We start from the raw sequence: 56067 nt of genomic DNA, 5'->3' as shown, positions 1-56067 counted from the left end.
CACGTTAGCTAATGGGCGGTGCTGGAAACAATATCACAATAAGTAAAGAGCTATACGGGTAATTACGGAGGCGCGAAAAACCTATCCATTGTGGTTAGTCATGGACTTGGAATAATACAGCTAGAGAATCATACTTAGTTACGCTATTGATCCGAAGCGCAAATTGCTGCGTACTCACGGGGGCTGTGCGTATGACGAACCCGAAAATCGATTGCAGCGGCGTCGTAGTCAAGATGCCGCTCGTAAAGAACCTCAGCTATGATGAGAACCGCGCTACTGTCCTGAGCGGGTTAATCCAGGCGCTGCCGCTCGATGTCTTCGTAGTGGCGCCGAGCGGCAAGGTGGTCCTTGCCAATCTTACCGATGCGGCACTTGCGGTGCTGGGCATGGACTTCGCCCAGAGCGTCAATTCATCGTTCGAGAGCGTGCTGGAGCAGCTTCCTCTCGACCAGGAATCCCGATCGGACATTCGCGGGCACATCGTTCGCATCCTGGGCGGCAGCCTGCTGTCCGTCAGCCGCAGCTATCCCATGCTGACCTCGCGCGGGGGGGAACTGGGCGTCCAGATCACGAGCATCGCCGAGCCCTTCGGCATGATCCTGGTCGTGCTCAAGACCGGCCGCAAGGCAGGGGAGCGGCTGACGCGGCGGGCGCAGCAGGCCAGAATTCTCCTGGCGCAGGAAGAGGAGCGCCGCCGGATCGCGCGCGATCTTCATGACGGCACCGCGCAGCACCTCGCGCTGGCGCAAGTCATGCTGGAGACGGTGCGCAAGGCGCGGACTTTCGACGCCATCGAGGAAGCCTGTATCGACATCGAAAGCGCGCTCAGCACCGCGCAGCATCAGATGCGCACGCTCAGCTACGTCCTGCATCCGCCGGAACTGTCGTCTGGGGGCATCTACGAGGCGCTGGCAGCCTTCGTCAGGGGTTTTGCGCGGCGCACGGGGCTCGATGTTCGTTTCCAGAACCTTGCCGGGCGTCTGCGGCCCTCGGCCGATCTCGAGATTGCGCTTTACCGCGTCGCGCAGGAAGCGCTGGTCAACGTGGGCAAGCATGCCTTCGCCCATACCGTGGAAGTGCGCCTGACGACGGTGGCCAAGCATCTCGTGCTGGAAGTAGAGGACGACGGGATCGGCATTCCCAGCGACATCATCGAAGGACGCCGCCGCGAGGCCATGGGCGTGGGATTGTCAGGGATGCGTGAGCGCGTAGAGGCGCTGGGCGGTATCTTCTGCGTGGAGCGGCGCGCCAATGGCACGCACATCGGCGCCTATTTCCCGCAGCGGCGCCAGACCGACGCTGCGGCGAATGCGGTCAAGGCTCAACGATATTGTTCCGAACCGCATAAAGCACGAGTTCCGCCGTCGTCCTGAGCTTCAGCTTGTGCATGGCGGCGGCGCGGTGGGTTTCCACCGTCTTCACGCTGATGCCCAGCATATGGGCGATCTGCTTGTTCAGCTTGCCTTCCGCGATCAGCTGCACGATCTCGCGTTCGCGCGCGGTGAGCATGATGCTCTTGTCGGTAGAGTGGTTGGTATCGATGAAGTGTTCCAGCAGCGTTTCCGAAATCGCGCCGGAAAAGTACGGCTTGCGTTTCGCCAGGGCCTTGGCCGCAGAGACCAGATGCACGCCGCTGTCCGACTTGAGGACATAGCCGCGGGCACCGGCGCGCAGGACATCTATCAGGATGCTTTCGCGATCGTGCATCGTGTAGATCAGTATTTCGGTGCGCGGCAGCTCGTGCTTGATCGCGCGGGTCAGTTCGAGGCCGTTCATCAGCGGCAGCGAGTAATCCAGGATGGCGATGTCCGGCTTGGTTTCCACCGCCAGGTTCAGCGCCTCGCGGCCATCGGCCGCTTCCCCCACGACCTGGAAATCGGCATGCGATTCCAGCAAGGTCCGAACGCCCTGGCGCATCGCCTGATGATCGTCAGCGATAAGGATTCTGCTTGTGATCGGGCGCATTCGACCCCCCCTTTTTCTAGCGGCGTTGCAGGTGCCATCGGTTGGCTGCGGGTCTATCTTCGTTCCGTCATGACCCCGTTCAATCGGGAGTTTCCCTAGCATTCCGGCATAAGTTCTCCACAATTCCGACGAACGGCGAACGCAGATGCAAAGGCACTTTTCCAAGTCGAATTGTTCTCCTGAATTTTCAGGAGAGGTTCGCCTTTGAAACCGGGCCGGATATTGATATTAAATATTTGAAAAATAGCCAGAGGTTCAAAAGGTAAATTGAGAACATTCTGCCGGACTAGTGTAAGCTTTCATGTCTGGTCTGGCAAAAGCCACTGCCGCTTTGCTCGCCATCGCATGGTGGAATGTATCGCGCGATAACATTGCTATCGATTTCATCCAGCGATCCTCCCGCCAGGTTTGCCCGACTGCCGCGGCGTAGTCGCCGGAGCCGCCCTTCGGGAAGGGCAACTCCGGCGACCTGCTCCACCGGCGCGGGACCGAGGGGGTACATGAGCCTCACCCCGGCGGATTGACGATGACGTAGGTAACCCCGGAGGATTGGTACTGCGGGCGATACCAGATGTTGTTGCAGCTGAAGTAGGTCACGTCGCCGCGCACCACTTTCGGGCAATTGGAAGGGAGCGTGTAGACCACCGAGCCGACGGTCGTGCTCTGGATGACCACCGTGTCCGGCTGGCTGGAACTGGCCACCACGGCTGCAGTGGTGCCGGCGACGATGCCGACGGCCGCAGCATCCCAGAAGGGATCGTCGTAGTAGCCCCAGCCCCAACCCCAGCCGGGCGGCGGGGGCGGCGGCGGCGGTCCCGGACGAGGTCCTGGTCCCGGGTGAGGTCCAGGTCCGGGGCCAGGTCCAGGATGCGGTCCGGGGCCGGGTCCAGGGCCAGGTCCAGGGCCAGGGCCAGGGCCAGGGCCAGGGCCGGGGCCGGGGTTAGGTCCGGGGCCAGGATGCGGACCGGGGCCGGGTTCGGGTCTTCCGCCGCCGCCATCGGGATGCGGCACGGGATGCTCGCGCGGGATGTCGGGATTGCGGATGCCGCCGCCGCCGCTGCCGGGGGCATGGAAGTTGCTGCGGCCCTGAAAGCCTCCGCCGCCGCCCAGCCCGCCACTCATGCGTCCGCCGCTCATATGCATGCCGCCGCCGCCGAGACGGCGCTGGGCCTCGGCCGGAGCAATCGTCGCCGCAAGGACTGCGAGCGACGTGGCAAGGGCTCCGATCCGAGCGATCCGATCGTTTCGCATGTCAGTTGCCCTCCAGGCTGGAAAGCGCGGCCAGTTGGATCGCGGTGGCGTTCTTCCCCGGAACGAAGGCGAAATCGCGCGCCGTCAGGGCAGGGGCGGTGTTCCAGGTGAGTTCCGCCACGTAAGACGGCCGGATCGGGTTCGACCGGTCTATGATCACGACCTTCAGCGGCACCGGCTTCTTGCCGCGGGCGATCCAGAGCTGCCAGTCGAGATCCTCGCCGCGATAGGCGAACTGGTCGGTTTCCTGCCCGTTGATCCGCGCGAAGCCCACGCGAACGGCCGAAGTGATGCCATCGGTCACGGGATTTTCGGACCAGTAGAACAGATCGGCAAGCGGCAAGTCGATGCCGTAGTCGAGATAGATCTTGTCCACCGTCTGGCGGATCGTCGCCGGCGCAGGCACTTTGGCATAGTAGTTCTGCCGCGGCACGTTCACGGTGAGTGATTTGCCGTCATAATAATATTCGCGGATCGCGCGGTCCGACTTCAATTGCACGAAGAAGGCGGTGGGCCGCATGACCTTGTAGGTTGCCTCATAGCCGAGATGCACGGCGATATCGGTGTCCTGCAACGTCGATTCCATCGTCGCCTTGGACTGGATCTCGAAGCTTTGCAGTGTCTTGAGATAGTTGCCCATGCCCTTGAGCGCCTGGATGGCCACCGGGTCGAGCGTCTGCGTTGCCGTGCGGGGCCCAGTGGCTGCGCTGGTGGCTGCGGTGGTCGCCGCGTCGGCTGCGGACGGGGTCTGGTCCGCAGCGGCCTGGGCGAGAGCGGGCGTCGCGGCACCCGCGAGCAGCAGCGCCAGCGTGAAGGCTCCGGCGGCAGGCCGGAAGCGCGAAACGGGCATCGGTCACTCCTTTGATGGCTGAACCGTTACAGGGTCACAGTTTCCCTGCCGGCGTCACATCCGGGGAATCCCTCTGATCGCGCTGGAATTGCCTCGGGAGATGCCAGGGTAGTCGGCGCGGCGAACCTCGGGGGCTGTCCATGGGGATGCCCGACAGCCTGCATCAGGGAGATTCCCGATAGCTGAACGCCACTGCCAACCGGATAGTTCACCTCTCGATACAAGGAGAAGGCCATGAACTCGCGAGCATTGACCCTGGCATGTTGCGCACTGCTGACGGCATCTTGCGCGACCACGCCGAAAGTAACCTTCGACGCCGATCCTGCGGCGAATTTTGCCGGTTTCCGGACGTATAGCTGGGCTTACACTGCCGCACCGCAAGGCGTGAACCCGCTGCTTACCCAGCGCGTCAAGACCGCTGTCGAGAGCGAGATGGCCAAGCGAGGCTATACCCAAAGCGGCACCGGCGATTTCGCCATCGGGTTTACCCTTGGTTCGCGTGACCGCGTGGAAGTATCCTCGCTGGGCTCCTACGGGCCCTATTTCCGTCCCTGGGGCGGCTGGGCCGGGTACAACCAGGTCGATGTGCGCAACGTGACGGACGGGACGCTGACCATCGACGTCTACGACAGCGCGAGCAAGTCGCCGGTGTGGCATGGCACTGCGACGCAGCAGGTGACCAGCAGCAGCGTCACTCAGGAAAAGGTCAATGCGGTGGTGACGGCGGTTCTCGCCAACTTCCCGCCGCCGGCAGGAGCGGCGAAATGACCGGCGAAGCGTTCGAGAACGAACGGGGCATCGCCACCCCCAGGCCCGAGCGGATCGACCTGCCTGCCGTTCCGCCTCTGCCCGACGTTGCCGGAATCTCTTCCGACGAGGCTTCGACCACTTTCTCGCGGTTTCGCAGCAATCTCTCGCGCTTTCGCACGAACCTTTCGGAGCACCGCACGGACCTGTCCGAATTCCGGACCGATCTTTCGCAGCATCGCACGGGTCTTTCCGAAAACCGCACGGAAATGTCGATGCGCCGCACCGGCATGTCCTTCCACCGGACGCGGATGAGCGCCGATCGGACGTTGATGTCCGAGATACGCACTGCGCTGTCGCTCATCGGCTTCGGGTTCACGATCTATCAGGCCTTCGCGAAGCTGCACGAAGCGGGTGTCATCGGCCAAAGCCAGACACCCCGGAACTTCGGCGTGGCGCTTATCGTGCTGGGCATATTGCTGCTGTTCGGCGGCATCGCGCGGCACGTCCAGTTTGCGCTGGAGCTTCGCGCCAGCCGAACGTCCATGACGGGCGACGGGCTGATTCACGGCGAGACGGTGTTTCCGGTTTCGCTTACCCTGGTCGTTGCGGTGCTGCTGGCTATTCTCGGCATAGCGGCGGTGCTGGGGATCGTCTTCAACATCTCCGGGATGAACTGAACGGTGGCATCGATTGCAGCAAAGACCCGCCCCGGATCCGATCGCGACATGGTCTGGATCGAAGGCGGGCAGTTCACCATGGGCTCCAACCACCATTATCCCGAGGAGCGGCCCGAACGGCCGGCCGCGGTCGAAGGGTTCTGGATCGACCGCAACCCGGTGACCAACCGGGAATTCGCGCGGTTCGTGGCGGAAACCGGCTACCGCACTTTTGCAGAGCAGGCGCCGGACCCGGCCGACTATCCCGGCGCCCTGCCGGAGATGCTGGTGCCGTCCTCGCTCGTGTTCCAGCCGCCCGCCCGCCCGGTCGATCCGCGCGGGCCGGTCAGCCAGTGGTGGTCGTTCCAGTCCGGCGCGGACTGGCGCCATCCCACCGGACCGGATAGCTCCCTGGACGAGATCGCCGAACATCCGGTGGTCCATGTCGCGCTGGTCGATGTCGAGGCCTATCTCGACTGGTCGGGACTCTCGCTGCCGAACGAGGCGGAATGGGAGTTCGCGGCGCGCGGTGGCAGCGAAGGCACCGAATTCGCCTGGGGTTCCGAACTCGTGCCGGGCGGTGTCCATCAGGCCAACACCTGGCAGGGCGCTTTCCCTTATGCGAACTTGCGCGAGGACGGGTGGCTGCGGACCTCGCCCGTCGGCACCTATCCGGCCAACGGCTATGGGCTCAACGACATGATCGGCAATGTCTGGGAATGGACCGCCGACTGGTGGCGCGATTCTCCCGGTGTGGAGCCGGTCAGGAGCTGCTGCTCCACGGCGCGGGCCAAGGCGATGCAGGACAGTGTCGACCCGAACGATCCCACGCGCATCCCCCGGCGCGTGCTCAAGGGCGGCTCGCACCTTTGCGCGCCGAACTACTGCCAGCGCTATCGACCGGCGGCGCGCCATGCCCAGCCGGTCGATACCTCGACGTCCCATGTCGGTTTCCGGGCCATCGCCAGGATCTGACGCGAATATCTGAGCCTGCAGGGCCCGGGGATCAGACCTGATCTCCGGGCTTTTCCTGTCGCCGCAGGAGCATCTGGTAAGGGATCAGCACCAGGAACCCGACTATCAGGAACAGCAGGACTGCAGCCGAAAGCGCCGCATTGGCATGATTGGCACCGGCCAGAGCCAAGGCGATTCCAGGGTGTCGCATGGCGGCGGAGATGGCGAGCGAGCCTCGGTCCGCCAGGTTGTCGCCACCAAGAAAATGGCCGCCCGCGATGGCCACGACGGCGACGAGTATCATGGCCAGAACCGTGCCATTGCCGATCAGCGCCATCATTGCCGGCCAGACTTTGATCAAGATCGGCAGTGCGGCCAGTACCAGCAGCAGGTAGGCGGCAATGGTCACGGCTTTCGTCAGGCGCGGAGCGGGCGCCTTGAGCAGGACCCGGCCAACTACAAGCCCGACCACAAGCGGGATGGCCACGCCGATGAGGATATTGCGCGCGACCACGCTTACCGGGAATTGCGCGTGAACGCCGTAGAAGCGGGCTGCCAGGGCGCCAAGGATCGGCACGAAGATCACGGCGAAGACGGCGCCGGTCGCCATGAGGCCGTAGACATAGGGCGTGTGACCGCCCGCCTTCAGAGCCTTGCCCGGCATCAGTGGGGGCACGGGCGAAATGGCCATGAGCAGGATGCCTGCTTTTGCCGCCTGGGAAAGCGGGAACAGCGCGACGATGGCCATGGCGGCGAGGATCGGGATCACCATGATCGCCACGAAGGCGGGCAGCAACAGCCGGGGGCGCCTCAGGACATAGGCGAAGTCACCGCGCGACGATGCCAGTCCGGCCGCTACCACCAGCAGGCCGAGGCTCAAGGTCAGCAGTAACGGTATCAGTTGTTTCACGATCTCCATCGGTCTTCACCCTCCGTTGTGCTTTGCGATCATTGCCTTGGCAGGAGCAAAAGTTGATCGGGGAAAGTCCCTAGCCGCCTCGTGAAATGCCGCTATCCGCCTCCTCCGTGAGGCGGCGTCGCTCAGAACGCCTCGCCGATTCCGAAGTAGATGGCCTGTGAATCCCGACCCATCGCGATGTCGAGCCGCAAGTTCGTGCCGGTCTCTGGCGAGGCCTTGTAACGCAGGCCCATGCCCACGGCGGGCAGGAACTTGCCATGGTCGAGATCTCCGAGGCTGTCTCCGATCCCGCCGATCCCGCCGAACAGGACCCCGCCGAACCTGTCGCTCATCTGTTGGCGCCATTCGATTTGCGCGGTCCACATCGCGCGGTCGCGGTAGCGGCCCATTTCGTATCCCCGAAGGTCTCCGTTCTGGCCGTACATGCACAAGTCGTAGAACGGAGCGCCCTTGGATACCGCGCAAAGGCTGCCGTGGATCGCGAGCGTGCCGGTGGAGGTCGCCGGGAAGTACCCACTGGCCGCGAACTGCCAGGTGTTATAGGAAAAATCGCTGCCCAGCGCGTCCATGTTGAAGACGCCGACGAGCGTGACATTGGCGCCCTTGCGCGGTGCGAACTGGTTGTCGCGGCTGTCGTAAGTCACGGCCGGGCCGATGCCCGAAGTCTGGCTGTCGAGCAGGTTGCCCGGTAGATTGAGATCTGGAAAGAGCGGATTCTCGCGCTTTATCCGCGAGTTCACCTTGAGAAAGCGATAGCGCGCGCCGACGTAGAAGTGCTCTGCGATCTCGTATTGCCCCTGGGACAGGATCATGGTGCCCCGGTCCTCCAGGTCCACCGAGATGTCGCGGTCGCCCGCATTGGCGCCGATGCCGTAGAACTGCATGTTGATGTCGGCATAGCCGCCGAAGAGCAGCACCTTGAAGCGGTCGTCGTCCAGCGACATGCTGTGCACCGCGCCAGCGCCCCAGCTCTTGTTGGTGGTATAGAAGGCACCGCCGCCGGTGACCCAGGGCTGGCTGGAGCCGTTGGGGTTGTAGAACAGCACTCCCGCCACGGTGAGCCCGGCCCCGACCGTCGGGTTCGACATCGGAATGGGAACGACCAGCAGGTCGGGTTTCATCTTCTTGGCGGCGGGAGGTGCCGGCGGCGCGGCTGCCGATGCGGCGGCGTCGCCGGTTGCAGGCCGGTCGTTCTGGGGGGCGGACAGCGAAGTCGTCGCGATGACGGTGTCGTTCGCCATCTGCTGTACCGGCCGGTCCTGTGCCAGGGCGGGAAAGGGAAGCCCGGCCAGCAGCAGCGTCGCCAGCATCGGGGCAGACCGGAGCGGGGCCGCGGACAGGGGCCGAGGGGGCGTGGCATCCGGCCGCTGCTGCATGGTCGGCTCTCCTTCTGGATGGGCACACGTCTTGCGGCGCAGCGGCGACCGGCAAGACGCGGCCGATCGGTGTCCGGTCAGTTCGTCGCGGCGGCCGGCGGGAAGATCTTGAGCGGCAAGGTCAGGCTCAACATGCCCGCGGTCCCCTCCTGACGGCGGCGGGCGTCGAATTCCTGGAATACGCGCACCCGGAAGGTGGCCGGGCTGCGGCCGAGGATCAGGTTATAGGCAGCCGTGCCGCCCAGCGCCGCGACCCGACCCTTGTTGGGGCCGAGCACCGCACCTTCGCCGGTATCGCCGCTGATCTGGTCGTAATAATAGCCGACGATCCCGGCGGAGAATTTCTCGGAAAAACTCTTCTCCACCGCGGCTTCGACATGAAGCTCGTTGCCGGTGTTGTAGTCGGTGACCTTGTTGTTGCCATTGAAAGTGACACCGGCCTTGGCACTGACGTCCCAGCCGGAATCGGTGTCGTGCCAGCTCGCTGCCAGCGAGGCGTCGCCGGCCCAGCGGTGAAACGCGATGTTCGCCAGCTCGCCTTCGCGGTAGTGGCCCACCGGGATATTCACGAAGCCGCCGACCTGCAGGTAGAACTTGTCCCACTTCCAGCCGAGCGACATGTTGGCGAGGGGGTCGCCGATCGCCAGGGTATTGTCGGTGCGGGAGCGGGTGATGGACTGTCCGCCGGGCCCGGCGACGATCACCGAGGCATCGACGAACGGCGCGGCCAGCGGCAGCGAGCCGCCAAGGGCCAGGGTGCCGCCCAGGAACTTGGTGGAGGGTACCCAGACCAGGGTGGTGAACTGTGCCGCCACGAAGGAGTCGAGGCCCAGCGCGACATTGCCGCCCACGACAAGGCTCTTGTCGGCCGCGATGTCGCCGCCGTAGAAATACATCGTGTCGTCCACGAAGATGCCTTCGACGGGCGGCTGAACGGCGGCGGCCGGGCCGCCGGATCCCAGCAGGTAGATGCTGGTGCCGCCTTCCGAGGCCTGGGCCGTGCCTGCGGCCTGGCTGCATCCCAGCGCCAGGAGACTCCACAAGACGTGCCGGAAATTGACATGGGGCATGTACCGCTCCTGATCCTCTGACAGGTCGAGGAGAGTGCGGCAGGCGGGCCGGGAGCTGAATCGGGGATTACCCCCGGATTGCCCGACGCATGCCCGGGTGAACGGGGCGGGAGCGGGCAGGACGGGAGTGGGCCGTCGCTGGAGGAGCGGAGTAGTCCCGCGCAAAGCCGGTAATGGTCCCGATGTGCGCGCCGCCGCGCTGCGGATAATGTCCTGCGAAAATGTCGGGACCCGAGACCGGGAACAGAGGAGACTCAAGATGCGCGCGCGCTTGTCCAGATATGCCGTCCTGCCCCTTCTGCTCGCTTGCGCCGTGCCCGCCCTGGCGGCCAAGGCGCCGGACACCTGGGACGGGCTGATGCATGTGAAATCAAGCAAGATCGAGACGGTCTACCTTCAGCCCGATGCGGACTTTCGCGGCTATACCAAAGTCATGATCGACCCGGCGGAAATAGCCTTCCGCAAGAACTGGCAGCGTGAGCATGGCTTTGCCGAGGACAGGGGGCGCCCCGTCTCCAACGAGCAGGCGCGGGATATCCTGGAGCAGGCGAAGACCGGCTTCCACAAGCTGTTCGTGGAAGCTTACCAGAAGGCGGGATACCAGGTGGTGGACCAGCCCGGCTCCGATGTGCTGCGGCTGTCCACGGCGGTCGTCAATCTCGACGTGGTCGCCCCGGACCCCATGACGGCGGGCCGGTCGTGGACCTTTTCCCGCGACGCCGGGGGCGGCACGCTGGTGATCGAGGCGCGCGATTCGCGCACCGGTGCCTTGCTCGGCCGTGCGGTCGATTCCCGCAGCATGGAGGACAGCCGGGCCTACTTGCGCAACACCGTGACCAACACGGCGGACTTCGAAGACCTCTTCGCTCACTGGGCCAAGCTGAGCGCTGCGGGCCTTACCGAATTGAAGAGCCTCTCGCCCATCAATGCTGAGGGGATGTCCAAGAAATAGCGAGAATACTGGAAAATAAAAGGTCCGGTCCGAAGCGTGTTCGTAACGTTGTTTGCGCGAGTGATGGGCTGGATAGGCAATATCCACTCCCCTAGGATGCAAAACAACTTGGTATCGGGTGAAACCCGGATGGCCGAATCGGCCCGCCTTCACGACCATTGCGGTCCTATCGTGCAGAAGGATGCCTATCATGCCGAATGGAAAGCCGAACATCCTGGTCATCTGGGGTGACGACATCGGAATCAGCAATCTCAGTTGCTATACCGACGGCCTGATGGGCTATCGAACGCCGAACATCGACCGGCTTGCCAGGGAAGGCATGAAGTTCACCGACAGCTACGGCGAACAGAGCTGCACTGCGGGGCGCTCGTCCTTCATCACCGGGCAGAGCGTGCTGCGCACCGGGCTCTCCAAGGTGGGTATTCCCGCCGCGCCCACCGGCATGAACGAAAAGATCGTGACCATCGCCGCGCTGCTCAAGGAGCAGGGCTATGCCACCGGGCAGTTCGGCAAGAACCACCTGGGCGACCTGAACCACATGCTGCCCACCAATCACGGTTTCGACGAGTTCTTCGGCAACCTCTATCACCTCAATGCCGAGGAAGAGCCCGAGATGGAGGACTATCCGAAGGACCCCAAGTTCAAGGAACGTTTCGGCCCCCGCGGCGTGATCCACAGCTGGGCCACCGACAAGGACGATCCCACGGAGATGGAACGCTGGGGCAAGGTGGGCAAGCAGAAGATCGAGGACACCGGCCCGCTCACCAAGAAGCGCATGGAGACCTGCGACGACGAATTCGTCGCCGCGGCGCTCGATTTCATCAAGCGGCAGGAGGCGGACGACAAGCCGTGGTTCGTGTGGCTCAACACCACGCACATGCACATGTTCACGCACCCCAAGCCGGAGAGCAAGGGCCAGGCCGGTCGCTGGCAATCCGACTATCACGACACCATGATCGACCATGACAAGAACGTCGGCCAGGTTCTCGATGCTCTCGACGACATGGGCATCGCCGACGACACGTTCGTCATGTATTCGACCGACAACGGCCCGCACCGCAACTCCTGGCCGGATGGTGGCATGACCCCGTTCCGCAGCGAGAAGAACACCAATTGGGAAGGCGCGTTCCGCATTCCGATGATGGTGCGCTGGCCGGGCAGGATCGAGCCCGGCTCGATCTCCAACGGCATCGTCCAGCACCACGACTGGCTGCCCACTTTCCTGGAAATGGCGGGCGAACCCGACATCGTCGAGAAAGTGAAGAAGGGCCACCAGGCGATCGGCCGCACCTACAAGAACCACATCGACGGCAAGAGCCTGCTGGGCCACATCACCGGCAAGGAAAAGGACAGCCCGCGCAACTTCTTCTTCTACATCAGCGACGATGGCGACATCCTGGCGATGCGCTACGACAACTGGAAGCTGGTCTTCCTGGAACAGCGCTGCCCGGGAACCATGCAGGTCTGGGCCGAACCCTTCACCCGGCTGAGACTGCCCAAGATGTTCAACCTGCGGACCGATCCTTACGAGTTCGCGGATATCACCTCGAACACCTATTACGACTGGTTCCTGCACAACGCCTACTTCATCTATGCGGCCCAGACCGGCGCGGCGATGTTCGCGGAGACGTTCAAGGAATTTCCGCCGATCCAGCGTCCCAACAGCTTCACCATCGACGACGCCATCGCCAAGATGGCCGATGCCGCTGCCGGTTCCAGTTGATGGGGAGCGCGCGCCTTCCGATCCTCCTTTCGGCACTGGGTGCCGCCGCGATATTCGTATCCGCGGCGGCCCAGTCGCCCCAGGGAACCACTGCCGGTCCGGCGCCCGTGCAGACGGGCGCCGGACCGCCCAGCATCACCGCCAAGCTGCCGCCGGGCATGCCGAAAGGCTACCTCTCGCTCTCGCAGCTTCCGGATAGCCTGGCACTCCTGCCGCCGCCACCGGCAGAAGGATCGGCCGCGTTCGCGCGGGACGAGGAAACGGACAAGGCCATGGCCCGGCCGAAAGACAGTCCGCGCTTCATCCAGGCGGCGAGCGATGCCGATCTCAAGCCGGCGCATGCCTTCCAGGCCTTTGCCTGCGCCGCCGGCGTGATACCGGATGCCAAGCGCACGCCGGTGCTCTACCGCGTGATGAGCAAGGCGATGATCGACATCGGACTCTCCACCTACAAGGCCAAGGACCACTATCGCCGCGTGCGGCCTTTCGTGGCTCACGGCGACACGACCTGCTCACCGCAGGACGAAGCCGTGCTGCGCACCGACGGATCCTATCCCTCCGGCCATAGCGCGCTGGGCTGGGGCTGGGCGCTGATCCTGGCCGAACTCGTGCCCGATCGCGCCGATGCCATTCTCCAGCGCGGCCGTGATTTCGGGGACAGCCGGCTGGTCTGCAACGTCCATTGGGCAAGCGATGTCGATGCCGGGCGACTGATGGCGGCGGCCACGCTGGCGCGGCTCCATGCCGAGCAGGCGTTTCGTGCCGACCTCGACGCAGCGCGCGCCGAACTGGCCAGGACCGGAACGAAGCGCGCGCCGTCCGTAGAGGCATGCAGCACGGAAGCCGCGGGGCTTCGGCTGCAATAACGCGCGTCAGAAGTTCGGCAGGGGTTGCTCGGCAAAGCCCCAGCCGCGCAAGTCGGCTGCGTGTTCGATCAGGGCTTCGGCATCGTCGATCGAGAAGGGATGGGCGTCCTTCATTCCGTCCAGCTCGTCCCAGGAGATCGGAACCGCCACCGGCGCTCCGGCGCGGGCACGGGCGGAATAGGGCAGGACGGCGGTGCTGCCGCGCTGGTTGCGCAGCCAGTCGATGAAGATCTTGCCCTTGCGCTTGGCCTTGCTCATCGTCGCCACGAAGCGGTCCGGTTCGGCCGTGCTCAGGGCTTCGGCAAACCGCCGGGCGAAGTCCTTGTGGCTGTCCCAGTCATGGCCGGGCGTCAGCGGCACCACGACATGGACGCCTTTGCCGCCCGACAACATGGCGAAGCTGACCAGGCCGATATCCGCAAGCTGGCGGCGCAAATCCTGCGCGGCGCGGCGGCAGTCTCCGAAGTCCAGCCCTTCGTCGGGATCGAGGTCGAAGATCAGCCGGTCCGGCTTCTCGACGGCGTCCGCCCGCGATTCCCAGCCGTGGAACTCGATGGTCCCCATCTGCACGCAGGCGACCAGCCCTTCGGCGTCGTCGATATAGAGGTAGTCCTCGCTGCCGCCGTCCTTCTCGCGGATCGGTACGTGAGAGACGTGAGGGCCGAACGAGCCGCTGTCGTGCTTCTGGAAGAAGCATTTCCGGGCGCGACCCTGGGGGCAGCGGACGAGGCTGATCGGCCGGTTGGCGGCGAAAGGCAGCATGAGCGGGGCCACCGCGGCATAGTAATCGGCAAGCTGGCCCTTGGTCTGGCCGGTTTCCGGGAAGATCACCCGGTCCCGGCTGGATATTTCGACGTCGATCGCGGCCTTGGGGGCGGACTTGGGCATTTCGGGGGTGACCTCCTTCGCCGGCTTGTCGCTGCGCAGGCCCAGGAAACTGGCGTGACGCACACGCCCTTCGGCGGTGAATTCGGCAAAGGCGATCTCGGCGACAAGCTTCGGCGTTACCCAGGTCGCGCCGCGCGCTTCGGTCCGGTCGGCTTCCACCGGCGCGGTCTTGCGGACGAGCGGTGCCAGCCGGGCCGCCAGATCGCCCAGGGTGTCGCCGTCGAATCCGGTACCCACTTTGCCGCGATAGACCAGCTTCCCCTTTTCGTACTGCGCCAGCAGCAGCGAGGAAAACGGCCGTCCCTTCGCACTCGATCGGCTCCATCCGACCACCACGAATTCCTGCCTGCGGGTACATTTCACTTTGACCCAGTTGCGGGTGCGGCGGCCCGCATAGGCGGCGTCGATGCGCTTGGCGATCACGCCTTCCTGGCCCGCCTGGCACATCGCCGCGTAAAGCTTTTCGCCCGCGCCGATCACATGGTCTGCCACGAAAAGCGGGGATCGGGCATCGGCCAGCAGCGCTTCCAGCCGCTCCTTGCGCTCGATATTGGGGAGCGGGGCCAGGTTCCGCCCATCGAGTTCGAGCAAGTCGAAGGCGTGGAATTCCAGTTTGTCGCCGGGTTTCTGGCTGCCGTGTCCGCGCTTGAGCACGGCCTGCAGGTTGGAGAAGCTGGGATTGCCGTCCGGTCCCCGTGCAATGATCTCGCCGTCGATCAGGGTGGGCGGAAGGTCGAGCGCGGCGAGAGTGTCTACAAGCGGGGCGAACTTGTCGCTCCAGTCGAGGCCGCTGCGGGTATAGATTCGCACGGTATCACCGGCGAGGGCGGCGAGGGCGCGGTAGCCGTCGAACTTGATCTCGTGCATCCACAAGTTGCCGTCCGGCACGGCATCGACGAGCGTGGCCAGCTGGACTGCGCGAAACTTCGGCGGGGCGCCTTTGGCCCGGCCGCCGGGCCGCCGCTTCGCTGGGGGCCTGGCCGTCTTGGCAGTCTCCGAATTGTGCTGCGCGGCGTCGTCCATGGCATCGGCGAAGGCCTTGCCCTTCTTGCCCTTGAGCGACTGGGTGCCCGCCTTGTCCGCTGCGATCTCGGCCATGGTGCGGCCGGTGAGCACGCTTTTCAGCCCTTCCTCGACCAGTTGATCGCCGGAGACGGCATGGCCGTCGCTGACCTTGCGCAGCAGCCAGTTCTCGCGCTTCTCACCGGGGCGGCCCTTCATCCGCACCAGCAGCCACTCGCCCTTCATCCTCTCCCCGTCGAGCGTGAAGTGGAGGTGTCCTTCCTCCAGGTCCTTCGCGCTCTTGCCCGCGATCGGCGCCCAGGTGCCTTCGTCCCAGAGCATGACGGTGCCGCCGCCATATTCGCCTTGCGGAATGTTGCCTTCGAAGCGGGCGTAGGAGAGGGGGTGATCCTCGGTACGGACGGCCAGCCGCTTGTCCTCGGGATCGGCGCTGGGGCCCCTGGTCACGGCCCAGGACTTGAGCACACCGTCCACTTCCAGCCGGAAATCCCAGTGCAGCCGCCGCGCGGCATGCTTCTGGACGATGAAGATATTGCCCGCTTCGCTGTTCTGCCGCTTGCCGGCCGGCTCGGCGGTTCGGGCGAAGTCCCGCTTGCGGTTGTATTCGGCGAGAGGGTCGGACTTGGCCATCCTTACCGTTCCTTACCGGGCGAAGGATGCCGCCGGTCCCAGCGCGCCTCCACGAAATGCAGCGCCGTCACCATGACCAGGCTGACCAACACGCCGATGGCCACCAGCGGCCACTGCCCGGCGCCGCAGGCGATGCCGATGATCGCGGTCAGCCACATATGCGCGGCTGTGGTCAGGTTGCGCAGGCGCCCGCGGGAAAACACGATCAGCCCGGCTCCGATGAAGCCCACGAAAGCGCCGGTCGCCTCGAAGATGCGCAAAGGGTCCATGCGCGGTCCGTCGAGCTGGAAGTAGAGGGCTATGATGGAAGTGGTCATCGTGGCCGCCGCCACGCAGACCAGTCCGTGCGTACGCAGGCCGGCCGGATGGCCGTGCCACTCGCGGTCGAGGCCGAGCAACAGGCCGACCACGGCGGCAACGCCAAGCCGCAGCAGAACCTCGGAATCGATCGCATGGAGGGGGATCGCCGGGTTGAGTTCCATGGCTCAGGCGCGCTTGCGGCTTCGCGTGGTCGTGGTGCTCGTGGTCTTCGCGGTCTTGGCCGGGCTCTTCGTCGCCGCCGGCTTCTTGGCGGCAGGCTTCTTCGCCTCGGCCTTCTTGGCAGGCGCCTTCGCCGTGGAGCCCTTGTCCGCTGCGGACTTGCTCGCAGGCGCCGCTTTCCCCGTGCGGCTGCCGCTGTCGCCGACCGACTTCTTGAGCGCGGCCATCAGGTCGATGACATTGCTCTTGCTGCCGCCCGATGGCTCCTCGACGTCCTCCAGCACGCGCTTGTTGCTTTTCGACTTGGCCTTCTTGTCGATCAGCCGGTGAAGGGCATCGATATAGCGATCATGGAATTCGGCGGGGTGGAAGGGCGCGCTCTTCTTCTCGATCAGCGTGGTCGCCAGGTCGAGCAAGTCGGCGTCGGGCTTATCCTCGCCGATTTCGCGGAAATAGCCCTGCGCCTTGTGGACTTCGTCGGCGTAGCGAAGGACTTCCATCACCAGCCCCCGCCCGCACGGCTTGATCGAGACGAGTTGCTCGCGCCCGCGCACCGCCAGTTGGCCAAGCCCTACCTTGCGGCTCCGGCGCAGCGCCTCGCGCAGGACGACGTAGGCTTCCTCGGCAAGATCGTCCGCGGGAACGACGAAGTAGGGCTTTTCGTAATAGAGCACGTCGATGTCGCCCGCGTCCACGAACTGGACCAGTTCCAGCGTCTTGCGGCTCTCGATCTTGACGGCTTCGATCTCTTCCTCGTCGAGCAGCACGTAGTTGCCCTTGGAGATTTCATAGCCCTTGATGATCTCGTCGCGATCGACCGGGCCTACGCCGGGCGCGACTTTCTCGTAGCGGATGCGCTTGCCGCTCGGTTCGTGGATCTGGTGGAACGAGATGGCGGCGCCGGACTTGGTGGCCGGGTAGACCTCGATGGGAATCGACACCAGGGCGAGCCTGATCTGTCCTTGCCAGTATGCGCGTGCGGCCATGGCCCGTTCCTTCCTCGCCGATGAGAAAGGCGCGGGCCCCGGGTTGGTTCCCGGCAGCGGTCCGGAGGGACGTCAGCCGACGACGATGGCGCTGATCCGGTGGAAGAAGGGGTGATGCGGCGTGGCGCCGTGGGCCACCTGGGTGAACATCCCGTCGCCCAGGTTGGGCAGCTTCGATTCGACCCCGCAGACTTCCTCGCCGCCGCGCACGTCGATATGCGCGTGGAGCTTGCCGTCGAACTCCAGGCCGATGTCGACCGCATGCGGGAACTCGGCGCTCAGCACTTCCAGCACCCGATTGAGCCGGTCGGTCAGCGAATCTTCCGAGGAGGCATTGGGAAGCGAGGAACCGTCGATCGAGTAAAGGGATGCATCCTTGCGCATGGGGGGCGCCTCCTAAGAATTTCCGGAAGGGATAAGATCGGAAGGGTACTGGGCTGATCGGCCTCCAGCTTACCTGTTTTCCCGTAACAGGAAACACCGCAGTTTCCCCGAGCGACGCGGTCCGTCCCGTTTCAGGCTGGCCCGCTGCCGCGGCCATGCGGGCTGTCCAGATCAAGTATCGGGCCGGACGGGACAATCCCGGTGGGATTGATCGTGCGGTGGCTCTCGTAATAATGGCCCTTGATGTGCTGGAAGTTTACCGTGCCGGCCACGCCCGGCGTCTGGTAGATGTCGCGCAGGAACCCCTGCAGGTTGGGATAATCGAATATCCGCCGCAGGTTGCACTTGAAGTGGCCGACGTAGACCGCATCGAAGCGCACCAATGTGGTGAACAGGCGGATATCGGCCTCGGTCAGTCTGTCGCCCACCAGATAGCGATTGCGCGACAGGCGATCCTCCAGCCAGTCCAGCGAATCGAACAGCGGCTGGACGGCTTCCTCGTAGGCGTCCTGGCGGGTCGCGAAGCCGGCCTTGTAGACGCCGTTGTTGACCGTGTCGTAGACCCGGGCGTTCACCGCATCGACCTCCGCGCGCAGGGCTTCGGGGTAGAAGTCTCCCGGCGCCGCGCCCAGCCCGTCGAAAGCCCGGTTGAACATGCGGATGATCTCGGAGGATTCGTTGTTGACGATCCGCCCGGTCTTCCGGTCCCAGAGCACCGGCACGGTCACGCGGCCGCTATAGGCCGGATCGGCGGCGGTGTAGACCTGGTGGAGGAAGCGGGCCTGGTGGATCGGGTCCGGGATCACCCCGGGTGCCGGATCGAAGGTCCAGCCCTTTTCCAGCATGAGCCAGTTGACCACCGAAACGGAGACCAGTTCCTCCAGCCCCTTGAGCGCGCGCACGATCAGCGTGCGGTGCGCCCAGGGGCAGGCGAGGCTGACATAGAGGTGATAGCGGCCGGGTTCGGCGGCGAATTCCCCGTCCGCCGTCACCCGGTCGCGAAAAGCGGCGTCCTTGCGGACGAAACGGCCGCCGGTGGATTCGGTGTCGTACCAGACGTCATGCCATTGACCGTCGACCAGCATTCCCATGGATGGCTTCCCTTTGTGCCCGGATCGCGCCGGACTGCCGCCCGCCGCTTCATACCTTCAGGACGTCCGGACGCGGTGTTTGTGCCCGTGGGATGTCAGTTCTTTCGCGAGGCGCCGGTTTTCCAGCAGAGCCAGGCCACGTTGAGCCAGGCGCCCATCGTCAATTGCCCGGCCCAGGCGACCAGCGCATAGCCGAAGCCGAAGACAGCAATGTCGATCGCGAGGACCAGTCCCACCAGAGACCAGCCACCGGTCCGCGCCAGGCGGCTCTCGCGCTCGGTCAGGGCGCGGCCGGCAAAGTCGCGCTGGTGGCGCTTCATCGAAAGCGCGAGGGCGGTGAAGGCAGCAGCGGAGAGGAGGACGGCGAGAAGGTGGATCATGCGGCCATGGCCTCCGGGGTCTTGCGCCGAACGGCGCGGGGGCCTTCCGCCCGCTTGCGCGCGGCGCGGCGCGCGCCCTTGGCGAAGCCGGCGGCCAGCACCAGCATCACCAGGTCGAACGAAACGAACAACCAGTCGCCCGCAAGGAGGCTGGCGGGCAGTCCGCGCGAGGTGGTCAGGGCGTTCACCACCGGCACGGCAGCGAACAGCGCGGCGGCGAGGCCGAGCGCCTCGGGCCAGGCCCGCGCCGAGGGGCGAACCACCGCCCAGACGAAAACCGCCAGCCAGGTGAGAAACAGGCTGTTGATCTCATGATCGGCGCGTTCGGCCATGCTCAGGGGCAGGAGGCGGTTGGCCAGGAAGTAGGCCGCTATGCCGGCCGGGAAGCCCGCGACTGTGGCGATGTTGAGTTTCTCGACCAGGCGGAAGCCGAAGTGCGGATGGCTGGGATCGGGCAGCTTGGTGCGGCGCTTGACCGTCCAGAGCACCAGTCCGCTGCCCACCATGATCGTGCCGCCCAGGCCCGAGAGGAAATAGAGCCAGCGCAGGCCGTATTCGGCGTAGCGTCCCGCATGAAGGCCGATCATCACGCTTTCGGTGGCGAGCGCCGCGCCCTTTGCCATGCTGTGATCCGCCGGGCGGCCGGTGATGCCGTTGAAGGAGATTTCCTCGCCGCGCGAACCGATGGCGCCTTCCGATGCGCGGGCGATGTTGACCATGGCGGTGGAATCGCCGGGATTGGTGATCTTCACGTAGCCCACGCGCTTGCCGTCCCACGCGGCCGAAGCGGTGCGCATCAGCGGTGCCACGGCTACGAGAGGCGCAGGATTGCCGCTGCGCGCCACGTCCACGCTCTTGCCGAAGACGGCGTCCTGGAACGCCGTACGGTCGGCATAGTTCGCGGCAATGCCCCAGGGCATGTACATGATCGCCAGCGTGACCAGGCCGGTGAACGTGATCATCAGGTGGAAGGGCAGGGCGATCACGGCCGTGACGTTATGCGCGTCCAGCCAGGAACGCTGGCCCTTGTTGAAGCGCAGCATGAAGAAGTCGGCGAAGATCTTCTTGTGCGTGATGATCCCGGACAGGATCGCCACCAGCATGAACATCGCCGCCACGCCCACCAGGTAGCGGGCCCATAGCACCGGAATGTAGTGCAGGTCGAAATGGAAGCGATAGAGGAAGTAGCCGCCGCGCGTGTCGCGGGTGGAGACTTCGCGGCCGCTCTGGTCCAGCACGGCGCTGGTGTCCGCGCGCTTGCCGCGCTTCTGGCCTTCGGCCGCCTGCCAGTAGACTTGCGTGGTGGCACTACGGCTGTTGGGCAGGGAGATGTACCAGCTCGTCGCATCGGGCGCGGTGCGCTGGAGGAAGCGGACGGCGCCCTCGGCCGAAGTGACCGGATCGGCGCTGCCGGTGATCTCCGGCTGCATCCAGCGCGTGATCTCGTCCTGGAAATAGGCCGAAGTGCCGGTGGCGAACATGGCGAACAGCAGCCAGCCCAGCAGCAGCCCCGTCCAGGTATGGAGAAGCGCCATCGACTGGCGCAGACCTTCCTTCACAGCCGGCCTCCCATGCCGAGCGAGAGCCAGAGAGCTGCCCCCAGCACGCCGCCGGAGAGCGCCAGCCAGAGCCAGAGCCGCGAAACGGAGCGCAGGCCGAACGCGAAGAGGGCGATCGCGGCGAAGATGGCGAAGGAAAGCAGTGTGGCGGTGACGCTCGCCTCGGCGGGATTGACCGCCAGACCGTGCGCCAGCAGTCGCGCCAGGCAGGCCGTGGCCAGCGAGGTGACCAGGTAGTTCGCCGGAACCGCTGCGACGATGCGCGACGCGACGTTCCAGCGGCCGATGCGGCGGCCTGCGGGACCCGTCGTTCTGGCATTCGCGGCACTCTTGGCCATGCTCGTTCTTCCCCCGAGAGCAGGATATTGCAACTCAATCGCAAGAATGGCCGGTAATTTCGGCGGGCTCCGGAGTCAATGGTTCAGAATGGCGAGGCGTCTTTGGAAGCGCCATTGGGACGGGAGGATGCGGGGCGGGCAGGGCGGGTGTGCGGGGTTTCGCGCTGCCGGCGAGAGGGTTGGTGCGCGCGTTAAGAGCGCTTGCGCATGGGGATTTCCTCAAACCGTCATGGTGCCCGCCTAGGCAGCGCGCGCCGGACTTTGGACGGCCGGGCGCAGGGTGGAAAAAATCGTGTTATCGAATGCCATGGATCGTCCTGCGGCGCCGCCGCAGGACTGGAATGCAGTGAGGTCCACGCTTCTGCGCTACCTCCGTGCGCGAGGGGCGCGACCGGACGTTGCGGATGACGTGGCGCAGGAAACGCTTGCGCGCCTGATCGCTCTCAGCCAGACGCAGCAGATAGGCAGCCTTTTTGCGCTGGCCTTCAGGATCGCGGACAACCTGATGATCGACACGCGGCGCCGGGAAATGCGCCAGGAGACGCAGCACTCTGATGACGTTGACGACGAATGGGAAAGCGACGACCCCTCGCTCGACAGGATTCTCGATTCGCGCCGGGCGCTCGACGTGCTCTCGCTCTGCCTGCGACGGATGCCGCCGCTGCGCCGCGAAGTCCTCATCCGCAGGCGCCTGAATCATGAAAGTTGCCGTGCGATCGGCGAAGATCTCTCGATGAGTGCGAAGGCAGTGGAAAAGCATATCACCCGTGGCCTGCTGGATCTGCGCGCGGCGCTCGATCGCGCCGGTGTGGACTTCGCGGAGTTCGCCTGATGACGGCCCAGAGGCAGGAATTCGACGTGATCGACCGGGAGGCCGCTGAATGGGTCGACCGGATGAACCGTCCGCTGCATGACGCTGAAGTCGCCGCCGAGTTCGATCGCTGGATCATGGGCGATCCGCGCCATGTCGAAAGCTATGCGCGGCACCAGGCGCTCTGGCAGTCCGGCAGCTTGCGCAGTGCCCTGGAGGCCGCCGAAGCCGCGCCCGACGATTTCGGTACGTTCGAGGATGAGGCCGTGCCGAATTGGGCCGGGCAGGCGTGGAAGCAGTTCGCGGGCTTCGCGGCCGTGGCGCTGTGCCTGGTGGTCGTGCTCTCGATGGGCGCCCGCACGCTGGTGAGCGAATCGAGCTATGCCGCCGCCCGCGGTACCTCGCGCGAAGTCGTGCTGCCGGACGGATCGAAAGTGCGCATGAGCGGCGGGACCCGGATGGACGTGCGCATCACGCCCTGGTCGCGCGAAGTCGCGCTCCAGAACGGCGAGGCCTTCTTCGATGTGGCGCACGAGAAAGTCCGCACGTTCTCGGTCAACGCGGGCGATTCCCGCGTGACCGTGCTGGGGACGGCCTTCGACATCGACCTGGTGGACAGCCAGACGCGGGTGGTGCGCGTCTATCGCGGCCTGGTCAGCGTCGATGCCGGGGCGGGACGGCAGTGGCGGCTTCCCGCAGGCAACGGGATCGAAGTCGGCGGCGGCCGGGTGCGCAGCCTGGGCGACGTGCGCGGCGATCATCCCGGCTGGATCGACGGCTGGTTCGACGCTGACGACACCTCGGTTCAGCAGTTGGTGCAGCGCATCAATCGCGGTTCGGACCTGCCGGTGGTGCTGGCCGATCCGGGATTGGGCCAACTGCTCGTGACCGGGCGGTTTCAGACCTCCGATCCCGAGATGGTGCTGGAAGCGCTGGCGGCGATCCACGATCTGCAGTGGCGCAAGGAAAAGGCGCGCTACGTCCTCTCCCATTGAGTTCGTTTGCAGGACGCCGGTCTCAGGCGTTCTGCGGCGGCGCGGCCAGGCCCGCTCATGTCATCGTCTCGCCATGTGGGCGGAAGGCTGAGCCGGGGGGCTTGCTATCTTCCGCTGTCATCAAGTTTACTTGATAACGTAATGAAAATGTAAGAAAAAATAATTGTCGGGATTGGTTGTCTGCCTGCGTCTTCCCCCCGAATGCCTGATCCAACGGGGGATATGATGTTTCGTTCAAGTAAAGCCCTGGCCCATGCCTCGGCATTGGCCATAGCGCTGGCAACGGTCGGGGGCGGCCTTGCCGCGCCGGTCGCCGAGGCGGCTACCACGCAGTACAGTTTCACCATTCCGGCGCAGGACCTGGGCCGCGCGCTTCAGGAGTTCTCGCGGGTCACCGGCATGCAGGTGGCCGCGGCGCCGGATGCGGTGCGGGGGCGCCGCAGCACGGCCCTGTCGGGCAAGATGAGCGCGCAGCAGGCCCTGTCCCAGCTCGTGCGCGGGGCCAATGTCGAAACCCAGCTTCGCGGCAGCACCGTGATCCTGCGCGCCCGTGCTGCCCGGCCCCGTCCGGCCGCGGTCGCTCCCGCGCCGGCGCGCCGGGCTGCCCCGGTCGCGACTGTCGCCGCCGAAGAGCCTTCCGGGGCCGGCGACAGTGAGATCGTCGTCACCGGCTATATCGAGGCGGTTCAGCGTTCGCTCGACATCAAGCGCAAGAACGACACGGTTTCCGACACGGTCAGCGCCGACGACATGGGCAAGCTGCCCGCCAACAACATCTCCGAGGCGCTGGCGCGCCTTCCCGGCGTCAATGCCGTGCGCAGCCCGACCACGGGCGAGGGCGACCGCATCACGGTGCGCGGCCTCTCGACCGAGCTGAATAACTATTCGATCAACGGCGTGCGCCTTGGCGGTGCCGGTTCGCGTGACAACAACTTCTACCGCGGCGTGCGGCTCTCGGTCCTGCCGCCGGACGGCATCAAGCAGATCACCGTCTACAAGACCCTGACGCCGGACCGCGACGGCGACGCGCTGGGTGGCTCGGTGGACATTTCCACTCCCACCGCCTTCGACCAGACGCCGATGTATGCTCGCCTCTCGGCCGAGGGCGGCATGCTCGACAAGTACGATCATCGCAAGTCGGGCCAGGTTTCCGGCGCGCTTTCGCGCCAGTTCAACGATCATTTCGGCATCTACGTCTCGGGCAGCTGGAGCCGGCGCAAGTCGCAGTTCGAGCAGAACGGCGTGGACGGTGATAACCAGCCGGATACCTGGTACGACAACAGCGAGACGCTGGGCTGGGATCCCAACCGCTTCGTGATGCGCGGCATGGACCTGGGCTTCGGCGAGACCGACGTGAAGCGCTGGGGCGCCAATACCAGCATCGACTATCGCTCCGACGACCACGACTTCCACTTCCGAGGGCAGTACAACAAGTACCGCAAGGACGAATTCCTCAACCGCCTGAACTTCCGCAACGATACCGCGAAGAATTCGACGCGGCTGGTGCAGGTGGACGTGGCCGATACGACGCTGCTCCAGCCCGAAGACAGCATCGTCGGTACCGATTCCAGGCTGGGCCGCATCTATGGCTATTCGCTCGGCCAGATCGTCGACCAGGACGGCGACGGGCTGATCACGGATGCCGACCGCAAGGGCAAGTCGTTCTACAGCCTCAACGGCGGTTCGGGCACCTGGGACCCTCAGGGCTTCCGCCTGCGCCGCTTCTGGGAAGGTTCGCGCGAGACGGGGAGCCTGGCTTCGGCCAACCTCGGCGGCATTTCGCGCGTGGGCGAACTGACGATCGACTACGACGTGTCCTACTCGCAGTCGGAGGACAATCTCGACGACGGCTACACCCTGGAGTTCCGCAGCGACAAGTACGGCTGGCTGGGCAATCAGGGCGTGCTGTTCAGCAGCAGCGAGGATTCGCGCTTCCCCAAGTGGCTGCTCAATTCCGCCGGTCTGGAAGCGGTGCAGGACCCCTCGCAATACGACTTCAGCAGCCTCGAAGGCGAAGTGGGCGGAAGCAGCGAGAAGCTGTGGCAGGCCCAGTTCAACCTCGAATGGAAGCCGGTCGATTCCTGGGTGGAATCGTTCAAGACGGGCGCCAAGTTCTACAATTCGCGCCGCCGCACTTATCAGGGCTCGTTCCTGAATCTCGAGGCGGACGGCACCCTGGCGGACTTCTCCGAATTCTACGGCAAGGATGTGAACAGCCTGTTCGGCGGCGCCTATAGCGGCCTCTATCGCCTGGGCACGACCATCGACAACCGCAAGATGCTGGCCGAACTCCAGCGCGCCGAAGATGGCGACAGCGAGATCTTCGACGGTTTCGCGGTCGACCCCAACGACGCCGAACTGTCCAACGAGGACAGCTTCCGCTTCAACGAGCGCGTGATCTCCGCCTATGCCATGGGCACGGCGCGCTTCGGCCGCGCGCAAGTGATCGCGGGCGTGCGCATGGAAGCGACGCGCAACACCATCGACGCCTGGAACATGGACCTGATCCAGGGCGAGCGCTTCGTTTCGGACAAGTCCAGCTTCGTGAACGTGCTGCCCTCGGTTCACGTCAACTACGAACTGGACAGCCGCACCAAGCTGCGCGGCGCGGTCTGGACCAGCTTCGCGCGTCCCGACATCGCCCGCATGAGTTCGGCGCGCGAATATGGCTACGACACCGATCCCGATGGCGACGGCGAGGAAAACCCGATCTCGCAATGGGTGCTGACTTCGATCGCCCAGGGCAATCCGAACCTCAAGCCGATGCGCTCGCTCAACCTCGACATGTCGCTGGAGCACTACGCCGGCAATACCGGGGCCTATTCGGTGGCGCTCTACTACAAGCACATCGAGAATTTCCTGTTCCGCTCCTCTTCCAGCAACATCCGTGACGGGACGCTGGGCGAGAACGTCGATCCGACCGGCGTGGCGATCTCGATGCCGAACAACGGCAAGTGGGCGGAAGTCTACGGCATGGAAATCAGCGGCCAGCAGCTCCTGCACTGGCTGCCGGGCATTCTCGGTTCGCTGGGCGTGGGCGGAAACCTTACGTTGCAGCGCTCGAAGGCGGTTACGGGGCTTTCCTGGCACCCTGAGGGCTACACCCTGCCGCTGATGGAAACGCCCGAGACGATCGCCAATCTCCAGCTGTTCTGGGAGCGCAAGGGCTGGGAAATCTACGGCGCGTGGAACTACCAGTCGAAATTCCTCGGCGGCATCCAGGACTTCGGCAACAATCCCTATGAGCAGGCCTATAGCTTCGTGGACCTGACCTTCCGCAAGACCTTCCTCAAGAAGTCCTCGGTGCAGCTCCAGGTCCAGAACCTCTTCGACTCGCATACGTATTGGGAAACCGTGTCGTCGGGGACCGGGGCGAGCCGCGCCTACATCAAGAACGGGCGCAGCATCACGCTCGGCCTCAACCTGATCTTCTGAGGACACTTGCGATGAAGAAGAAAGCCCATGTCCTGCTGGGAGCGCTGGCCTTGTGCCTGCCGCTCCCGGCCTTCGCCGCCGATGCGCCGGTGCAGCAGCAGGAGCCGCTGGCACCTGCCACCGTCCGGCCCGAACGCGTGATCCTGAACCTCACCGCCGATCCGACCACCGAGATGGCCGTCACCTGGCGCTCCGCGCCGGGCCTGCCGGGCCAGGTCCAGTATGCGAAGGCGACAAGCAGTCCCGACTTCGTGAAAACGCCGCTGACGGCCGAGGCGAAGACCGACGACGCCACGCTGGCCGTCCGCGAGGATCCCGCCTTCCGCGCGGCCTATCACTCGGCAGTGCTGGCGGGGCTCGAGCCGGACACGGTCTATGCCTACCGCGTGGGCGACGGCACGCATTGGTCCGAGTGGTTCCAGTTCCGCACCGCCGCGCGCGAGGCGAAGCCGTTCCGCTTCATCTACATGGGGGACATGCAGAACCAGATCCTGTCGGAAGCCTCGCGCACCTTGCGCATGGCCTTCCGCCAGGCGGGCGACGCGGCCTTCACGATCCATGCCGGGGACCTCATCAACCGGCATGACAGCGATGCCGAATGGGGCGAATGGTTTGCCGCGGGCGGGTTCCTCTATGCCCAGACGCCGCAGATGCCGACGCCGGGCAACCACGAATACGTCAAGGACGAGGCGGCGCGGGCGGGGTCCTCGATCAACGGCCAGTGGCGCCGGCAGTTCACGCTGCCGGAGAACGGCCCGGCCGACGTTCCGGCGAGCCGCGAGACGAGCTGGTACACCGATTACCAGGGCCTGCGCCTGATCTCTATCGACTCCATGCAGGTCGACCGGGACGAAACGGCGCGCAAGGCGATCGTGAAGTGGCTCGACGGCTTGCTGGCGAACAACCCGAACCGCTGGACGGTCCTGTTCCTGCACTTCCCGCTGTTCTCCAGCGAGCCCGAGCGCGACAATCCGAAGCTGCGCGCCGCGCTGAAGCCGCTGATCGACAAGTACCGCGTGGACTTGGTCCTTCAGGGGCACGACCACGGCTATGCCCGCGGCGCGATCGGCAAGAACGGCCCCGCGGCGGACGATGCGGGCACGACATATGCCGTCTCGGTCGCCGGACCGAAGATGTACGAAGTCGGCAGCCTGCCCTGGGCGCGCAAGTCGGCATCGCGCACGCAGGCCTATCAGGTGATCGACGTCAGCCAGGAAGCCCTGGCCTACCGCGCCTATACCGCCACCGGAGAGCCGCTCGACGCGGTGACCTTGCGGAAACCCTGAGTACGCGAAAGGGCCGGAGCAAGCTGGGGGGCATTGCTCCGGCCCTTGACGAGGCTGCGCTTCGATTGCGACCCGAAGCGTGGTTTCGTCCAGCCCGCCCGGCCCGATCGGCCGGGCGGGCGCATGGCCGTGACCCGTCAGTCGAGCATGGTCTTGCGCAGCTTGGCGATGTCGGCGTCGGTCAGGCCCACCTTCTGTTTCAGGTAACCTTCCGATCCGCCGTACTGCTGGTCGAGATACGTGAAGAACTGGGCCAGGTGCGACGCGCCGCTGGGCGTGTAGAGCGGCTCGGCCTTGGGCGGCTGGCCGTCCGCACGCGCGGCGTAGTACTTGAGAATGGGATTGTTCGGGAAGTCGGCCGGGTCGACCTTGGGCATTTCCCATTGGGGGCGGCGCAGTTCGGTGGAGCGGTGATAGTCCTTGAGGATCGTCTCGCGGTCCACGCCCAGCACGTCGTAGATCAGGGCGGTGGCGATGCCGGTCCGGTCCTGCCCGGCGGAGCAATGATAGACCACGGCGCCCTCGTTCGCGAGCAGGCGATTGAACAGCGCACGGAACTGCGGGACCAGCATGATTTCCATGCCCTGATACATGTTCTCGCCGCCGCTCTTGGCCATCTTCGCGAAGAGCGGTTTGAGCGAATAGTCGTTGGCGAGGAACAGCGCGCCGGTTCGGTCGTCCAGCATGTCGGGCGCGACTTCGCGTTCCTCGATCGAGCGCAAGTCGACCACGGCGCCCAGATTGACCTGGCCCAGCAGCGCATAGTCCGCCTCGGTCAGCAGCGGCATCGCGCCGGAGCGGAAAGCCTTGTCCCACTTCACGGTATGGCCGTCCTTGGTGACGTAGCCGCCGATGTCGCGGAAGTTGCTGCCCTGCTGAAGCGGCACCACGCGCTCGGCGACGACGGTGGTCTTGCCGCCCTTGCCCTGGATGATGACGTAGCGGCGCTCGCTGGCCGGGATCGGCAGCTTCAGCGCGGCGTCCTTGCTGGCGGCGGCGAAGCGCTGGTCGTTCTTGTCGAGCGCCGTGTCGGTGCTGATCCAGATTGTGGCCGGTGCCGTGTCCGTCCGGGCCAGCTCGACGGTCTGGTCGTCCAGACGCGTCAGCGTGGCCAGCTCGCGCGCGGAGGCGGGAGAATGGGCCATCGCCGCGACGAGGGCGGAGAGGACGGTCGGGGCAATCTTGCGCATGGGCGGAGTCCTTGATGTCTGTCTGATGCCGGCTGCTAAAACGGATGTATGTATCTTGTGTGACAGGTCTGAGGTCAATGCACCGGCGTGTTATCGCGGAGACGATCCTGCGGCCGCTTTCCTTGATGTCAGGTATTCGGGCCATTTCAGCGGTTCTGCCGCGGATCCGGGGCGCCATCTCTCCGGGGTGCCAAGTCCGGGATGCGAGTCTGTAAAACGAATGTCTGTAATCTGGCGGCGCTGGAACGAAAAAGGGGCCGCCTTTCGGCAGCCCCTCGTTTTGCGGGTTCTGGCTGGTTCTGGATCAGTCGCGGCCCTTGCCGAAAGCGACGATCTGCAGGAGGCCGCCGGCCATGGCGACGTTCTTGAAGAAGTGGATGAACTGGTTCTGGTCTGCGAACTGCGCGTGGAAGAACAAGGCGGTGACGAGGCTGAACAGGGCAAGCGCGGCAGCGACGCTGCGCAGGCGGTACCCCGAGATCAGCAGAGCGCCGCCGATGACTTCCACCGCAACGGCACCGGCCAGGGCCACGGCGGGGAAGGGCAGGCCCACCGAACCGATGTAGGCCATGGTTCCAGCGGGATCGGAAAGCTTGGAAAGGCCGCTGAGGATGAAGATGGCGGCGATCAGGATGCGGCCCACAAGCGGCAGAAACTTCAGGATTCCCTTGTCTTCGGCAGCGGGAGCGAGCGTAGCGGTGGCAGTGTTCATGGTCATTCCCCTTGGGGCTGGTCTGGAGAGGGTCCGGCCGTGACGGCTGCGGGGTGCCTCGTTGAACCGGGAAATGCCTCGAAAAACGAATTCCAGAAATCCAGATAAAATGGACCGCTCTGTTCGATGAAACTGAAATGTCTCGATGCGTGCGAAAATGCGGGACTGGCGGTGGGCGGGGGAATGGGGTCCGCCAGTCCCGAGGAGTTCGGGTACGCCGGAGGCGCGCCGAACGTGGTCCCGGCATGGTCGCCGCCGGGATCGAACGCAGGGTGTCGGGAAAGGGACCGTCAGTCGGTGAGCGGCCGCCAGCGGTTGCGCCAGGCCCTGGGCGTGTTGCCCACCACGCGGCGGAACAGACGGGTGAGGTGGGCCTGGTCGGTCAGGCCGCAGATGCAGGCGATTTCGGACAAGGCATCGTCGGTCCGCAGCATCAGGCGCTGGGCGTGGCGAATGCGCTGGCGGATGACGTAGGCATGGGGCGGTTCGCCAACGCTGGTCTTGAAGGCGCGGCAGAAGTGCCCGGTGCTGAGCCGCGCCACGGCGGCCAGTTCGCAGCAGGCCAGCGACTGGCCGAGATTCTCCTCGATATGGCCGATGACCCTGCGCAGCTGCCAGCCTGCAAGGCCGCCCTTGGCGGATGCGTCGCCGTCAGGGACGGACTGCGGCGCGACCGGAACGAGCAGGTCGTGCTCCGCCAATCGGCTTCTGGCCAGCGCGAGGCTGTCCGGCCCCACCCCGCCGGTGTCCATTGCCTTGGCTAAGGGGATGGCCTGCGGAATTGCCGGCGGTTCAGCGTGGTAATGTCTTGAATCCTGTCCCGTATTCGTCGTCGTCGTGCTCAGGACTCCGTGAAGCATGACCAACTCTCCAAGCTCGACGACCGATCCGACCTCTACGGCAGGGGCAATCGCGATGATGGGGCAAATCTCGATAACGGTGATTGTCGCATAGTAATTCGACACGAAAAGTCTGTTCACCGCCCGAATCATCAGGCCCCATCTTCATAGTCTATGGAGATTGCAGTCTTGCTTCCTTTCGGGAATGGGGGATTTTTACTATTGCCAGCCGGCTTTTCCCCCATTTACGCTTTTAATTCAGATATCCGGGAGAGCGGTCAGCGTCTCGTCGATCTCGCATTGGGCCACGAAGCGGTCGAGCAGCCAGGCGGCCGCGGGGCCGGGCGGCGTGTCGCGGCGCCAGATGCCGCCGAAGCGGTAGATGCCGCCGGGATGATCGGGCATCGACAGGCGGATCAGGGTGCCGGACACGAGATCGGCCTCGATCATCGGCAGCGGCATGTTGCCCCAGCCGATGCCCTGGCGCAGCAGGGCGTGCTTGGCGCCAAGGTCGGCGAGGCGCCAGGTCTTGGGGCTCATGACCGAGAAGTCCTTGCCTTCGGTGAAGCGCGAGCGGTCGCTGAGCACCAGCTGCGTATATTCGCGGCCGGCGCCGGGCGGGATCAGGTCCATGCGGCCGAGCGGATGGTCGGGCGCGGCCACGGGCACCATCGCCACCGAGCCGACCGAAACGCTTTCGAGCCCGTCGACACCGGCAAAAAGCGGGCCGGACAGGCCGACCACCGCCGTGCCGTCGAGCACCATCGCAGTGATCGCGCCCAGCGCTTCCACATGGAGGCGCAGCTGCACGGTCGGAAATTCCGCGGCAAAGGCCCGCAGGATCACGCCGAGGCGTTCGGCCGGAAACATGACGTCCACCGCCAGGTCGACTTCGGCCTCCAGACCGTCGAGCAGGCCTTTCACTTTGGCGCGCAATCCGTCGATCCCCTCGGCCACACCGCGCGCTTCCGACAGGACGGCACGGCCGGCTACGGTAAGCTGCGGCTTGCGCGTGCCTTCGCGTTCGAACAGCAGAACGCCGAGCTGGGCTTCGAGGTTGGCGATGCCGTAGCTGATGACGGAGACCGCGCGGTTCAGCTTGCGCCCGGCGGCAGCGAAACTGCCGGTGTCGACGATGGCCAGGAAGATGCGCAGCTGGTCCAGGGTCGGCGTACCGGGGTTGCTCACTTTTCAATCTCCTAGAACAGTCAGGTCGATTTTATCCCTCTGAACTTGAAATGCGGGCAAGTCTATATGGGGTTTCAAGAGAGGGCGGCACCTCACCCCGCCGCCCCCGGAGACAGGATATGATCGAACTTCGCCCTTATGACAGCCTCGGTGGTGCCAACCACGGCTGGCTCGACGCCAAGCATCACTTCTCGTTCGCCGGCTATCACGATCCGGCCCGCGTCCACTGGGGCAACCTGCGCGTCTGGAACGACGATGCGATCGCGCCGCAGACCGGCTTCCCGCCGCACCCCCACCGCGACATGGAAATCATCACTTATGTCCGCGAGGGTGCGATCACTCACCAGGACAACCTGGGCAACAAGGGCCGCACCGAGGCCGGCGACGTCCAGGTGATGAGCGCGGGCACCGGCATCACGCACTCGGAATACAACCTTGAGGACGTGACGACGAAGATCTTCCAGATCTGGATCATCCCGACCCGCGACGGCGAAGAACCGAGCTGGGGCGCCAAGCCCTTCCCCAAGGGCGACCGGTCGGGCCAGTTCGTCACGCTGGCATCGGGTTACGAGAATGACAACGATGCGCTGCCGATCCGCACCAATGCCCGCGTCATCGGCGCTACCCTCAAGGCCGGCGAAACCGCCGAATATCCGCTGGGCAAGGACCGCAAGGCCTACCTGGTGCCGGCCATCGGCGCGGTGCAGATCGAGGACGTGCGCGTCAACGCCCGCGACGGCGCGGCCATCAGCGACCTCGACGTCCTGCGGGTGACCGCGATCGAGGACAGCGAGATCGTCCTGGTCGACGCGGCCTGACACCAAGGCCGAAACGAGTTGGGGAGCGGGCGGAAATCGTCCGCTCCCTCATCTCCCGGATTGCAATTTACCAGATCGGCGCCGACCTTCTTCCCCGGCGCTCAGGCATACAAAAGAAGCGCAAGGAAGGATTGCCCCATGACCGTTCGCTCATCCGATATCGAAGGTGTAGACCTTGTCGTTCTCCCCCCCGTTCGCGACCTTGGGGACGGGTTCCAGGTCCGCCGCGCGCTGCCCACTGCGCAGCGCCGCATGGTCGGCCCTTTCATCTTCTTCGACCAGATGGGTGAGGCGGTGTTCCGCAGCGGCGAAGGCCTCGACGTACGCCCGCATCCGCATATCGGCCTTTCCACGCTGACCTACCTCGTCGAAGGCGAGATCCTCCACCGCGATTCCCTCGGCTCCGTTCAGGCGATCCGGCCCGGCGAGGTCAACTGGATGACCGCGGGCAGCGGGATCGTCCATTCCGAGCGCACGTCTCCCGAAGTCCGCGCCAGCGGCGGCAAGCTGTTCGGGCTCCAGACCTGGATCGCCCTGCCGAAGGAAGCCGAAGAGATCGCGCCGGCCTTCGCCCATCACAAGGCGGACGAGATCCCGGTGACCGAGGATGCCGGAACGCGCCTGACGCTGATCGCCGGTACGGCCGACGGCCTGACCTCGCCGCTCAAGACCTATTCCGACATGGTCTACGCCGATATCGTCATGCTCGACGGAGCGCGCTACCAGGTGAAGGCCGAGCACGTCGAACGCGCGATCTATGTCGTCGGCGGCGAAGTCGAAGTGGAGGGCCAGACCGGCAGCTTCAAGGAGACCGAACTGGTGGTCTTCAAGCCCGGCGCCGAGGTGATCCTCAAGGCCAAGGGCGGCACGCGCCTGATGCTGCTGGGCGGGGAGCCACTGCCGGAGAAGCGCCATATCTACTGGAACTTCGTCTCCTCCTCGCTCGACCGCATCGAGCAGGCCAAGGACGACTGGAAAGCCCAGCGCTTCGACCGTGTGCCCGACGAGAGCGAATTCATCCCCCTTCCGGCCTGAGGAGCTTCACACCATGGCACATGGAACCGCGCATATCGGCGAAACCCCCTGGCGCACCGAGATCGTGGTCGGCGGTCACGCGATCACCGCCGACGAGCCCCAGGCGCTCGGCGGGCAGGGGGTGGGACCCGCGCCTTACGACCTGCTGCTCGCCAGCCTGGGGGCCTGCACGGCGATCACATTGAAGATGTACGCCAGTCGCAAGGGCTGGCCCCTGGTATCGGTCGATGTCGACTTGCGGCTCGCGGGTGCGAAGGACCAGATGCATATCGAGCGCAAACTCTCGATCGTGGGCCTCGACGAGGAGCAGAAGGCTCGGCTTGCCGATATTGCCGAGCGGACGCCGGTGACTTTGACGTTGAAGGCGGGGCTGGGGATCGAGACGGAGCTGGTTTGAAGTTCTCGCTCTCTTCCTCGTCATTGCGAGCGTAGCGAAGCAATCCAGGGGCGGCTTAGTGCGGCTCCTGGATTGCCGCGTCGGCTGCGCCTCCTCGCAATGACGAAGGGAGGTGTTGTGCCTCTTCAGCCTTTTTGCCGCAGTGCCCCCAGGTCGATCCCGTGCTTGTTCACTTTGTAGTAGAACGTCTTGCGCGGCAGATCGAGCGCGCGGATGGCCGCGCCGATCTCCCCGTTCGCGGCGATCACGGCGGCGACGATCTCCTCGCGCTCGAAGGCGTCGACCCGCTCGGTCAGGCCCTTGTTGCCCGAAGGGGAGGGCGTGGGAGAGGGATCGCCGAGGCCCAGCACGAACTGCTCCGCGAAATTGGCGAGTTCCCGCACGTTCCCCGGCCAGTCATGGCGTTCCAGCATCGTGCGGACCGCCGCGGTGACGGGCGGAAGCTCGCGGGCGACGCGGCTGGCGGCATCGCCGGCGAAGCGGGCGAAGAGAGCGGGGATGTCCTCGCGCCTTTCCCGTAGCGGCGGGATGCGCAGGCGCATGGCGGCGAGGCGGTAGAACAGCGGCGGCAGCAGCGAGGGCGGCGGGCCTTCGGCCGCATCCTGGCTGGTGGAGATCACGCGCACGTCGACGGGCATGGCCTCGCCCCGGCGGCGCAGGACGCGCTGCTCTACGAAGGGAAGCAGGCGCTCCTGCAAGTGCGCCGGGCCGCGGTCGATATCGTCGAGGTAGAGCGTGCCGCGATGAGCTGCGGCCAGGCCGGGTTCGTCGATGCCGGTTGCAGTGAAGAGCGGTTCCGCGAGCGCCTCGGGCATTCCGGCGCAGGCCAGAGGCAGAAAGCGGTGGCGCGCACGCTTGCCCGCGCGGTGGATCAGGCGGGCGAGGAGGTCCTTGCCGGTGCCGGTCTCGCCTTCGATGAACAAGTCTATATCCGCATTGGCCAGCACCGGCACCATCTCGCGAAGCCTGCGGATGGCGGGGCTTTCGCCCAGGAACAGCGGTGCGTCGGCATCTTGCGACATGGCCCGCAGGCGGCGGTTTTCCAGCGTCAGCCCGCGCGCGGTGGCGGCGCGGGTGACGGCGGCGATCAGCGCCTCGGGCGCGAAAGGCTTGGTGAGAAAGTCCCAGGCGCCCGCCTTGAGCATCTGTACCGCCATCTCGATGTCGCCGTGGCCGGTGACCAGCACGACGGGCAGATCGGCATCGCGCTCGTGAAGCTGGCGGAACAGGTCGATGCCGGAGACGTGCGGCATACGCACGTCGGTAACGACCACGCCAGGCCAGTCGGCGGTGAGCGCCGCCAGCGCCGGGGCGGCGGCCGGGAAGCTTTCGACTTCGAACCCGGCGAGTTTCAGCAGCTGTGCCGTCGAACGGGCAAGGTCTTCGTCGTCCTCGACGAGGGCGACGCGGCGGGTGCCGGCGGAAAGGTCGGTCATCGGGCCAGTCTCAATTGCAGTTCGAAGGCGGCCCCGGTGTCGCTGGGCACGAGGCGCAGGGCGCCGCCGAACTCCTGCGCGATATCCTGCGCGATCACCAGGCCCAGCCCGAGCCCTTCGGCGCGGCTGGTGGCGAAGGGCGTGAACAGGCGATCCGCGATGTCCGGGGCGATGCCGGGGCCATTGTCGGTGACAGTGATGCGCAGCGTTTCGCCCTCGATCGCCAGCGACAGGATGATGCGGGGCGCCGCGCGCCCGGCGAGCGCTTCGATGGCGTTCTGGAGGAGGTTCACCAGGATCTGTTCCAGCCGCACCTTGTCACCGCGAACCTTGAGGCCGGGGGGAATCGCCGGGGTTTCGAAGGTCAGCGCGGCAAGGCGCTCCTTGAGCAGGAGGCGCGCGCCGTCGAGCACTTCGGCCAGCGGCACCGCGCTCTCGCCGGTGCTGCCCTTGCGGGCGAAGCCGCGCAGCTGCGCGGTGATGATGCCGATGCGTTCGGCAAGGCGGTCGATGGCGGAAAGATTCTCGCGCACTTCCGCGGCCGCACCGAGGTCCAGCAATTGCCCGGCCGAGCTGGCATAGTTGCGGATCGCGGCCACGGGCTGCGCGGTTTCGTGAGCGACGCTGGCCGTGACTTGTCCCAGCGTGGCGAGGCGATTGGCGAGGCGCAGCTCCTCGCGCAGCAGGGCCGCGCGCTGTTCGAGCGCACTGCGCTCCTCCATCTCGCGGCGCAGTTCGGCCGTCCGCTCGGTGACGGCGGCTTCCAGCTGGGCGGTGCGTTCACGGCGGCGGCGGTTGCTCTGGGCGAGCCACCAGAGGGCGCCGACGGCGAGCAGGGCCAAAGTCGCGGCCACGGCCTGGGCGCTGCGCATCGGCGTGGTGACGGCCACCCGGATCGGCAGCGCCAGATTGACCTGCCACTGGTCGCGGTTGGGCGCGCTGGTGGCAAGAAGCAGGCGTCCGCTGCGTTCGGGCATGTGCAGCAGGCCGTCACCGTCGCTGGAGAAGCGGGCGGGCGTCAGGCGCGGAATTCCGATGTCGCCGGCAATGGCCCGCTGGAGGGCAGGATCGAGCGGGCGCGTCATGGCGAAGCGCCAGGCGGGGCGGCTGGCGACGAGGACCACCCCGTTGCGGTTGGTCACGAAGGTCTCGCCGCCTGCCGTGCGCCACTGGGCCTCGATCCGGTCGAAGTCGAGCTTGATGACGATCACACAGTCCCCGGCGGCTTTTCGCGCCAGGTATAGGCCGGGACGATGGCTTACGGTGCCCAGCGCGAACTGGGCGCCGTCGCCGCGGCGCAGGGCGTCGCGGTAATAGCGCCGGAAACGGTAGTCGCGGCCGACGAAACTGTCGCGGTGGCGCCAGTTGCTGGCGGCGATCGCGAACCCGTCTTCTCCCACCAGGTAGATGGCCGAGGCGCCGATCTGGCCGGCGAAGGATTCCAGCTTGGCATTGAGCCGCTCGTCCGCGCCGCTTTCGCGATTGGCGGCGGCGATCACGTCCCGGTCGTCCGCCAGGGTCTGCGGCAGGAGGCGGAACCGGGCGATCTCGCTGTCGAGCAAGGACTGGCGCAGCCGCGCGTCGGCAGCGACCGATGCGGAGAACGCCGCGGTGGCGCGCTGGCGCACGAATTCGCCGGCCAGACCCGCGGCAAGGAGCGCGGCGGCCAGGGCTGCCAGCAGCCAGTAGAGCGTGTGGCGACGATTCACCGCGCCAGCCTAGACCGGCAGGGAGCGATGTGCAAATTTCTGCACATCGCTGCAATGCAATGTGCCGATTGTTGCCCCTCGGCTCCGCATCTCTCCGCCGTAAAGGCCCGGAAATCAGCCGTTTCCAATGAATGCAAAAACTGCTTTTGCCGCAGCGTGGAATCGAACAGTTTCTGCCCGGCACGCGATAAGCATAAGTCTTGAGCGTGCCCGAGAGAGGAAGGAAGGCCTTACCATGCACGCCCAGTTGTCCGACACGCACGAACCGACCGCGCCAAAGCGCTGGTACGGACATCTTTATGTGCAAGTGCTCGTCGCCATCGCGGCGGGCGTGACGCTGGGCCACTTCGCCCCGGCCACGGGTGAGGCGCTGAAGCCGCTTGGCGATGCCTTCATCAAGCTGGTGAAGATGGTGATCGCGCCGGTCATTTTCCTGACCATCGTCACCGGCATCGCCTCCATGCGCGACTTGCGCTCGGTGGGCCGGGTGGCGGGCAAGGCGTTCGGCTATTTCTTCTTCTTCTCTACCCTGGCGCTGATCGTCGGGCTGGCCGTCGCAAACGTGGTTCGCCCCGGCCAGGGCCTGAACATCGATCCCGCCACGCTCGATGCCTCGAAGGTCGCACTTTACTCCGAGAAGGCACACGAAACGTCGATCACCGGGTTCCTGATGGAAATGATCCCGGACACATTCCTCTCCTCCATGACCCAGGGTAATATCCTTCAGGTCCTGGTGATCGCCATTCTCTTCGGCATTGCGCTGGCCATGCTGGGCGACCGCGGTGCGCGTCCGCTCTCGCTGCTGGAAGACGTGTCGCTGGTGTTCTTCAAGCTGGTCTCGATCGTCATGAAGGCCGCGCCGATCGGTGCTTTCGGCGCCATGGCCTTCACCATCGGCAAGTACGGCGTCGGCAGCCTTGCCAACCTCGTGGGCCTCGTCGCGACCTTCTACCTGACTTCCGCACTCTTCGTGGTGGTGGTGCTGGGCGTGGTCGCGCGGCTGGCAGGCTTCTCGATCTTCTCGCTGATTTCCTACCTCAAGGCCGAACTGCTGCTGGTGCTGGGCACGTCTTCCTCGGAAAGCGCGCTGCCTTCGCTGATGGAGAAGATGGAGCGCGCCGGCTGCCCCAAGAGCATCGTCGGCCTCGTCGTTCCCACCGGCTACAGCTTCAATCTCGACGGCACCAATATCTACATGACGCTGGCGGCGCTGTTCATCGCGCAGGCCTGCAACGTGGAACTGACGCTGGGCCAGCAGGTGCTGCTGCTGGGTGTGGCCATGCTCTCGTCAAAGGGTGCGGCGGGCGTCACCGGCGCGGGCTTCATCACCCTGGCCGCCACACTGTCGATCGTGCCTTCGGTGCCGGTCGCGGGGATGGCGCTGATCCTGGGCGTCGACCGCTTCATGTCGGAATGCCGCAGCCTCACCAACTTCATCGGCAATGCCGTGGCGACGGTGGTGGTCTCGCGCTGGGAAGGCCAACTCGACACCGAGCGGTTCAAGGCCGTGCTCGCCAATCGCGAGCCCGCTGCCACCGAGAGCCCCGCGCTCGTCTGACCCGAGATTGTTTGGGGCCGGTGCCGCTTTGAAAATACCCCGCGGGCATTCTTCAAACGGGCACTGACCCTCGGGGCTGCGGCCCCGCACAGGAATCATCCTTATGAAGACCGGTCTTCCGCGGCTGCTTGCCGCCACCCTTTGCTGCGCCCCGGCTCCGGCGCTTTTCGCAGCCCCCACCGCTGCACTGGCAGACGAGGCGAAAGCCCCGATCTACCCGGTTTCCTCCAATGGCGACGGCGCCGTCACTAACGGCTACAGCATCTCCCGCTGGGCCGAGGACTGGCGGTCGATGGCCGATACCAAGAAGCGCGACGACTTTCTCGACCGGCTCAAGTTCCTGCCCCTGAACGAGACCGGAGACATCTACGTCACGCTTTCGGGCGAACTGCGCCTGCGGGTCAACCAGACCACCAATCCCAACTTGCGCGAGGCCGAGGCCCAGCGGCAGGACATCAGCCGCATGGTGGTGGGCGCCGACGTCCATGTCGGCCCGCATTTGCGCTTCTACGGGGAACTGGCCCATGCCGGCCTCGCGGGCGAGAACATCGGCACGCCCGCCACCAACATGAGCAACGGCCTCGTCGCCCAGCAGTATTTCGCGGAGGCCAATGGCCGGCTGGCAGGGCTGGACGTGGGCATCCGCTATGGGCGGCAGGAGTTCGTGGACGGACCCAACCTGCTGACGTCGCAGCGCGACAACAACACCATCCACTACACGCTCAACGGCGTGCGCGCCTGGGCGCGCGGCAAGGCGGTGCGGGCGGACGTCTTCGACTTGCGCCCCACCGCTTATGGCGAGGACGGCATCGGCGACGACAAGAGCGATCCCGAGCGCCGCTTTTCCGGCGTGACGCTGGGTTATGCCGTGCCGAAGACGTTCCTGGGCGATTCGAAGCTCTTCGTGGATCCCTTCCTCTGGCGGCGCCGTAACGGCGTGGGCACCTGGGGAGGGCGGATCGGCCCGGCCACGCGCTATTACGGCGGGGTCCACGTCTACGGCGATGCCGGGCCGATCAACCTCGACTGGACGGTGAACCACCAGTGGGGCGAATTCATCGACCAGAAGATCGACGCCTGGCAGGTGCTGCTGGCGCAGTCCTACCGGCTGGGGGCGTCGAAGTCCGCGCCGCGGATCGGGCTCAGCGCGGACTATGCCAGCGGCGGGGGCGGCTATGGCGACGGCAAGCTGCGCGATGCCTACTCGCCTTTCGGCAACAACGTCTATTTCAGCTACCAGCTCTACCTGACGCCCAGCAACTTGCGCGCCATCGCGCCCACTTTCAGCTTCACGCCGCTGAAGAACGTGAAAGTGAATGCCGAATACCGCTTCGCCTGGCGTGACAGTGTCACCGATGCGGTCTATCGGGCCAACGGCCAACCCTTTGCCGGCACCCAGAACGGCCGGGCGCGCAAGATCGCCGAACTCGCCCGCTTGCAGGCGGTCTGGCAGATCTCGCCCCGCGTTTCGTTCACCGGGCGCTACGAGCATCTCGAAGCCGGCCCCGCGCTGACCGATGCGGGATACCGCAGCTCCGATTTCCTGGCGGGCTGGCTGAGTCTGCGTTTCTAGGGCGAAATTCGCCCTGGATCATTGGTTTGAAGCATTTTTTCGAGTCGTCAGGCGGCCTGCCTGACCTGAAAATGCTGTGAAGGAAAGGTCGTCGATGTCTCCCACCCGTCACGCTGCCGCCCGTGCGCTGCTTTCCGATCCCCTGACCAACAAGGGGACCGCTTTCACCGCCGAGGAGCGTGACGAGTTCGGCCTCCATGGCCTGCTGCCGCCCCATGTCGGCACGCTGGACAGCCAGATCGAGCGCCGCCGCAAGGCGCTGGAGGAAAAGGAAAGCGACTTCCAGCGCTACGCTTTCCTGCGCGAGCTTCAGGATTCGAACGAAGTGCTGTTCCATGCGCTGGTCCAGAGCGACCTGCCGCGCATGCTGCCACTGGTCTATACGCCCACCGTGGGCGAGGGCTGCGAGCGCTTCAGCGAGATCTGGCGCCGCCCGCGCGGCCTGTTCCTGAGCTACCCCAACAAGGACCGCATTTCCGACATCCTGGCCGACCCCGCCTATGACCGGGTCAAAGTGATCGTCGTCAGCGACGGCGAACGCATTCTCGGCCTGGGAGACCAGGGCGCGGGCGGCATGGGCATCCCCATCGGCAAGCTGGCGCTCTATACCGCCTGCGCCGGCATCCACCCTTCCGAAGTCCTGCCGATCCTGCTCGACCTCGGCACCGACAACCACGCGCGCCGCGAAGACCCGCTCTACGTAGGCTGGCGTGCCGGGCGCGTCCGGGGGCAGGACTACGACGATTTCGTCGAGGCTTTCGTCAGCGCGGTGGATGACCGCTTCCCCGGCGTCCTGCTCCAGTGGGAGGATTTCGCGGGCAAGAACGCCTACGATCTCCTGGTCCGCTATCGTGACCGGCTGCTCAGCTTCAACGACGACATCCAGGGCACCGCCGCCACAGCCGTCGGCACGCTTCTGGCAGCGATCGGCAGGACCGGCGTGCCGCTGACCGAGCAGCGCGTCGTGCTCTTCGGCGCGGGCGCGGCGGGCAGCGGCGTGGCGGAGATGCTGGTCCAGGCCATGGTCGCCGAAGGTCTCGACGACAGGTCCGCGCGCGCCCGGATCTGGGCGGTCGACCGGGACGGATTGATCCTTTCCGACGTGCCCCGCCTGCCGCCGCAGCAGCTTCGCCTTGCCCGCGATCCGGCAGAGATCGCAGGCTGGAACGTCAGCGGCCAGAACATGATCTCGCTTCAGGAAGTGGTCGCCAATGTCCACCCGACCGTGCTGATCGGCACATCGGGCCAGAAAGCGGCCTTCGATGAGCGCACCGTCCGCACCATGGCCGAAAACGTCGAGCGCCCGGTGATCTTCCCGCTATCGAACCCCATCTCGCGCGCCGAAGCCCATCCCGCGGACATCCTGGAGTGGACCGGCGGCAAGGCCATCGTCGGCACCGGCAGTCCCTTCGGCACGCCGGGCGTCACGCAAGTCAACAATGTCTATGTCTTCCCCGGTGTCGGCCTTGGCGCCCTGGCGAGCGGGGCGACCGCGATCAGCGACGGCATGTTCATGGTCGCCGCGCGCCGCCTGGGCGAACTGAGCCGCGCCGATCACGATGGCCTGCTGCCCGCCGTGACCGAGCTTCGCGACGTGGCACTGGAAATCGCCGTCGTGGTGGCGGCCCAGGCACAGGCCGAGGGTCTCGCCACGGCCGAGCCGGATGCGCTGACGCGGGAAAGCATTGCCGCCAGCATGTGGCAGGCCCAATACGTCTGAACGGCCACTAGCCCGAGAAGGAACACGACATGACCCCGGCAAGCGAAGCTCTCAAGGTCGGCCTCCTCGGGTACGGCTATGCCGGGGCCACGTTTCACGCTCCGCTGATCGGCGCGGTGGAAGGGCTGGAACTGGTCGGCGTCGCCAGCCGGAGCGCCGACAAGGTCCTGGCCGCGTTCCCCGGTGCGACGGTGCATGCCGACCCCGCGGCCCTGCTGGGCGATGCAGAACTCGATCTGGTGGTCGTGGCCACACCTAACGATACGCATTTCCCGCTGGCCCAGGCGGCCTTGCGCGCGGGCAAGAACGTCGTCGTCGACAAACCCTTCACGCTCGACATGGCCGAGGCCCGCGCGCTGATCGCCTTGGCCGAAGAGACTGGCCGCCAGCTCACCGTGTTCCACAATCGCCGCTGGGACAGCGATTTTCGCAGCATCTGCAAGGCCATTGAACAGGGTCTTCTCGGCGAAGTCTCACACCTCGAAAGCCACTTCGACCGCTTCCGCCCGCAAGTGCGTGACCGTTGGCGCGAGAACGATGGACCCGGCGCCGGCATCTGGTTCGATCTGGGGCCTCATCTCGTGGACCAGGCGCTGCTGCTGCTGGGCTTGCCGGACCGGGTCACGGCTTCTCTGGCACTCCAGCGCGAAGGCGCGCGCAGCGCCGACTGGGCCCATGTGGTGCTGGAGTTCGGCGCGAAGCGGGCGGTTCTGCATGCCTCGATGCTGGTGGCGGGCGGCGTGCCGCGCTTCATCGTCCACGGAACCGGCGGCAGCGCCGTCAAGCAGGGCATGGACGTGCAGGAAAGCCAGTTGCTCTCCGGCATGGCGCCTGGCGCCGAAGGGTGGGGCGAGGACCCTGATCCGCTCGTGCTCTACAATGGCGAAGGACAGGCAAGCCGTCTTCCGGCCGAACCCGGCGACCAGCGTGAGTTCTATCGCCTGGTGGCAGAAGCGGCGCGGGGCAGGGCGGCCAATCCGGTGCCGCCGATCCAGTCGCTCGCGGTCATGGCCGTGATCGAGGCGGCCGAGCGATCCGCTGCGGAAGGACGCGGCATGGAGCTGCCGCTGACTGAAGCCGAGCGCGCGGCCTGGACGGCAAGCCGGGCCGGGTGAGCCGGTCCTGGTCGTGAGGGCGGCCGAAGAACCCGCCTCTCGAACCCTGCGCCGCCGTCATCCCGAACCCGTTTCGCGCAAGTAGCCCAAACGAAAACGGGCCGCCCTTTCGGACGGCCCGTTTCTCATTTCCCTGCAGCCGAAGCTCAGCCCGCGGGTAGGAGCTTGCGGTCGCTGGCGATGCGGTTCATCGCCTTCTGCAGCTTCTCGAAAGCGCGCACCTCGATCTGGCGGACGCGCTCGCGGCTGACGTGATAGACCTGGCTCAGCTCTTCGAGCGTCTTGGGGTCTTCGGTCAGGCGGCGTTCCATCAGGATGTCACGCTCCCGCTCGTTAAGGCCGTCCATGGCCTCCACCAGCATGGCGTGGCGCACGGTGGCTTCTTCGGCATCGGCAACGGTTTCGTCCTGAAGCGGGCGTTCGTCCGCCAGGATGTCCTGCCACTGTCCTTCGCCTTCCTCGCGCAGGGAGACGTTCAGCGAAGCATCGCCGCCCATCATCATGCGCCGGTTCATGTTGACCACTTCCTGCTGGGAAACCCCGAGCGTGGTAGCGATCTTGGCGACATCGTCCGGATGAAGATCCGAATCCTCGTAAGCGTCGAGGTTCTTCTTCATGCGGCGAAGGTTGAAGAACAGCTTCTTCTGCGCGGCCGTGGTGCCCATCTTCACGAGCGACCACGAACGCAGGATGTACTCTTGAATCGAAGCCTTGATCCACCACATAGCATAAGTGGCGAGGCGGAAGCCCCGATCGGGTTCGAACTTCTTCACGCCCTGCATGAGGCCGATGTTGCCTTCGGAGATGAGTTCCGAGACCGGCAGGCCATAGCCGCGGTAACCCATGGCGATCTTCGCAACGAGGCGAAGATGGCTGGTGACCAGCTGGCCGGCTGCCGCCGGATCCTCATGCTCCTTGTAGCGCTTGGCGAGCATGTATTCCTGCTCGGGCGCGAGAAGCGGGAACTTGCGGATCTCGGACAGGTAACGGTTGAGGCTCTGCTCACCGCCCAGTGCCGGCACCGCCGGGAGATTACGTTCCTTGCTCACAATATCCGTCCTTTCCGGTCGGCCCGCGGTCGAAGACCCTTGCGAGGCGTCTTAGCTTGCGGCCACCTGTTCAAGATAGCACAATTATCCGATTTCAGTTTCGCAGTTCATCGATCAGCGTCTGCATGTCGTCGGGCAGCGGACTGATGAAATGGACTCTCTCTCCAGTAACGGGATGGACGAAGCCGAGTTCCGCGGCATGAAGAGCCTGACGGACGAAGCCGAGTCGCTGGAGGATCGGACGAATCGCAGTTGGGGTACGACCATATACAGGGTCTCCCAATAGCGAATGCCCGATTGACGACATGTGAACGCGCACCTGATGCGTCCTTCCGGTTTCCAGCCGGCACTCCACGAGCGATGCGTTCTTCAGCGTTTCCAGTGTCTTGTAATGGGTGACGGCATGCTTGCCGCGCCCGTCCTCCACCAGGGCCATCTTCTTGCGGTTGACACTCGATCGGGCGATGGCGCCGCGCACCGTTCCCGCGATCGGGATGGGGCGCCCGGACACGACGGCCCGGTAGGCGCGTGCGATCGAATGGTCGGCGAACTGCGCGGCCAGGCCCTCATGCGCCTTGTCGGTCTTGGCGACGACGAGCAGGCCGGACGTGTCCTTGTCGATTCGATGGACGATTCCCGGCCGCGCCACGCCGCCGATGCCGGAAAGCTGGCCGCGGCAGTGATGGAGCAGGGCGTTGACCAGGGTTCCGTCGAGATTGCCCGCCGCCGGATGCACGACGAGACCGGCCGGCTTGTCGACGATGACGAGATATTCGTCCTCGAACACGATGTTCAGCGGAATGTCCTGCGCGGCCGCCTCTGCCGGTGCGGCTTCGGGCACGTCGATCGCGAAAGCGGTGCCCCCCGCCACCTTGAGCGAAGCCTGCGAGACCGGCTTGCCGCTCAGCGTTATGCGCCCTTCGCCCATCAGCGCCTTGACGCGTTCGCGCGAAAGTCCGCTGGCCTCTGCCAGCGCCTTGTCCAGACGGCCGCCCTCGCTGCCGATGAACCCTTCGATGATGTTTTCGTAAGCCCCCATTGCCTGTAGGATTTGGGGATGAATGTCGAAGTGACAAGTGAGCTGATCGCAAGATTGCATGCAGAATCTTTACGTGCCCATCCGGAGGAATGCTGCGGCATCCTGCTGGGCACGCGGGAAAATGACGGCGAACGGATCGCGGGCGCGATTCCCGCCGCCAACGTCGCCGCGGAGCCTGCGCGCCATTTCGAGATCGACCCCCGCGTCCTGCTGGCCGCACACCGTGCCGCGCGCCAGGGCGGACCGCAAGTTATCGGCTATTACCACTCCCACCCCACCGGCGATCCCGTGCCTTCCGCCACGGACTGCGAACATTCCACCGGGGATTTGCGCGTTTGGGCGATCATAGCCGACGGGCAGGTTGCTTTCTGGCGCGATACCGGGAAAGGATTTGCGGCCGTCACGAGCCGTATTGTCGAATGATCCTTCGCAACGGCCTGAACTCGAATGATTACTGCAAAGGGAAGTCCCCGTTCCATGACCACAAGCTCGCTCGAACTTGCCAGCCTGCTTTGTTCGCGCCTGTGCCATGACATGCTCAGTCCCGTTGGTGCGCTGACCAACGGGCTGGAGCTGCTTGCGGACGAGAAGGACCCTGAAATGCGCCAGCGCTGCTTCGAGCTGCTGGACCAGAGCGCGCGGATTTCGGCTGACAAGCTGAAGTTCTTCCGCCTGGCCTTCGGCGCTGCGGGCGGCTTTGGCGACATGGTTCCCGTCACCGAGGCGCGCGCCCTGATCGATGCGCTGGTGGCCAACAACGCCCGCATCGTGCTGAACTGGGCGCTCGCCAGCGATATGCTGCCCAAGCCGGCGGTGAAGACGCTGCTCAACTTCGGCCTGATCGGCATCGAGGCGCTGCCGCGCGGCGGCACGCTGGATCTCGCGGCGGAATTCCGCGACGGCATGAGCGAGATCGTCGTGCGTGCGGCCGGCCCGCGCATCGCTTTCGACCGCGACATCGGCCGCGCCCTCGAAGGCGCGCTGCCGGAAGGCGACTTGTCGAGCCGCACCGCGCCGGCCGCGATGATCCAGCAACTTGCCCATGCCCAGGGCGGCAAGCTGCAATATGCCCTGGCCGACGACGCGCTGGTGCTCGGCGCCGTGCTGCCCGGCGCGTGAAGGCCTGAACGGAGAAGGGCGGAAGGACGACGATGAACCGCTGGCTTGTCAATTCCATCGTCAAGTCGCCCAACTTCAATGAGCGCAAGTTGCCGATCTCGATGGTCGTGCTGCATTATACCGGCATGAAATCCGCCGCCGAGGCGTTGGAGCGGATGTGCGATCCCGAGGCGGAAGTCTCGGCGCACTACATGATCGACGAGGCGGGCGCGGTGACTTCGCTCGTCCCTGAGGAAAAGCGGGCCTGGCATGCCGGGCGCTCCTACTGGCGGGGCGTTACCGACGTGAATTCGGCCTCGATCGGCATCGAACTGGTCAATCCCGGGCACGAATGGGGCTATCGTCCCTTTCCCGAAGCGCAGATGGAAGCCTTGCTTCCGCTGCTGGCCGATATCGTCAAGCGCAACCACATTCCGCGCGGCAACGTCGTCGGCCATTCCGACATTGCCCCGGCCCGCAAACAGGATCCCGGCGAGTTCTTCGACTGGGCCAGGCTGGGCGACCTGGGGCTGGCGCTGAAGATCCCGCTCGCGAAGATGAACTTGTTCTACGACAATCCGGGCGCCTTCTATCTCGCGCTGGAACGGTTCGGCTACGACATTTCCGACGGCCGCGCCGCAGTCACGGCTTTCCAGCGCCGCTGGCGGCCCGAACTGATCGACGGCCAGATCGATGGAGAAATCGGCGCGATTCTCTTGGAACTGCTGTTGGAGCAGGGCAGCGGCCGTGCTAGGTGACCGCTCGCACCGGGGGGCCGGGCAGCCGCGGGCGTCTTTTGACGCGCGAGGAAAGTCCGGGCTCCACGAAACAAGGGTGGCGGGTAACGCCCGCCGGGCGAGTCGGGTTTTCAGGCCCGGCGAAGCTTAGGGAAAGTGCCACAGAGAGCAGACCGCCTCGCCAACAGGGTTCGTCCCTTGCGGCAGGTAAGGGTGAAAGGGTGCGGTAAGAGCGCACCGCGCTTCCGGTAACGGAAAGCGGCATGGCAAACCCCACTCGGAGCAAGACCGAATAGGGGCTGCGCGCCGTCTTTGAACGGCGGGTTCGTTTCGGACCCAGGCAGCCCGGGTTGGTCGCTTGAGCGGCGCAGCAATGCGTCGCCTAGAGGAATGGCTGCCGCCGCGGCGTAAGGTCCCTCCTTGGGGAGACCACGCCAGGTACAAAACCCGGCTTACAGGCTCCCCGGTGCATTTTCATGACAACGCGCGATGCCGGATCGCCGCGCACGCTTTGTCGAACCGCTCAGGCGGGGGGGCGAACCGCTCAAGCGGGTGCTTCCGCAGCGACCTGGACCGTGATCCCGTCCTCGCTCTCGCAGGCCTGGATGAACCAGCGCTCGCTGCCCTGGAGCCCGATGGCGGTGAGGCGGCCGTGCATGTAGGCCCCGGTGTCGATACCCACGCGGTTGCCCCGGATCTCCGGTTCCTGCGTGATCGTATGCCCATGGATGACGAAGCCGCCGAATTCCCCATTGTGGCTGAGGAACGGTTCGCGGATCCACCGGCAGTCGTGCCCCAGCTGGTTTTCCAGCGGCGTTTCGGGTCGGACGCCGGCATGGACGAAGACGTAGTCGCCCACGCGGATCATCTTCTGGAACCCGTCGATGAAGTCGAAATCGTCCTGCGGGATGGCTTCCATCGCCGCGCGCTGCAGTTCGTCGAGTTCGGCATCCATCACGAATTGCGGGTCCATGCCATAAGACAGGATGGTCTCGCGGCCGCCGAATTTCAGGAAGCTGCGAAAGGCGTCCAGCTTGTCGCGGGAGACGAGCAGCATTTCCTCGTGATTGCCCTGGATGAATTCGACATCGCGTTCGCGCGCCCATTGCCGGGCGCGGGCCAGCACCCCGGCACTGTCCGGTCCGCGGTCGATCAGGTCGCCGAGCAGGATGACCAGGCTATGCGCACTGTTTCGTTGGGCGTCGTCGCGCTCGATCGCCTCTATCAGGCGCTCGAACAGGTCCAATCGGCCGTGGATGTCGCCGATCGCATAGATGCGCTGTCCAATGGGCAGTTGGGGAAGGCGGGCGCTGGGAGCGCGGCCGAGGAGGTTTCTGATCTTCGCGAGCATTGCGTTGGTGGCGACTATAGGAAACGCGGCTCATGCCCACAAGCACAACGCGGCCTTCGTCATACGCATTAAGCCGAGGCGTGCCGGCTTCGCGGGTAGTGGCCCAAAATCCACACAAGGTTTCCCGAATGTTTCTGGAATGAGATTTTTCTTGTTCCAATCTTGGGTGCGGTGCAGCAATATTGTGCAGCTGCAATCGCCTTCAAGACAGAAAGGCGATGCGGCAAAGCAGGCTGGGACGAGACACCCCAAGAAGAATTCAGTGAGGGAATGACCATGTTTATGTCCGTCCGCGGCGCTTTCGCCGCCACTCTGCTCGCATCCAGTGCAATCGCAGCAACTCCGGCTTTCGCTGACGAGGCCGACGCGCCTTCCGAAGTGACCGTGACCGGCAACGTCGCGCTCACCAGCGACTATCGCTTCCGCGGCGTCTCGCTCTCCGGTGGTGATCTGGCCGTCCAGGGCGGCATCACCGTCTCCCACAAGAGCGGTTTCTACGCCAGCATCTGGTCCTCCTCGCTTCACAGCAGCGAAGTGGACGTGGATGGCGACGGCGTGGGCGACGGATCGGTCTATGGCGACCAGGAACTCGATCTCATCGGCGGCTGGACGGGCGAAGTGACCTCGGGCCTGACGCTTGACGCCGGGCTGCTCTATTACGTCTATCCCAGTGGCAAGATCGGCGACGCGAACTATTGGGAGCCCTACGCCTCGATCAGCGGGCAGGTCGGACCGGCCAAGCTGAAGCTGGGCCTTGCCTACGACTGGAAGCAGAAGGGCCTGCTCGACAACAACGGCAGCAAGTCGGACAACCTCTACGTCTACGGCAATGTCGACGTTGCCATTCCGAACACGCCCGTCACCGTTTCCGGCCACCTCGGTTATACCGACGGCGTCCTTTCGCCCTGCTACTATTGCACGGACAGCCGGACGTTCAACGACAAGACCGGCATCGACTATTCGATCGGCGCCTCGATGACGCTGTTCGGCCCGCTTTCCGCCAGCATCAGCTATGTCGGCGTCAGCGGCGTCTCGGTCGACAGCTATACGGACGACACCGTGGTGGGCACGCTTACCGCCTCGTTCTGATCGACAAGCGTTTTGCAGGAGGACCCGCCCGGAGCGATCCGGGCGGGGCTTGCCTCTACTTGAGATAGAAGTCCACGGTCGTGACCACGCGCACCTTCTTGTAGGGCGTATCGGACACGCCCCAGCCACCACCCGAATCGCCGTCGCGCGCTTCGATGGTGAAATAGCCCTGGGTCGCGCTCTTGATGGCGCCGACCTGGGCGCCGCTGTCCTGCGCGAACTGTTCGGCAGCCGCCCGTGCATCGCGGGTAGCAGCAGCGACCATCGGCGGCTTGATGTCGTTGAGGCGAGTGAAAGTGAAAGCCATGCCCGAACCTTCCTCCAGGATGACCCCGCGCCGCACCAGTTCGAACTGACGCCTCACTGCCGATTGCGCGCGCTTCACGTCCTGAGTGCGCAAGGTGACGCGCTGGCGGACAGTGAAAGTGACGACGCCATTGTCCTTGCTCTGCTGCACGTTGGCCCCGGTCGGCTGCAGCGCATCGGCAGGGAACCCGAGTTCGCGGAAGAACGTCTCGATCGCCCGCGTATCGTTCTCGACGCCCGATTGCGCCGTCGAAAGATCGCCGGCGGAAGCGGAATAGGCGATCGTCCAGGTCGCAAGGTCGGCCGTGACGTCGCGCTCCGCCAGCCCGCGAACCGTCACCGAGCGATCCGCCCGGTGCGCGCGCTTCATGCCGTCGCCAAGGAGATAGCCGCCGGCCACCAGCCCGATGGCCAGGATCGTGGAGGCCGCCAGCCAGCCCCTAACGACAGGATCGCGCAAGAAGGAGGTGGAGTGGCGAGGGTCGGATGGGCTAGTGTCAGGCATCGCGGCTTCTCCCTGAAGTCTCGCGGAGCATGGCCGAACAGGTGTGTATCCGCGATGAACCGTTTTTCATATGCGATAAGTTGAAGGAATCTCCGTGACCAAGTACCTCCACACCATGATCCGCGTGACTGATCCGGACGCGACGATCCGCTTCTTCGAACTGATCGGCCTGCAGGAAACCCGCCGCTTTTCGAGTGAGCAGGGCCGGTTCACGCTGATCTATCTTGCCGTGCCGGGCGAGGAGTCCGAAGTGGAGCTGACCTATAACTGGCCGGCCGAGGACGGCTCGTTCGAGCAGTACGAGGGCGGCCGCAATTTCGGCCATCTCGCCTTCCAGGTCGACGATATCTACGCAACCTGCCAGACGCTGGCCGATGCCGGCGTGACGATCAACCGGCCGCCGCGCGACGGCCACATGGCCTTCATCCGTACGCCGGACGGCATTTCGGTCGAGCTGTTGCAGGACGGCCGTCTCGATCCCGCCGAGCCCTGGGCATCGATGCCGAACATCGGCAGCTGGTAAACCCGACGCCGCCGGGCGCGGGCTACGCTGGCTCAGTGCATTGGGCAACGCCCGGCGGCTTTTCGGACGGGTTCCCGAAAAGTTAGTTAACTTTGTGAAATAGACGCTTGTTCATTGGTGTGCCGCTGGCGCCGGACATACCTCCCGCCCCGCAACGGGAGTCTTGGGAATCGGTTGGCGACAGTGCCTCCGACAGCCGGGACAGGGATTAATTCCGATCTCCAGCGGGGGCTAACATGGGATTGGTTGAACTTGTTCGGCAGGCGCTTTCAGGCCTGCTTATGATCGAGCAGGAGCTTTTGCTCTTCGCCGGTTTCTGGGTGCTCATCGGCACTCTCGACGAAGTGGCGGTCGATTGCTGCTGGCTATGGTTCCGCATGACGGGGCGGGCACGGACGCAGCGCATCACGGGCGACGCTGCCCGCGCGCCGCTGCGGGGCAAGGCGGCGATCTTCATTGCCGCCTGGCAGGAAGACCAGGTGATTGGTCATACGATCCGCCATGCCTTGTCGGCCTGGCGGCAGGACGATTTCACGCTCTATGTCGGTTGCTACGGCAACGATGCCGCCACTGTCGGCGCAGCGATGGAGGGCGCGGGCACGGACGCGCGCGTTCGGGTGATCATCCATGAACGCGCCGGACCCACCACCAAGGCGGATTGTCTGAACCGGCTCTACCGCGCGCTTTGCGACGATGAACGCCAGAGCGGCCGGGCCTATCGCTGCGTCATTCTTCACGACGCCGAAGACATGGTCCATGCTGCCGAACTGGCCGTGGTCGATGCAGGTCTGGCTTCGGCGGACTTCGTGCAGATTCCGGTACGGCCGGAGCCGCAGGCGGCATCGCGCTGGGTGGGCGGCCACTATCTCGACGAGTTCACCGAAGCCCATACCAAGTCGCTGGTCGTCCGCGATGCCTTGGGGGCGGCGATTCCGGCAGCAGGAGTAGGCTGCGGGTTCGGCCGCGACATGCTGGAGCGGATCGCGCAAGGCCGCCTGGCCGAAGGCAATCCGGGTCCGTTCGCGGCGGAATGTCTCACCGAGGATTACGAACTGGGCGTTCTGGTATCGCGCGAAGGCGGGCGCTCGCGCTTCCTTCGCGTGCGGGACGAGCAAGGGGAACTCGTCGCGACGCGGGCCTATTTCCCGGCCCGGTTCCGCGAATCGATCCGGCAGAAGACGCGCTGGATCCATGGCATCGCCTTCCAGGGCTGGGAAAGGCTCGGCTGGGAAGGCAGTTCGGCAGATACCTGGATGGCCCTGCGTGACCGGCGCGGGCCTCTCACCGCGATCGTGCTCGCCAGCAGCTATGCCCTCATCCTGGTCGAGGGCATTCTCGGGGTTCCGCGGATCCTGGGCTGGGAAACCGCCACGAAGCCGCCGCCGATGCTGGCCTGGATGATCGCGGTCGGTCTGTTCAGCCTGGTGTGGCGCAGCGTGGTGCGCGCTGCACTCACGACCCGCGAATATGGGGTTGCCGAGGGTTTCCGCGCCATCTTGCGCATTCCGGTGGCCAACTACATCGCGATCATGGCCGGGCGTGATGCCTTGGCCTCCTACATCCGCACGCTGAGGGGCGGCGAGGTCACCTGGGACAAGACCCGGCACGATGCGCATCCGGCCTCGCTTGGCGGAGTGGCGGCAGCATGAGCCTGACACAGCCTTTTCGCGGACAGCCGCTCGTGGCCTTGCTGGCAGTGCTGGCAGGCTGGATGGGCGGCCGGATCTCAACCTGGCAAAGTCCTTTGCCGATCGAGGCAGACATCGTTCATGCTTCTCCGGTCGCAACCGGCGGCGGACAAGGTCTCGCTGGCAACGGCAGCGATGATGCCCTTGAAGGCCCCCTGTCGCCGCCCGGCTCGGGGCTCTATCCGCCCCTGGAATACCTGGCGATGGAGCGGGGCATGGCCGGGCCGGGTTATGCCATGCCGGCAAGGACGAGCCAGCCCTATCCCGTATTCGTGCGCGTGCCGGTATGGGTGAACGGCCCGGGTTACGGAGTAGCGACCCGGGCGCCGGCGGCTTTTCCTCTGAGTCAGGATCTCCCGATGCAGTATGGGATAAGCGGCCTGCCCGGCGCGCCGGAGTGGCGCGCGCGTGGCTTCGATGTCACGCCGGCCGCGTTCGTTTCCGGCACGGCAGCTGGGTCGCGCATGCCTTCGGGCCTGCCGCCGCTCTGGCAGCTTGCGGCTCAGCCCGGCCCGCCGCCGAGCGTAACCCCTGTCGCGGGACCGAGGCCGTTCCCCAAGCGATGGTCCGGAGATTCCTGGGCGCTGCTTCGGCATAACGGTGCAGGGGGGATCACCAACGGCGCGCTGCCCGCGACCTATGGTGCCAGCCAGACCGGCGCGGTGCTGCGCTATCGCCTGTCGCTGGACGATCCGCGGCGCCTTACGGGCTACATGCGCACGACCACGACGCTGAGTTCGGTCATGCGCGAAACCGCCGGCGCGCTGGGCTTTTCCGCCCGGCCTTTCCCGAAGCTGCCGGTCATCGCCGCACTCGAGGCCAGATTGACGGAGCAGGGGGGCGTGCACCGTTTCCAGCCGGCGGCCATGGCGATCACCGAGCTTCCGCCGTTTCCTCTGCCGAAGGGCTGGCGCGGCGAGGCCTACGGGCAGGCGGGCTATGTCGGCGGCACGTTCGCAACGCCTTTTGCTGACGGACAGTTTCGCGCCGACCGCGGGCTGTTCTCGGTGGGGCGCCTGGAAGGACGCCTGGGCGGAGGCGCCTGGGGCGGCGTGCAAAAAGGTGCCGGACGGCTCGATGCCGGACCGAGCGCGACGTTTGCCGTGCCGCTGGGACGCGGGGCATTCGGAAGGGTTGCCGTCGACTGGCGGTTCCGTATCGCCGGCGATGCCGATCCCGGCTCGGGGCCTGCCGTCACTCTATCCGCAGGTTTCTGATTCCCGGCTTTCCTAGCGGCGGATGCTGCGGTAGCGAGAGGGGTGGAATGGATGTCTACCTCCCCATAGCCAACCTCTCCGTCAACGGTCTCATCATCGTTGGCCTGGGGGCGATCACGGGCCTGCTTTCGGGCATGTTCGGCGTGGGCGGCGGCTTCCTCACCACGCCGTTGATGATCTTCTACGGCATCCCGCCGACCGTGGCCGCTGCTTCCGCGGCCAGCCAGGTGACCGGCGCCAGCGTCTCCGGCGTGTTCGCGCATACCCGGCGGGGCGGGGTGGATTATCACATGGGCACGGTCATGGTGGCCGGCGGCATCATCGGCACCGGCATCGGCGCGGCGCTGTTCAGCCTGCTGCAGCGGCTGGGGCAGATCGATACGGTCATCAATATCCTCTACGTGTTGATGCTCGGCTCGATCGGCGGACTGATGGCCAAGGAGAGCATCCAGACGATCCGTGCGGAGCGATCCGGGGTGCCCATCGCGGCCCGCAAGCGCCGCCACCACCCGATGGTCGCCAGCCTGCCGCTGCGCTGGCGATTCTACCGCTCGGGGCTGTACATCTCACCGCTTGCTCCGCTGTTGCTCGGCATGGGCACCGGCATCCTGACGATGCTGATGGGCGTGGGCGGCGGCTTCATCCTCGTGCCGGCGATGCTCTATATCCTTGGCATGAGTGCCAATGTCGTGGTCGGCACTTCGCTCTACCAGATCCTGTTCGTCACCATGGCGACGACGATGATGCATTCGATGACCACCCATGCGGTCGACATCGTGCTGGCCTCGCTGCTGCTGCTGGGATCCGTCACGGGCGCGCAACTCGGCGCGCAATTCGCCCAGAAAGCGAGCCCGGTGAAGCTGCGCCTCGTCCTGGCGATCATCGTGCTGCTGGTCGCGGGGCGCATGGCGATCGGGCTGGGCTATCGTCCGGACGAGATCTACACGGTCGCCCCGCTGTGAAGCGCGGGCTGGCCCCGTTCCTCGCGCTTGCCGCGGCCATGGCGCTCGGCGGCGCACGCGATCCGATCCTGGTTCCCGAGGTGTCCCAGCACGAAGTGGATCTGCGGCAAGGCTTCACCGGCACCGAATTGCTGCTGTTCGGCGCGATCCTTACGCCGGAAGGCTCCCGCGCTGCGCAGGATTACGACATCGTGGTCGTGCTCAAGGGACCGACCCAGTCCATCGTCCTGCGCGAAAAGCAGAAAGTCGCCGGCATCTGGATCAATGCGGACAGCACGGAATTGCGTTCCGCGCCGTCCTACTATGGCCTGGCGTCGACCCGGCCGATCAAGGACATCGTCGACGACAAGACGGCCGCGATCTACGAACTCGGTCTCAAGTGGCTGCAACTCTCGCCGATCGGGGCCATCGATCCCACCGAGCAGGCGCGCTTTTCCGACGGCCTGGTCGATCTCAATCGCCGCAACGGCCTCTATCGCGACGAGGAGGGCGGCGTGAAAGTGAGTGAGCAGGTGCTCTATCAGGCGCGCATCCGGCTGCCCTCGCAAGTGCCCATCGGCACCTATACGGCGGAGACTTATGCCATTTCGCGGGGGCGGGTGGTCGCTTCGGCCAGCAGCCAGGTCCAGGTGCGCAAGCTCGGCTTCGAAAGGGCGATCGCCAACTTCTCAGAAAACTACGGCTTTGCCTATGGCCTCTTGGCGGTCCTCGTTTCGGTGGGCATGGGCTGGCTTGCCGGACGGCTTTTCGCCCTCCGCTAGGCAGCATCGCCGGCCGCTCTTAGGCGGAAATTAACCGCGCCGAACTAGCGTTTTCGAACGAAAACGCTTGTTTCGAGGGCTCAATGAACGAGATGCGAATGGACGGCTTCGATCCTGCGACGGCCCCGCACCCCCGGGTGGGCGGCGAAGAGGGGCGCGAGCCGATCGGCGTGATCCTGGAGATTTCCGGTGCCGGCGCCCGCATCGCCTTCGATCTGGCGCGCCTCAACGATGCCGCGCAGCACGTCGATCCTTCGATCGCCATGTCGGGGCAAGTCGGCAGCCAGGTCAAGGTCCGGGTGGGCCGGGGCTGGTTGCTCGCCAGCATCCGCAACCAGAAGAGCGACGCCACCGTCCCCGGCGGCATCGTCGCCGAGGCCGACTTTTTGGGTGAAGGGCTGGAGGAACGGCTGACGGGTCGCATCCATGGATTTCGCCGCGGCGTCACGCGCTATCCGACGCCCGGCGCGCTGGTCTACCCGGCCGACACGGACGACTTGCGCCAGGTCTATGCCAGCGACGGGCGGCAGGCGGTTCAGATCGGCACCGTCTATCCCACCAAGGACATTCGCGCCGGGCTCTACATCGATACCCTGCTCGGCAAGCACTTCGCGCTGCTGGGTTCGACCGGCACCGGCAAGTCTACGAGCACCGCGCTGATCCTCCACCGGATCTGCGAACAGGCGCCGGAAGGCCATATCATCATGGTCGATCCCCACGGCGAATATGCTGCCGCCTTCCGCAACACCGGCGTGATCCTCGACGTCTCGAACCTGCAGATGCCCTATTGGCTGATGAACTTCGAGGAACATTGCGAGGTCCTGGTCACCACGC

Annotated in this window: 52 protein-coding genes and 1 other RNA gene (1 of these 53 running past the window's edge); 29 read left to right on the top strand and 24 right to left on the bottom strand. The window is 65.4% G+C overall.

What is annotated here, in order from left to right; all coding sequences use genetic code 11:
• Nucleotides 1-191: 191 nt before the first annotated feature.
• Complete coding sequence (locus tag AC1VV3_RS04970) at nt 192-1373, top strand: sensor histidine kinase (protein WP_482961975.1); 1182 nt, start codon at nt 192-194, stop codon at nt 1371-1373.
• Here the strand turns inward: AC1VV3_RS04970 and AC1VV3_RS04965 are convergent.
• The 3 genes from AC1VV3_RS04965 to AC1VV3_RS04955 all read right to left on the bottom strand — a co-directional run bounded on the left by AC1VV3_RS04965 (nt 1315) and on the right by AC1VV3_RS04955 (nt 4066).
• A complete protein-coding gene (locus AC1VV3_RS04965) occupies nt 1315-1965 on the bottom strand; it encodes a response regulator (RefSeq protein WP_132263540.1) in 651 nt (216 codons plus the stop codon). The genes AC1VV3_RS04970 and AC1VV3_RS04965 overlap by 59 nt on opposite strands.
• Nucleotides 1966-2472: 507 nt before the next feature.
• Nucleotides 2473-3216 carry a hypothetical protein gene (locus AC1VV3_RS04960; RefSeq protein WP_465128124.1) on the bottom strand — a complete coding sequence of 248 codons (744 nt, stop codon included), beginning with the start codon at nt 3214-3216 and terminating at the stop codon, nt 2473-2475.
• Nucleotide 3217: 1 nt separating this feature from the next.
• A complete protein-coding gene (locus AC1VV3_RS04955) occupies nt 3218-4066 on the bottom strand; it encodes a DUF2092 domain-containing protein (RefSeq protein WP_431566750.1) in 849 nt (282 codons plus the stop codon).
• Between the two features lie 234 nt (nt 4067-4300).
• Between AC1VV3_RS04955 and AC1VV3_RS04950 the strand changes: the two genes are divergently transcribed.
• The 3 genes from AC1VV3_RS04950 to AC1VV3_RS04940 are packed head-to-tail and all read left to right on the top strand — an operon-like array spanning nt 4301 to nt 6447.
• Nucleotides 4301-4834 carry a DUF4136 domain-containing protein gene (locus tag AC1VV3_RS04950; RefSeq protein WP_431566751.1) on the top strand — a complete coding sequence of 178 codons (534 nt, stop codon included), beginning with the start codon at nt 4301-4303 and terminating at the stop codon, nt 4832-4834.
• Nucleotides 4831-5493, top strand: a complete 663-nt coding sequence (locus tag AC1VV3_RS04945) for a YidH family protein (protein ID WP_132263532.1) — start codon at nt 4831-4833, stop codon at nt 5491-5493. The genes AC1VV3_RS04950 and AC1VV3_RS04945 overlap by 4 nt, the downstream gene beginning before the upstream one ends.
• Nucleotides 5494-5541: 48 nt before the next feature.
• Nucleotides 5542-6447, top strand: a complete 906-nt coding sequence (locus AC1VV3_RS04940; protein WP_431566752.1) for a formylglycine-generating enzyme family protein — start codon at nt 5542-5544, stop codon at nt 6445-6447.
• Between the two features lie 31 nt (nt 6448-6478).
• Here the strand turns inward: AC1VV3_RS04940 and AC1VV3_RS04935 are convergent, their stop codons facing one another.
• The 3 genes from AC1VV3_RS04935 to AC1VV3_RS04925 form a co-directional block, all read right to left on the bottom strand.
• Nucleotides 6479-7345: a Na+-dependent transporter gene (locus AC1VV3_RS04935; protein WP_132263528.1), complete on the bottom strand. Its 867-nt coding sequence runs from the start codon at nt 7343-7345 to the stop codon at nt 6479-6481.
• A 122-nt stretch (nt 7346-7467) separates the two neighbouring features.
• A complete protein-coding gene (locus tag AC1VV3_RS04930; RefSeq protein WP_431566753.1) occupies nt 7468-8721 on the bottom strand; it encodes a BamA/TamA family outer membrane protein in 1254 nt (417 codons plus the stop codon).
• 77 nt (nt 8722-8798) lie between these two features.
• Entirely contained in the window at nt 8799-9791 is a 993-nt protein-coding gene (locus AC1VV3_RS04925) for a SphA family protein (RefSeq protein WP_431566754.1), read from the bottom strand.
• Nucleotides 9792-10050: 259 nt separating this feature from the next.
• Between AC1VV3_RS04925 and AC1VV3_RS04920 the strand changes: the two genes are divergently transcribed.
• The 3 genes from AC1VV3_RS04920 to AC1VV3_RS04910 all read left to right on the top strand — a co-directional run bounded on the left by AC1VV3_RS04920 (nt 10051) and on the right by AC1VV3_RS04910 (nt 13332).
• The gene (locus AC1VV3_RS04920; protein ID WP_132263524.1) at nt 10051-10743 is read left to right on the top strand and encodes a DUF3313 family protein; all 693 of its coding nucleotides are present in this window, start codon (nt 10051-10053) and stop codon (nt 10741-10743) included.
• A 190-nt stretch (nt 10744-10933) separates the two neighbouring features.
• Nucleotides 10934-12466 carry an arylsulfatase gene (locus AC1VV3_RS04915; protein ID WP_134093193.1) on the top strand — a complete coding sequence of 511 codons (1533 nt, stop codon included), beginning with the start codon at nt 10934-10936 and terminating at the stop codon, nt 12464-12466.
• Nucleotides 12466-13332, top strand: coding sequence for an acid phosphatase (locus tag AC1VV3_RS04910; protein WP_465128123.1), 867 nt, complete (start codon nt 12466-12468; stop codon nt 13330-13332). Before AC1VV3_RS04915 ends, AC1VV3_RS04910 begins: the two co-directional genes overlap by 1 nt.
• Before the next feature lie 6 nt (nt 13333-13338).
• Here the strand turns inward: AC1VV3_RS04910 and ligD are convergent, their stop codons facing one another.
• From ligD to AC1VV3_RS04870, 8 genes are all read right to left on the bottom strand, one after another.
• On the bottom strand, nt 13339-15873 hold the full coding sequence (ligD, locus tag AC1VV3_RS04905; RefSeq protein WP_431566968.1) for a DNA ligase D: 2535 nt from the start codon (nt 15871-15873) through the stop codon (nt 13339-13341).
• Nucleotides 15874-15875: 2 nt separating this feature from the next.
• Nucleotides 15876-16355 (bottom strand): MgtC/SapB family protein, encoded by a 480-nt coding sequence (locus AC1VV3_RS04900; RefSeq protein ID WP_431566967.1) that lies wholly within the window; start codon nt 16353-16355, stop codon nt 15876-15878.
• Nucleotides 16356-16358: 3 nt separating this feature from the next.
• On the bottom strand, nt 16359-17339 hold the full coding sequence (gene ku / locus AC1VV3_RS04895; RefSeq protein WP_431566966.1) for a non-homologous end joining protein Ku: 981 nt from the start codon (nt 17337-17339) through the stop codon (nt 16359-16361).
• 72 nt (nt 17340-17411) lie between these two features.
• The gene (locus tag AC1VV3_RS04890; protein WP_243654096.1) at nt 17412-17723 is read right to left on the bottom strand and encodes a hypothetical protein; all 312 of its coding nucleotides are present in this window, start codon (nt 17721-17723) and stop codon (nt 17412-17414) included.
• 131 nt (nt 17724-17854) lie between these two features.
• The gene (locus AC1VV3_RS04885) at nt 17855-18814 is read right to left on the bottom strand and encodes a glutathione S-transferase family protein (protein WP_431566965.1); all 960 of its coding nucleotides are present in this window, start codon (nt 18812-18814) and stop codon (nt 17855-17857) included.
• A 95-nt stretch (nt 18815-18909) separates the two neighbouring features.
• Entirely contained in the window at nt 18910-19194 is a 285-nt protein-coding gene (locus tag AC1VV3_RS04880; protein WP_431566964.1) for a DUF3325 domain-containing protein, read from the bottom strand.
• Nucleotides 19191-20753, bottom strand: coding sequence for a PepSY-associated TM helix domain-containing protein (locus tag AC1VV3_RS04875; protein WP_134093186.1), 1563 nt, complete (start codon nt 20751-20753; stop codon nt 19191-19193). Before AC1VV3_RS04875 ends, AC1VV3_RS04880 begins: the two co-directional genes overlap by 4 nt.
• Nucleotides 20750-21091, bottom strand: a complete 342-nt coding sequence (locus AC1VV3_RS04870; RefSeq protein ID WP_431566963.1) for a hypothetical protein — start codon at nt 21089-21091, stop codon at nt 20750-20752. Before AC1VV3_RS04870 ends, AC1VV3_RS04875 begins: the two co-directional genes overlap by 4 nt.
• Nucleotides 21092-21398: 307 nt before the next feature.
• On the opposite strand from AC1VV3_RS04870, the gene AC1VV3_RS04865 reads away from it, so the two are divergent.
• The 4 genes from AC1VV3_RS04865 (at nt 21399) to AC1VV3_RS04850 (ending at nt 27618) form a co-directional block, all read left to right on the top strand.
• On the top strand, nt 21399-21923 hold the full coding sequence (locus AC1VV3_RS04865) for an RNA polymerase sigma factor (RefSeq protein ID WP_279388316.1): 525 nt from the start codon (nt 21399-21401) through the stop codon (nt 21921-21923).
• On the top strand, nt 21923-22897 hold the full coding sequence (locus AC1VV3_RS04860) for a FecR family protein (protein WP_431566962.1): 975 nt from the start codon (nt 21923-21925) through the stop codon (nt 22895-22897). The genes AC1VV3_RS04865 and AC1VV3_RS04860 overlap by 1 nt, the downstream gene beginning before the upstream one ends.
• Nucleotides 22898-23122: 225 nt before the next feature.
• Nucleotides 23123-26332, top strand: a complete 3210-nt coding sequence (locus AC1VV3_RS04855; RefSeq protein ID WP_431566961.1) for a TonB-dependent receptor — start codon at nt 23123-23125, stop codon at nt 26330-26332.
• Nucleotides 26333-26343: 11 nt separating this feature from the next.
• Nucleotides 26344-27618 carry a purple acid phosphatase family protein gene (locus tag AC1VV3_RS04850; RefSeq protein WP_431566960.1) on the top strand — a complete coding sequence of 425 codons (1275 nt, stop codon included), beginning with the start codon at nt 26344-26346 and terminating at the stop codon, nt 27616-27618.
• Nucleotides 27619-27755: 137 nt separating this feature from the next.
• Here the strand turns inward: AC1VV3_RS04850 and AC1VV3_RS04845 are convergent, their stop codons facing one another.
• The 4 genes from AC1VV3_RS04845 to AC1VV3_RS04830 all read right to left on the bottom strand — a co-directional run bounded on the left by AC1VV3_RS04845 (nt 27756) and on the right by AC1VV3_RS04830 (nt 31547).
• Nucleotides 27756-28808, bottom strand: a complete 1053-nt coding sequence (locus AC1VV3_RS04845; RefSeq protein ID WP_431566959.1) for a tyrosine-protein phosphatase — start codon at nt 28806-28808, stop codon at nt 27756-27758.
• Nucleotides 28809-29112: 304 nt separating this feature from the next.
• Complete coding sequence (locus AC1VV3_RS04840; protein ID WP_243654094.1) at nt 29113-29520, bottom strand: DoxX family protein; 408 nt, start codon at nt 29518-29520, stop codon at nt 29113-29115.
• Between the two features lie 290 nt (nt 29521-29810).
• On the bottom strand, nt 29811-30272 hold the full coding sequence (locus AC1VV3_RS04835; RefSeq protein ID WP_431566958.1) for a helix-turn-helix domain-containing protein: 462 nt from the start codon (nt 30270-30272) through the stop codon (nt 29811-29813).
• Between the two features lie 345 nt (nt 30273-30617).
• Complete coding sequence (locus AC1VV3_RS04830; RefSeq protein ID WP_132263490.1) at nt 30618-31547, bottom strand: LysR family transcriptional regulator; 930 nt, start codon at nt 31545-31547, stop codon at nt 30618-30620.
• Between the two features lie 119 nt (nt 31548-31666).
• Between AC1VV3_RS04830 and AC1VV3_RS04825 the strand changes: the two genes are divergently transcribed.
• The 3 genes from AC1VV3_RS04825 to AC1VV3_RS04815 all read left to right on the top strand — a co-directional run bounded on the left by AC1VV3_RS04825 (nt 31667) and on the right by AC1VV3_RS04815 (nt 33797).
• The gene (locus tag AC1VV3_RS04825; protein ID WP_132263489.1) at nt 31667-32365 is read left to right on the top strand and encodes a pirin family protein; all 699 of its coding nucleotides are present in this window, start codon (nt 31667-31669) and stop codon (nt 32363-32365) included.
• A gap of 138 nt (nt 32366-32503) precedes the next feature.
• Complete coding sequence (locus AC1VV3_RS04820) at nt 32504-33400, top strand: pirin family protein (protein WP_132263487.1); 897 nt, start codon at nt 32504-32506, stop codon at nt 33398-33400.
• A 13-nt stretch (nt 33401-33413) separates the two neighbouring features.
• Nucleotides 33414-33797, top strand: a complete 384-nt coding sequence (locus tag AC1VV3_RS04815; protein WP_431566957.1) for an OsmC family protein — start codon at nt 33414-33416, stop codon at nt 33795-33797.
• A 125-nt stretch (nt 33798-33922) separates the two neighbouring features.
• Here the strand turns inward: AC1VV3_RS04815 and AC1VV3_RS04810 are convergent, their stop codons facing one another.
• Together AC1VV3_RS04810 and AC1VV3_RS04805 are read right to left on the bottom strand one after the other, a co-directional pair.
• Complete coding sequence (locus AC1VV3_RS04810; protein ID WP_132263484.1) at nt 33923-35233, bottom strand: sigma-54-dependent transcriptional regulator; 1311 nt, start codon at nt 35231-35233, stop codon at nt 33923-33925.
• On the bottom strand, nt 35230-36942 hold the full coding sequence (locus AC1VV3_RS04805; protein WP_431566956.1) for a sensor histidine kinase: 1713 nt from the start codon (nt 36940-36942) through the stop codon (nt 35230-35232). The genes AC1VV3_RS04810 and AC1VV3_RS04805 overlap by 4 nt, the downstream gene beginning before the upstream one ends.
• 235 nt (nt 36943-37177) lie before the next feature.
• Between AC1VV3_RS04805 and AC1VV3_RS04800 the strand changes: the two genes are divergently transcribed.
• The 4 genes from AC1VV3_RS04800 to AC1VV3_RS04785 all read left to right on the top strand — a co-directional run bounded on the left by AC1VV3_RS04800 (nt 37178) and on the right by AC1VV3_RS04785 (nt 42908).
• Nucleotides 37178-38500, top strand: a complete 1323-nt coding sequence (locus AC1VV3_RS04800; protein WP_482961974.1) for a dicarboxylate/amino acid:cation symporter — start codon at nt 37178-37180, stop codon at nt 38498-38500.
• A 103-nt stretch (nt 38501-38603) separates the two neighbouring features.
• A complete protein-coding gene (locus AC1VV3_RS04795) occupies nt 38604-40073 on the top strand; it encodes an alginate export family protein (protein ID WP_431566955.1) in 1470 nt (489 codons plus the stop codon).
• Nucleotides 40074-40167: 94 nt separating this feature from the next.
• Complete coding sequence (locus AC1VV3_RS04790) at nt 40168-41793, top strand: NAD-dependent malic enzyme (RefSeq protein WP_431566954.1); 1626 nt, start codon at nt 40168-40170, stop codon at nt 41791-41793.
• Between the two features lie 29 nt (nt 41794-41822).
• Nucleotides 41823-42908, top strand: coding sequence for an oxidoreductase (locus AC1VV3_RS04785; RefSeq protein WP_431566953.1), 1086 nt, complete (start codon nt 41823-41825; stop codon nt 42906-42908).
• A 146-nt stretch (nt 42909-43054) separates the two neighbouring features.
• On the opposite strand, the gene rpoH is transcribed toward AC1VV3_RS04785, so the two are convergent.
• The gene (rpoH, locus tag AC1VV3_RS04780; protein ID WP_132263473.1) at nt 43055-43957 is read right to left on the bottom strand and encodes an RNA polymerase sigma factor RpoH; all 903 of its coding nucleotides are present in this window, start codon (nt 43955-43957) and stop codon (nt 43055-43057) included.
• Nucleotides 43958-44051: 94 nt separating this feature from the next.
• Nucleotides 44052-44996, bottom strand: a complete 945-nt coding sequence (locus tag AC1VV3_RS04775; protein ID WP_132263471.1) for an RluA family pseudouridine synthase — start codon at nt 44994-44996, stop codon at nt 44052-44054.
• A gap of 18 nt (nt 44997-45014) precedes the next feature.
• Here AC1VV3_RS04775 and AC1VV3_RS04770 point away from each other — a divergent pair, with 18 nt between their 5' ends.
• The 4 genes from AC1VV3_RS04770 (at nt 45015) to rnpB (ending at nt 47302) form a co-directional block, all read left to right on the top strand.
• Entirely contained in the window at nt 45015-45419 is a 405-nt protein-coding gene (locus AC1VV3_RS04770; RefSeq protein ID WP_431566952.1) for a M67 family metallopeptidase, read from the top strand.
• 54 nt (nt 45420-45473) lie between these two features.
• Nucleotides 45474-46115, top strand: coding sequence for a histidine phosphotransferase family protein (locus AC1VV3_RS04765; protein WP_132263467.1), 642 nt, complete (start codon nt 45474-45476; stop codon nt 46113-46115).
• 32 nt (nt 46116-46147) lie between these two features.
• On the top strand, nt 46148-46852 hold the full coding sequence (locus AC1VV3_RS04760) for an N-acetylmuramoyl-L-alanine amidase (protein WP_132263465.1): 705 nt from the start codon (nt 46148-46150) through the stop codon (nt 46850-46852).
• Between the two features lie 9 nt (nt 46853-46861).
• Nucleotides 46862-47302: RNase P RNA component class A (gene rnpB, locus AC1VV3_RS04755), an RNA gene on the top strand.
• Between the two features lie 73 nt (nt 47303-47375).
• Here the strand turns inward: rnpB and AC1VV3_RS04750 are convergent.
• On the bottom strand, nt 47376-48182 hold the full coding sequence (locus AC1VV3_RS04750) for a metallophosphoesterase (RefSeq protein ID WP_134093174.1): 807 nt from the start codon (nt 48180-48182) through the stop codon (nt 47376-47378).
• A 276-nt stretch (nt 48183-48458) separates the two neighbouring features.
• Between AC1VV3_RS04750 and AC1VV3_RS04745 the strand changes: the two genes are divergently transcribed.
• On the top strand, nt 48459-49271 hold the full coding sequence (locus AC1VV3_RS04745) for a TorF family putative porin (protein WP_431566951.1): 813 nt from the start codon (nt 48459-48461) through the stop codon (nt 49269-49271).
• Between the two features lie 55 nt (nt 49272-49326).
• Here the strand turns inward: AC1VV3_RS04745 and AC1VV3_RS04740 are convergent, their stop codons facing one another.
• The gene (locus tag AC1VV3_RS04740) at nt 49327-50082 is read right to left on the bottom strand and encodes an SIMPL domain-containing protein (RefSeq protein WP_132263460.1); all 756 of its coding nucleotides are present in this window, start codon (nt 50080-50082) and stop codon (nt 49327-49329) included.
• Between the two features lie 94 nt (nt 50083-50176).
• Here AC1VV3_RS04740 and AC1VV3_RS04735 point away from each other — a divergent pair, with 94 nt between their 5' ends.
• The 6 genes from AC1VV3_RS04735 to AC1VV3_RS04710 all read left to right on the top strand — a co-directional run.
• Nucleotides 50177-50605, top strand: a complete 429-nt coding sequence (locus AC1VV3_RS04735; protein ID WP_132263458.1) for a VOC family protein — start codon at nt 50177-50179, stop codon at nt 50603-50605.
• A gap of 281 nt (nt 50606-50886) precedes the next feature.
• Nucleotides 50887-52254 (top strand): glycosyl transferase family protein, encoded by a 1368-nt coding sequence (locus AC1VV3_RS04730; protein ID WP_243654092.1) that lies wholly within the window; start codon nt 50887-50889, stop codon nt 52252-52254.
• Nucleotides 52251-53510 (top strand): hypothetical protein, encoded by a 1260-nt coding sequence (locus AC1VV3_RS04725; protein WP_431566950.1) that lies wholly within the window; start codon nt 52251-52253, stop codon nt 53508-53510. The genes AC1VV3_RS04730 and AC1VV3_RS04725 overlap by 4 nt, the downstream gene beginning before the upstream one ends.
• Nucleotides 53511-53557: 47 nt before the next feature.
• Nucleotides 53558-54472, top strand: a complete 915-nt coding sequence (locus tag AC1VV3_RS04720; protein WP_132263452.1) for a sulfite exporter TauE/SafE family protein — start codon at nt 53558-53560, stop codon at nt 54470-54472.
• A gap of 38 nt (nt 54473-54510) precedes the next feature.
• Nucleotides 54511-55233, top strand: a complete 723-nt coding sequence (locus tag AC1VV3_RS04715) for a TIGR02186 family protein (RefSeq protein ID WP_132264180.1) — start codon at nt 54511-54513, stop codon at nt 55231-55233.
• An 83-nt stretch (nt 55234-55316) separates the two neighbouring features.
• On the top strand, nt 55317-56067 hold the 5' end (the start) of the coding sequence (locus AC1VV3_RS04710) for an ATP-binding protein (RefSeq protein ID WP_482961973.1). It continues 917 nt past the right edge of the window; the window shows 751 of its 1668 coding nt (coding positions 1-751); the start codon lies at nt 55317-55319; its stop codon lies off the right edge, out of view.

The organism is Novosphingobium sp. BL-S-34, assembly GCF_056857015.1.
Note: the sequence above shows the minus strand (reverse complement) of the source record. Positions and strands in the feature narration are given on the sequence as shown.

Bases quoted from the DNA above. Each gene is read 5' to 3' on its own strand.
- AC1VV3_RS04725 (WP_431566950.1), top strand. From the start codon at position 52,251: ATGAGCCTGACACAGCCTTTTCGCGGACAGCCGCTCGTGGCCTTGCTG.
- AC1VV3_RS04715 (WP_132264180.1), top strand. From the start codon at position 54,511: ATGGCGCTCGGCGGCGCACGCGATCCGATCCTGGTTCCCGAGGTGTCC.
- AC1VV3_RS04835 (WP_431566958.1), bottom strand. From the start codon at position 30,272: ATGGACACCGGCGGGGTGGGGCCGGACAGCCTCGCGCTGGCCAGAAGC.
- AC1VV3_RS04855 (WP_431566961.1), top strand. From the start codon at position 23,123: ATGTTTCGTTCAAGTAAAGCCCTGGCCCATGCCTCGGCATTGGCCATA.
- AC1VV3_RS04885 (WP_431566965.1), bottom strand. From the start codon at position 18,814: ATGGGAATGCTGGTCGACGGTCAATGGCATGACGTCTGGTACGACACC.
- AC1VV3_RS04745 (WP_431566951.1), top strand. From the start codon at position 48,459: ATGTTTATGTCCGTCCGCGGCGCTTTCGCCGCCACTCTGCTCGCATCC.
- AC1VV3_RS04955 (WP_431566750.1), bottom strand. From the start codon at position 4,066: ATGCCCGTTTCGCGCTTCCGGCCTGCCGCCGGAGCCTTCACGCTGGCG.
- AC1VV3_RS04825 (WP_132263489.1), top strand. From the start codon at position 31,667: ATGATCGAACTTCGCCCTTATGACAGCCTCGGTGGTGCCAACCACGGC.
- AC1VV3_RS04785 (WP_431566953.1), top strand. From the start codon at position 41,823: ATGACCCCGGCAAGCGAAGCTCTCAAGGTCGGCCTCCTCGGGTACGGC.
- AC1VV3_RS04890 (WP_243654096.1), bottom strand. From the start codon at position 17,723: ATGCGCAAGGATGCATCCCTTTACTCGATCGACGGTTCCTCGCTTCCC.
- AC1VV3_RS04915 (WP_134093193.1), top strand. From the start codon at position 10,934: ATGCCGAATGGAAAGCCGAACATCCTGGTCATCTGGGGTGACGACATC.
- AC1VV3_RS04760 (WP_132263465.1), top strand. From the start codon at position 46,148: ATGAACCGCTGGCTTGTCAATTCCATCGTCAAGTCGCCCAACTTCAAT.
- AC1VV3_RS04910 (WP_465128123.1), top strand. From the start codon at position 12,466: ATGGGGAGCGCGCGCCTTCCGATCCTCCTTTCGGCACTGGGTGCCGCC.
- AC1VV3_RS04790 (WP_431566954.1), top strand. From the start codon at position 40,168: ATGTCTCCCACCCGTCACGCTGCCGCCCGTGCGCTGCTTTCCGATCCC.
- AC1VV3_RS04850 (WP_431566960.1), top strand. From the start codon at position 26,344: ATGAAGAAGAAAGCCCATGTCCTGCTGGGAGCGCTGGCCTTGTGCCTG.
- AC1VV3_RS04900 (WP_431566967.1), bottom strand. From the start codon at position 16,355: ATGGAACTCAACCCGGCGATCCCCCTCCATGCGATCGATTCCGAGGTT.
- AC1VV3_RS04950 (WP_431566751.1), top strand. From the start codon at position 4,301: ATGAACTCGCGAGCATTGACCCTGGCATGTTGCGCACTGCTGACGGCA.
- AC1VV3_RS04720 (WP_132263452.1), top strand. From the start codon at position 53,558: ATGGATGTCTACCTCCCCATAGCCAACCTCTCCGTCAACGGTCTCATC.
- AC1VV3_RS04730 (WP_243654092.1), top strand. From the start codon at position 50,887: ATGATCGAGCAGGAGCTTTTGCTCTTCGCCGGTTTCTGGGTGCTCATC.
- AC1VV3_RS04750 (WP_134093174.1), bottom strand. From the start codon at position 48,182: ATGCTCGCGAAGATCAGAAACCTCCTCGGCCGCGCTCCCAGCGCCCGC.
- AC1VV3_RS04945 (WP_132263532.1), top strand. From the start codon at position 4,831: ATGACCGGCGAAGCGTTCGAGAACGAACGGGGCATCGCCACCCCCAGG.
- AC1VV3_RS04810 (WP_132263484.1), bottom strand. From the start codon at position 35,233: ATGACCGACCTTTCCGCCGGCACCCGCCGCGTCGCCCTCGTCGAGGAC.
- AC1VV3_RS04860 (WP_431566962.1), top strand. From the start codon at position 21,923: ATGACGGCCCAGAGGCAGGAATTCGACGTGATCGACCGGGAGGCCGCT.
- AC1VV3_RS04865 (WP_279388316.1), top strand. From the start codon at position 21,399: ATGGATCGTCCTGCGGCGCCGCCGCAGGACTGGAATGCAGTGAGGTCC.
- ku (WP_431566966.1), bottom strand. From the start codon at position 17,339: ATGGCCGCACGCGCATACTGGCAAGGACAGATCAGGCTCGCCCTGGTG.
- AC1VV3_RS04970 (WP_482961975.1), top strand. From the start codon at position 192: ATGACGAACCCGAAAATCGATTGCAGCGGCGTCGTAGTCAAGATGCCG.
- AC1VV3_RS04775 (WP_132263471.1), bottom strand. From the start codon at position 44,996: ATGGGGGCTTACGAAAACATCATCGAAGGGTTCATCGGCAGCGAGGGC.
- AC1VV3_RS04960 (WP_465128124.1), bottom strand. From the start codon at position 3,216: ATGCGAAACGATCGGATCGCTCGGATCGGAGCCCTTGCCACGTCGCTC.
- AC1VV3_RS04940 (WP_431566752.1), top strand. From the start codon at position 5,542: ATGGTCTGGATCGAAGGCGGGCAGTTCACCATGGGCTCCAACCACCAT.
- AC1VV3_RS04795 (WP_431566955.1), top strand. From the start codon at position 38,604: ATGAAGACCGGTCTTCCGCGGCTGCTTGCCGCCACCCTTTGCTGCGCC.
- AC1VV3_RS04800 (WP_482961974.1), top strand. From the start codon at position 37,178: ATGCACGCCCAGTTGTCCGACACGCACGAACCGACCGCGCCAAAGCGC.
- AC1VV3_RS04925 (WP_431566754.1), bottom strand. From the start codon at position 9,791: ATGCCCCATGTCAATTTCCGGCACGTCTTGTGGAGTCTCCTGGCGCTG.
- AC1VV3_RS04880 (WP_431566964.1), bottom strand. From the start codon at position 19,194: ATGATCCACCTTCTCGCCGTCCTCCTCTCCGCTGCTGCCTTCACCGCC.
- AC1VV3_RS04845 (WP_431566959.1), bottom strand. From the start codon at position 28,808: ATGCGCAAGATTGCCCCGACCGTCCTCTCCGCCCTCGTCGCGGCGATG.
- AC1VV3_RS04740 (WP_132263460.1), bottom strand. From the start codon at position 50,082: ATGCCTGACACTAGCCCATCCGACCCTCGCCACTCCACCTCCTTCTTG.
- AC1VV3_RS04820 (WP_132263487.1), top strand. From the start codon at position 32,504: ATGACCGTTCGCTCATCCGATATCGAAGGTGTAGACCTTGTCGTTCTC.
- AC1VV3_RS04765 (WP_132263467.1), top strand. From the start codon at position 45,474: ATGACCACAAGCTCGCTCGAACTTGCCAGCCTGCTTTGTTCGCGCCTG.
- AC1VV3_RS04935 (WP_132263528.1), bottom strand. From the start codon at position 7,345: ATGGAGATCGTGAAACAACTGATACCGTTACTGCTGACCTTGAGCCTC.
- AC1VV3_RS04840 (WP_243654094.1), bottom strand. From the start codon at position 29,520: ATGAACACTGCCACCGCTACGCTCGCTCCCGCTGCCGAAGACAAGGGA.
- AC1VV3_RS04930 (WP_431566753.1), bottom strand. From the start codon at position 8,721: ATGCAGCAGCGGCCGGATGCCACGCCCCCTCGGCCCCTGTCCGCGGCC.
- ligD (WP_431566968.1), bottom strand. From the start codon at position 15,873: ATGGCCAAGTCCGACCCTCTCGCCGAATACAACCGCAAGCGGGACTTC.
- AC1VV3_RS04965 (WP_132263540.1), bottom strand. From the start codon at position 1,965: ATGCGCCCGATCACAAGCAGAATCCTTATCGCTGACGATCATCAGGCG.
- AC1VV3_RS04920 (WP_132263524.1), top strand. From the start codon at position 10,051: ATGCGCGCGCGCTTGTCCAGATATGCCGTCCTGCCCCTTCTGCTCGCT.
- AC1VV3_RS04870 (WP_431566963.1), bottom strand. From the start codon at position 21,091: ATGGCCAAGAGTGCCGCGAATGCCAGAACGACGGGTCCCGCAGGCCGC.
- AC1VV3_RS04815 (WP_431566957.1), top strand. From the start codon at position 33,414: ATGGCACATGGAACCGCGCATATCGGCGAAACCCCCTGGCGCACCGAG.
- AC1VV3_RS04770 (WP_431566952.1), top strand. From the start codon at position 45,015: ATGAATGTCGAAGTGACAAGTGAGCTGATCGCAAGATTGCATGCAGAA.